Origin of the sequence: Sphaerospermopsis sp. FACHB-1094 (genome assembly GCF_014696195.1) — a bacterium.
Classification (GTDB): domain Bacteria; phylum Cyanobacteriota; class Cyanobacteriia; order Cyanobacteriales; family Nostocaceae; genus Sphaerospermopsis; species Sphaerospermopsis kisseleviana.
Genome location: NZ_JACJPT010000005.1, coordinates 1 through 57,671, shown reverse-complemented (window position 1 = coordinate 57,671; position 57,671 = coordinate 1). Strand labels below are relative to the sequence as shown.

At 37.2% G+C, this 57,671-nt stretch carries 59 protein-coding genes and 1 pseudogene (1 of these 60 running past the window's edge); 27 read left to right on the top strand and 33 right to left on the bottom strand.

Annotated elements, in window-relative coordinates; all coding sequences use genetic code 11:
* From H6F47_RS02600 to H6F47_RS02575, 6 genes are all read right to left on the bottom strand, one after another.
* A protein-coding gene (locus H6F47_RS02600) for a M48 family metalloprotease (RefSeq protein WP_190647535.1) crosses the window boundary here: on the bottom strand, positions 1-698 show its 5' portion. Its footprint begins 1,264 nt before the window's first position; only the first 698 of its 1,962 coding nucleotides appear in the window; it begins with the start codon at positions 696-698; its stop codon lies off the left edge, out of view.
* 69 nt (positions 699-767) lie between these two features.
* Positions 768-2,669 carry a type VI secretion system amidase effector protein Tae4 gene (locus tag H6F47_RS02595; RefSeq protein ID WP_190647533.1) on the bottom strand — a complete coding sequence of 634 codons (1,902 nt, stop codon included), beginning with the start codon at positions 2,667-2,669 and terminating at the stop codon, positions 768-770.
* Positions 2,670-2,762: 93 nt separating this feature from the next.
* Complete coding sequence (locus H6F47_RS27720; protein ID WP_242027318.1) at positions 2,763-3,356, bottom strand: hypothetical protein; 594 nt, start codon at positions 3,354-3,356, stop codon at positions 2,763-2,765.
* 335 nt (positions 3,357-3,691) lie between these two features.
* Positions 3,692-4,192 (bottom strand): hypothetical protein, encoded by a 501-nt coding sequence (locus tag H6F47_RS02585; RefSeq protein WP_190647531.1) that lies wholly within the window; start codon positions 4,190-4,192, stop codon positions 3,692-3,694.
* A 397-nt stretch (positions 4,193-4,589) separates the two neighbouring features.
* On the bottom strand, positions 4,590-5,108 hold the full coding sequence (locus H6F47_RS02580) for a hypothetical protein (RefSeq protein WP_190647529.1): 519 nt from the start codon (positions 5,106-5,108) through the stop codon (positions 4,590-4,592).
* A gap of 132 nt (positions 5,109-5,240) precedes the next feature.
* Complete coding sequence (locus tag H6F47_RS02575) at positions 5,241-5,768, bottom strand: hypothetical protein (protein WP_137667218.1); 528 nt, start codon at positions 5,766-5,768, stop codon at positions 5,241-5,243.
* A 647-nt stretch (positions 5,769-6,415) separates the two neighbouring features.
* Between H6F47_RS02575 and H6F47_RS02570 the strand changes: the two genes are divergently transcribed.
* Positions 6,416-6,925, top strand: coding sequence for a hypothetical protein (locus tag H6F47_RS02570; protein WP_096572247.1), 510 nt, complete (start codon positions 6,416-6,418; stop codon positions 6,923-6,925).
* A gap of 549 nt (positions 6,926-7,474) precedes the next feature.
* On the opposite strand, the gene H6F47_RS02565 is transcribed toward H6F47_RS02570, so the two are convergent.
* Together H6F47_RS02565 and H6F47_RS02560 are read right to left on the bottom strand one after the other, a co-directional pair.
* Positions 7,475-8,170 carry a TrkA family potassium uptake protein gene (locus tag H6F47_RS02565; RefSeq protein ID WP_096572248.1) on the bottom strand — a complete coding sequence of 232 codons (696 nt, stop codon included), beginning with the start codon at positions 8,168-8,170 and terminating at the stop codon, positions 7,475-7,477.
* A gap of 105 nt (positions 8,171-8,275) precedes the next feature.
* Positions 8,276-9,610, bottom strand: coding sequence for a TrkH family potassium uptake protein (locus H6F47_RS02560; protein ID WP_096572249.1), 1,335 nt, complete (start codon positions 9,608-9,610; stop codon positions 8,276-8,278).
* Positions 9,611-9,723: 113 nt separating this feature from the next.
* On the opposite strand from H6F47_RS02560, the gene H6F47_RS02555 reads away from it, so the two are divergent.
* Complete coding sequence (locus H6F47_RS02555; RefSeq protein WP_096572250.1) at positions 9,724-10,566, top strand: methyltransferase domain-containing protein; 843 nt, start codon at positions 9,724-9,726, stop codon at positions 10,564-10,566.
* Here H6F47_RS02555 and H6F47_RS02550 read toward each other — a convergent pair.
* The gene (locus tag H6F47_RS02550) at positions 10,518-10,727 is read right to left on the bottom strand and encodes a hypothetical protein (RefSeq protein WP_190647526.1); all 210 of its coding nucleotides are present in this window, start codon (positions 10,725-10,727) and stop codon (positions 10,518-10,520) included. The two genes, H6F47_RS02555 and H6F47_RS02550, sit on opposite strands and share 49 nt — an antisense overlap.
* Here H6F47_RS02550 and H6F47_RS02545 point away from each other — a divergent pair.
* From H6F47_RS02545 to coaE, 5 genes are all read left to right on the top strand, one after another.
* Entirely contained in the window at positions 10,719-11,660 is a 942-nt protein-coding gene (locus H6F47_RS02545) for a homogentisate phytyltransferase (protein WP_137667217.1), read from the top strand. The two genes, H6F47_RS02550 and H6F47_RS02545, sit on opposite strands and share 9 nt — an antisense overlap.
* Before the next feature lie 31 nt (positions 11,661-11,691).
* Positions 11,692-12,153 carry a tetratricopeptide repeat protein gene (locus H6F47_RS02540; RefSeq protein WP_096572252.1) on the top strand — a complete coding sequence of 154 codons (462 nt, stop codon included), beginning with the start codon at positions 11,692-11,694 and terminating at the stop codon, positions 12,151-12,153.
* 55 nt (positions 12,154-12,208) lie between these two features.
* On the top strand, positions 12,209-12,922 hold the full coding sequence (cobA, locus tag H6F47_RS28780; RefSeq protein WP_096572253.1) for a uroporphyrinogen-III C-methyltransferase: 714 nt from the start codon (positions 12,209-12,211) through the stop codon (positions 12,920-12,922).
* Between the two features lie 73 nt (positions 12,923-12,995).
* Positions 12,996-13,823, top strand: a complete 828-nt coding sequence (locus H6F47_RS28775) for a uroporphyrinogen-III synthase (protein WP_347239061.1) — start codon at positions 12,996-12,998, stop codon at positions 13,821-13,823.
* A 217-nt stretch (positions 13,824-14,040) separates the two neighbouring features.
* Entirely contained in the window at positions 14,041-14,628 is a 588-nt protein-coding gene (gene coaE, locus H6F47_RS02525) for a dephospho-CoA kinase (protein WP_190647524.1), read from the top strand.
* 153 nt (positions 14,629-14,781) lie between these two features.
* Here the strand turns inward: coaE and H6F47_RS02520 are convergent, their stop codons facing one another.
* From H6F47_RS02520 to H6F47_RS02510, 3 genes are all read right to left on the bottom strand, one after another.
* Positions 14,782-16,176 carry a TldD/PmbA family protein gene (locus H6F47_RS02520; protein ID WP_190647522.1) on the bottom strand — a complete coding sequence of 465 codons (1,395 nt, stop codon included), beginning with the start codon at positions 16,174-16,176 and terminating at the stop codon, positions 14,782-14,784.
* A 95-nt stretch (positions 16,177-16,271) separates the two neighbouring features.
* On the bottom strand, positions 16,272-16,688 hold the full coding sequence (locus H6F47_RS02515; protein ID WP_137669606.1) for a deoxyribodipyrimidine photo-lyase: 417 nt from the start codon (positions 16,686-16,688) through the stop codon (positions 16,272-16,274).
* A gap of 1 nt (position 16,689) precedes the next feature.
* Positions 16,690-18,033 (bottom strand): protein kinase, encoded by a 1,344-nt coding sequence (locus tag H6F47_RS02510; RefSeq protein WP_190347950.1) that lies wholly within the window; start codon positions 18,031-18,033, stop codon positions 16,690-16,692.
* Positions 18,034-18,422: 389 nt separating this feature from the next.
* Here H6F47_RS02510 and H6F47_RS02505 point away from each other — a divergent pair, with 389 nt between their 5' ends.
* Entirely contained in the window at positions 18,423-18,659 is a 237-nt protein-coding gene (locus H6F47_RS02505; protein WP_190647520.1) for a DUF4351 domain-containing protein, read from the top strand.
* 237 nt (positions 18,660-18,896) lie between these two features.
* On the opposite strand, the gene H6F47_RS02500 is transcribed toward H6F47_RS02505, so the two are convergent.
* The 3 genes from H6F47_RS02500 to H6F47_RS02490 all read right to left on the bottom strand — a co-directional run bounded on the left by H6F47_RS02500 (position 18,897) and on the right by H6F47_RS02490 (position 20,617).
* Entirely contained in the window at positions 18,897-19,196 is a 300-nt protein-coding gene (locus H6F47_RS02500; RefSeq protein ID WP_242027317.1) for a hypothetical protein, read from the bottom strand.
* Complete coding sequence (locus tag H6F47_RS02495; RefSeq protein ID WP_137668044.1) at positions 19,180-19,458, bottom strand: hypothetical protein; 279 nt, start codon at positions 19,456-19,458, stop codon at positions 19,180-19,182. Before H6F47_RS02495 ends, H6F47_RS02500 begins: the two co-directional genes overlap by 17 nt.
* A gap of 319 nt (positions 19,459-19,777) precedes the next feature.
* Positions 19,778-20,617, bottom strand: coding sequence for an FAD-binding domain-containing protein (locus tag H6F47_RS02490; protein WP_190347947.1), 840 nt, complete (start codon positions 20,615-20,617; stop codon positions 19,778-19,780).
* Here H6F47_RS02490 and H6F47_RS02485 point away from each other — a divergent pair.
* From H6F47_RS02485 to H6F47_RS02470, 4 genes are all read left to right on the top strand, one after another.
* Positions 20,601-22,643 (top strand): lipoxygenase family protein, encoded by a 2,043-nt coding sequence (locus H6F47_RS02485; RefSeq protein ID WP_347239060.1) that lies wholly within the window; start codon positions 20,601-20,603, stop codon positions 22,641-22,643. The genes H6F47_RS02490 and H6F47_RS02485 overlap by 17 nt on opposite strands.
* A 74-nt stretch (positions 22,644-22,717) precedes the next feature.
* The gene (gene bcp / locus H6F47_RS02480; RefSeq protein ID WP_137668047.1) at positions 22,718-23,194 is read left to right on the top strand and encodes a thioredoxin-dependent thiol peroxidase; all 477 of its coding nucleotides are present in this window, start codon (positions 22,718-22,720) and stop codon (positions 23,192-23,194) included.
* 93 nt (positions 23,195-23,287) lie between these two features.
* Complete coding sequence (locus tag H6F47_RS02475) at positions 23,288-23,944, top strand: type I restriction endonuclease (RefSeq protein ID WP_096572260.1); 657 nt, start codon at positions 23,288-23,290, stop codon at positions 23,942-23,944.
* Between the two features lie 15 nt (positions 23,945-23,959).
* Entirely contained in the window at positions 23,960-25,123 is a 1,164-nt protein-coding gene (locus tag H6F47_RS02470; protein WP_137668049.1) for an IscS subfamily cysteine desulfurase, read from the top strand.
* 187 nt (positions 25,124-25,310) lie between these two features.
* Here H6F47_RS02470 and H6F47_RS02465 read toward each other — a convergent pair whose 3' ends face one another.
* From H6F47_RS02465 to lepA, 3 genes are all read right to left on the bottom strand, one after another.
* Entirely contained in the window at positions 25,311-26,369 is a 1,059-nt protein-coding gene (locus tag H6F47_RS02465; protein ID WP_190347945.1) for a Type 1 glutamine amidotransferase-like domain-containing protein, read from the bottom strand.
* 164 nt (positions 26,370-26,533) lie between these two features.
* Positions 26,534-27,721 (bottom strand): glycosyltransferase family 4 protein, encoded by a 1,188-nt coding sequence (locus tag H6F47_RS02460; RefSeq protein ID WP_190347944.1) that lies wholly within the window; start codon positions 27,719-27,721, stop codon positions 26,534-26,536.
* Between the two features lie 382 nt (positions 27,722-28,103).
* Entirely contained in the window at positions 28,104-29,915 is a 1,812-nt protein-coding gene (gene lepA / locus H6F47_RS02455; protein WP_096572264.1) for a translation elongation factor 4, read from the bottom strand.
* Positions 29,916-30,199: 284 nt separating this feature from the next.
* Between lepA and H6F47_RS02450 the strand changes: the two genes are divergently transcribed.
* From H6F47_RS02450 to H6F47_RS02430, 5 genes are all read left to right on the top strand, one after another.
* On the top strand, positions 30,200-30,436 hold the full coding sequence (locus H6F47_RS02450) for a hypothetical protein (protein ID WP_096572265.1): 237 nt from the start codon (positions 30,200-30,202) through the stop codon (positions 30,434-30,436).
* On the top strand, positions 30,429-30,566 hold the full coding sequence (locus H6F47_RS02445; RefSeq protein ID WP_162501898.1) for a hypothetical protein: 138 nt from the start codon (positions 30,429-30,431) through the stop codon (positions 30,564-30,566). The genes H6F47_RS02450 and H6F47_RS02445 overlap by 8 nt, the downstream gene beginning before the upstream one ends.
* Positions 30,567-30,693: 127 nt before the next feature.
* Positions 30,694-32,475: an ATP-binding protein gene (locus H6F47_RS02440; RefSeq protein WP_190647519.1), complete on the top strand. Its 1,782-nt coding sequence runs from the start codon at positions 30,694-30,696 to the stop codon at positions 32,473-32,475.
* A 223-nt stretch (positions 32,476-32,698) separates the two neighbouring features.
* Positions 32,699-32,929 (top strand): NifU family protein, encoded by a 231-nt coding sequence (locus H6F47_RS02435; protein WP_096572267.1) that lies wholly within the window; start codon positions 32,699-32,701, stop codon positions 32,927-32,929.
* 179 nt (positions 32,930-33,108) lie between these two features.
* On the top strand, positions 33,109-35,322 hold the full coding sequence (locus H6F47_RS02430; RefSeq protein WP_190647517.1) for a glycoside hydrolase: 2,214 nt from the start codon (positions 33,109-33,111) through the stop codon (positions 35,320-35,322).
* Between the two features lie 160 nt (positions 35,323-35,482).
* Here H6F47_RS02430 and H6F47_RS02425 read toward each other — a convergent pair whose 3' ends face one another.
* Together H6F47_RS02425 and H6F47_RS02420 are read right to left on the bottom strand one after the other, a co-directional pair.
* Positions 35,483-36,058, bottom strand: a complete 576-nt coding sequence (locus H6F47_RS02425) for a Uma2 family endonuclease (RefSeq protein WP_137668053.1) — start codon at positions 36,056-36,058, stop codon at positions 35,483-35,485.
* Between the two features lie 276 nt (positions 36,059-36,334).
* The gene (locus H6F47_RS02420; RefSeq protein ID WP_190347941.1) at positions 36,335-37,855 is read right to left on the bottom strand and encodes an NAD(P)/FAD-dependent oxidoreductase; all 1,521 of its coding nucleotides are present in this window, start codon (positions 37,853-37,855) and stop codon (positions 36,335-36,337) included.
* Positions 37,856-37,861: 6 nt separating this feature from the next.
* Between H6F47_RS02420 and H6F47_RS27570 the strand changes: the two genes are divergently transcribed.
* Positions 37,862-38,023: a hypothetical protein gene (locus tag H6F47_RS27570; protein ID WP_206755133.1), complete on the top strand. Its 162-nt coding sequence runs from the start codon at positions 37,862-37,864 to the stop codon at positions 38,021-38,023.
* Here the strand turns inward: H6F47_RS27570 and cobD are convergent.
* The 5 genes and pseudogenes from cobD to H6F47_RS02395 all read right to left on the bottom strand — a co-directional run.
* Positions 38,009-39,085 (bottom strand): threonine-phosphate decarboxylase CobD, encoded by a 1,077-nt coding sequence (gene cobD / locus H6F47_RS02415; protein WP_137669171.1) that lies wholly within the window; start codon positions 39,083-39,085, stop codon positions 38,009-38,011. The two genes, H6F47_RS27570 and cobD, sit on opposite strands and share 15 nt — an antisense overlap.
* A 26-nt stretch (positions 39,086-39,111) precedes the next feature.
* Complete coding sequence (locus H6F47_RS02410) at positions 39,112-39,396, bottom strand: HU family DNA-binding protein (RefSeq protein WP_096572272.1); 285 nt, start codon at positions 39,394-39,396, stop codon at positions 39,112-39,114.
* A 556-nt stretch (positions 39,397-39,952) separates the two neighbouring features.
* Positions 39,953-40,453 (bottom strand): GNAT family N-acetyltransferase, encoded by a 501-nt coding sequence (locus tag H6F47_RS02405; protein WP_190647514.1) that lies wholly within the window; start codon positions 40,451-40,453, stop codon positions 39,953-39,955.
* Positions 40,454-40,455: 2 nt separating this feature from the next.
* Positions 40,456-40,746 carry a DUF1778 domain-containing protein gene (locus H6F47_RS02400; RefSeq protein ID WP_096572274.1) on the bottom strand — a complete coding sequence of 97 codons (291 nt, stop codon included), beginning with the start codon at positions 40,744-40,746 and terminating at the stop codon, positions 40,456-40,458.
* Positions 40,747-40,851: 105 nt separating this feature from the next.
* A pseudogene (locus tag H6F47_RS02395) lies at positions 40,852-41,043 on the bottom strand (transposase); the annotation flags it as partial.
* 106 nt (positions 41,044-41,149) lie between these two features.
* Between H6F47_RS02395 and H6F47_RS02390 the strand changes: the two are divergent.
* Positions 41,150-41,557, top strand: a complete 408-nt coding sequence (locus H6F47_RS02390) for a XisH family protein (protein ID WP_137669169.1) — start codon at positions 41,150-41,152, stop codon at positions 41,555-41,557.
* Positions 41,548-41,880: a XisI protein gene (locus H6F47_RS02385; RefSeq protein WP_096572276.1), complete on the top strand. Its 333-nt coding sequence runs from the start codon at positions 41,548-41,550 to the stop codon at positions 41,878-41,880. Before H6F47_RS02390 ends, H6F47_RS02385 begins: the two co-directional genes overlap by 10 nt.
* 91 nt (positions 41,881-41,971) lie before the next feature.
* Here H6F47_RS02385 and H6F47_RS02380 read toward each other — a convergent pair whose 3' ends face one another.
* From H6F47_RS02380 to H6F47_RS02365, 4 genes are all read right to left on the bottom strand, one after another.
* Entirely contained in the window at positions 41,972-44,047 is a 2,076-nt protein-coding gene (locus H6F47_RS02380) for an AMIN domain-containing protein (protein ID WP_190347939.1), read from the bottom strand.
* A gap of 126 nt (positions 44,048-44,173) precedes the next feature.
* Positions 44,174-44,947, bottom strand: coding sequence for a pilus assembly protein PilO (locus H6F47_RS02375; protein ID WP_190647512.1), 774 nt, complete (start codon positions 44,945-44,947; stop codon positions 44,174-44,176).
* Positions 44,944-45,720: a PilN domain-containing protein gene (locus tag H6F47_RS02370; RefSeq protein ID WP_137669109.1), complete on the bottom strand. Its 777-nt coding sequence runs from the start codon at positions 45,718-45,720 to the stop codon at positions 44,944-44,946. Before H6F47_RS02370 ends, H6F47_RS02375 begins: the two co-directional genes overlap by 4 nt.
* Positions 45,721-45,724: 4 nt before the next feature.
* The gene (locus tag H6F47_RS02365; RefSeq protein ID WP_236104162.1) at positions 45,725-46,831 is read right to left on the bottom strand and encodes a type IV pilus biogenesis protein PilM; all 1,107 of its coding nucleotides are present in this window, start codon (positions 46,829-46,831) and stop codon (positions 45,725-45,727) included.
* A gap of 386 nt (positions 46,832-47,217) precedes the next feature.
* Here H6F47_RS02365 and H6F47_RS02360 point away from each other — a divergent pair, with 386 nt between their 5' ends.
* Entirely contained in the window at positions 47,218-48,516 is a 1,299-nt protein-coding gene (locus tag H6F47_RS02360) for a sugar ABC transporter substrate-binding protein (RefSeq protein WP_096572280.1), read from the top strand.
* 248 nt (positions 48,517-48,764) lie between these two features.
* On the opposite strand, the gene H6F47_RS02355 is transcribed toward H6F47_RS02360, so the two are convergent.
* From H6F47_RS02355 to H6F47_RS02340, 4 genes are all read right to left on the bottom strand, one after another.
* On the bottom strand, positions 48,765-50,057 hold the full coding sequence (locus tag H6F47_RS02355; protein ID WP_190647510.1) for a Mur ligase family protein: 1,293 nt from the start codon (positions 50,055-50,057) through the stop codon (positions 48,765-48,767).
* Between the two features lie 94 nt (positions 50,058-50,151).
* Positions 50,152-50,277: a photosystem II protein Y gene (locus H6F47_RS02350; protein ID WP_096572282.1), complete on the bottom strand. Its 126-nt coding sequence runs from the start codon at positions 50,275-50,277 to the stop codon at positions 50,152-50,154.
* Positions 50,278-50,372: 95 nt separating this feature from the next.
* Complete coding sequence (locus H6F47_RS02345) at positions 50,373-50,552, bottom strand: hypothetical protein (RefSeq protein WP_206755132.1); 180 nt, start codon at positions 50,550-50,552, stop codon at positions 50,373-50,375.
* Positions 50,533-51,054 (bottom strand): gamma carbonic anhydrase family protein, encoded by a 522-nt coding sequence (locus H6F47_RS02340; RefSeq protein ID WP_190647506.1) that lies wholly within the window; start codon positions 51,052-51,054, stop codon positions 50,533-50,535. The genes H6F47_RS02345 and H6F47_RS02340 overlap by 20 nt, the downstream gene beginning before the upstream one ends.
* 214 nt (positions 51,055-51,268) lie before the next feature.
* Between H6F47_RS02340 and H6F47_RS02335 the strand changes: the two genes are divergently transcribed.
* The 6 genes from H6F47_RS02335 to H6F47_RS27710 all read left to right on the top strand — a co-directional run.
* Complete coding sequence (locus H6F47_RS02335; protein WP_096572284.1) at positions 51,269-51,781, top strand: TIGR02652 family protein; 513 nt, start codon at positions 51,269-51,271, stop codon at positions 51,779-51,781.
* A 197-nt stretch (positions 51,782-51,978) separates the two neighbouring features.
* Positions 51,979-52,401 carry a VOC family protein gene (locus H6F47_RS02330; RefSeq protein ID WP_096572285.1) on the top strand — a complete coding sequence of 141 codons (423 nt, stop codon included), beginning with the start codon at positions 51,979-51,981 and terminating at the stop codon, positions 52,399-52,401.
* A 172-nt stretch (positions 52,402-52,573) separates the two neighbouring features.
* Positions 52,574-55,390 carry a pitrilysin family protein gene (locus tag H6F47_RS02325; RefSeq protein WP_190647505.1) on the top strand — a complete coding sequence of 939 codons (2,817 nt, stop codon included), beginning with the start codon at positions 52,574-52,576 and terminating at the stop codon, positions 55,388-55,390.
* Positions 55,391-55,470: 80 nt separating this feature from the next.
* A complete protein-coding gene (locus H6F47_RS02320; protein WP_190347935.1) occupies positions 55,471-55,965 on the top strand; it encodes a plastocyanin/azurin family copper-binding protein in 495 nt (164 codons plus the stop codon).
* A gap of 671 nt (positions 55,966-56,636) precedes the next feature.
* Positions 56,637-57,467 carry a type I methionyl aminopeptidase gene (gene map, locus H6F47_RS02315; protein WP_096572288.1) on the top strand — a complete coding sequence of 277 codons (831 nt, stop codon included), beginning with the start codon at positions 56,637-56,639 and terminating at the stop codon, positions 57,465-57,467.
* 127 nt (positions 57,468-57,594) lie between these two features.
* Positions 57,595-57,671: helix-turn-helix domain-containing protein (locus H6F47_RS27710; RefSeq protein ID WP_242027321.1), on the top strand; the 77-nt coding region annotated here is incomplete at its 3' end.

Sequence of the window (57,671 nt, the reverse complement as noted above, 5' to 3'; positions counted from 1 at the left end):
CTTTTTCCTTGTTGGTAAAGTCTATCAGCTTTAAGTAAAGTTTCAAATTCTTTCTGGGAGTATTGGCTAGATTTTGTAGTATTAGCACTGATCAGATAATCTTTGAGATCATTTTCAGAAAGTTCATCTAAATTATCTTCAACTATTCTCAAATTATACTTACCTTGGCTTTGAGGTTGGTAGCTATTGACAACTACACGATAAGTATTTTGGTTAGGTAAGGTAACATGAAGAAATGAATTAGAACTATCTTCTCCCCGGTCGTCATTTTCAGCTAATTTGTTACCTTGGGCATCAAGCAGCATCAAATATGTGTCAAAGTCTTGACTTTCTAAGTAAATTTTGATTGATTGATTTTTAGAACCTGAAAAAGTGTATTGGTCATAGAAAGTGCTATCATCAGTGATTACTGAATCACTTGGTTTGAGGTTTCCTTGTTTTTGTAGTAATGTTGCTACAATCGGTGATTTTGATTTAGTGAAATTTGTAGTATCTTCAGGTTTATTCCCTACATTTTCACCTTGAAACAGTTTGTGATGTTGAAAGATGGGTGACTTATGGATATTTTCTGATTTAGTTGTGGGAGTAGCTGCTACCGATGGCGATATAGATAGGATTAGGTTGGGTAGTAGTAAGCTGGTGCTGGTGAATAGGATACAGCCGAACAGAGTAAGAAGAGAATTGCGTAAGAGTTTCATTGGCTAGATTTCACAAATCAAGTAAAAGGCTGATGGCATCATTTATTTTAATATTTTTTGGAAAATATTTTATTCAGCTTTCCAAAAATAAATTGCTGTTGCTTTATCAAAATAGCACTGTTCATCTACACAATTTTTGCCATTCCAAAGAGTAGCATGACCTGTAGCATTAGTAAAGGGTACTTCAAATATAATAATACCTTTTTTATCGTTCAATCTACTAATATCAATTTCTCCATTATTTGATCTAGTTAAATAAATATCTGCTTTTCCTAAATTATTTGTTAAATATTTGATTAAATCTGAAACTCTATAAAAATACCATTTTTTATCATTTCCAGATATTGTTAAATTTCCTTGTTTTGATATTTGAAGTTCTGGAACAGAATAGTTTAAAACTCTACTCATTCTAATTGCACAGGTATTGATTATCCAATCAGCATTTATTTTACCGCCAATTTCGGATTTTACTTGATCTGTACTACCATAAGGATAATTTATTTCCATAACGTCAAATGAAGGTAGTTTTATTTTTTTGCTTTGTTGTTTATCTCTTAATAAAGAAATTGAATCGTTGATATAAGGTAGTTGTAGTAAATCCCCCCAAGAGTTACTTATAGAATTTTGATTAACTACATTTTCACATTTGGGAGCTTCAGCAAGCTGAGAACCAGAACAAGATATAACATAATCCCATCGAGTATTTACATCGTCATTACCGATTAACTTCACCCCCACATACTCTGCATTAGTTGGTAAATCAAAAGTTTCATTACCTGGACCAGATTTAGGTCCAAGTCCAAAGATTTGTTTACCATCAAAATATAATTCTATTCTGTCGGGAATTACATAAAATTCAAATTTTAGGTTGACTTTTCTATTTGCACCTTTAGCAACTTGAAATAAATCAGTTCTAATTTCACTACCTCCACTTACACGCTGTTCTTCACACTGTACAGGCGGTCTACAATTTACCTCTTGTAACATCGGGTTTTTGGTACTAATATTACTTTTGATTGCTCCAGAACCAAAGGATATTGCCCAACCAACAGATTTAGTAATTAGTGATTTACTTGTAGTTAATTTGTTTCCCCATAAACCTAGACTATCTGATATTCCATTAAGTGATGAACTCACCGCAGCTTGACAAGCTGATTCTGACGTTTTAGCTAATAAATTAGCATTTTTATTAGTTATATTATTTTCTAGATTTTTGTTCATTTTACCTCTTTCTTGGCTCAAAAGTATATTTTGATCAATAAATTCATTTTGGGAAATTTTCACTGTTTCCATTGTTTGACCTTGGGGAGATTTGATTATAGCTTGTCCTGGGGAAAAATTAGCTGTTGTCCCGTCTAATAAAGTTATTTTAGATAAAGAATTATTAGCAAAGGTAATTTTAAATTTATTCAGTACAGATTTTATTTGTTCTGGATTAACAATTAAACTATCTGTGTTGGTTAAACTGCTAAAATCAATAGCTGATACTTTCTTATATTCAACTTCAAATAGCTGAAAGCTCCTAGAACCTGGAACATTAAAAGTATATAACTGTTCTGCACCTGTGGAGGGAGATACTAGAAGAATTTCCTGTTTACCTGAACTATAAGGTATTTGACTACTGATGCGGAAATCTTTAGGTAAAGCATTTTGGAGATATAAGTTAGTTTCTGCTGGTCTAATAATGGGAGGTATGGCAATTTGTGAGGGTAATTTATGCTGAAAATTATCCTCTTGTTTTGTGGGTAAATCTTGATTGAATGTCAAAATTTGATTACTACTATTATCAGTTAAATTAATATTTGCAATGGCAGCTTCAACTTGACCATCATTGAAATTGATGTAACAAGCGGCGGAGTTGGAATTTAGCAAAATACAGAGAGAAATAGGGATAATTTTTTTAACCCAATTTTCTCCTAAGATGGCTATAAAGCTGATGAGAGTAATGAGAAATAAACGCCATTTACGCATGATTTATATTTGGGGATGATTTTGTGATTAAAGTGTTGAAACTGTCATTGTCGTTTATATTCCTGAATTTTTAAATTACAATTTTGATAAATTCTAAACACCATAACCGGTATTTTCACAAATTACACCCTTTGTACTAATTGCTTCAAACTTCCTTGTTTTACGGTTAGCACGCCAAGCTTTTTGAATTTGCCTAAAATATTCTGAATTAGTGTCTTTAGCAACTGCAATTATTGAATAATCACGAATACCGTTACGCAGACAGTGATATCCAATTAAAGTGTAGGATTTGTTCATTTTAGGAACATTGAATACATCTATAACTAACCACTGACTTGGATTTCCTGTTCTATCTCTATTTACAACTATTTCAAACCACAACATTTCCTGATTTCCTTTTTTTACCTGACTGATTCCATATACAGTAGCTCTGCTGCCAGGTGTTAAACTGGGATAGCCAGGATCGTCAACTGTCCATGTCCAGCCACCAAAATATTGAATACCCTTGGGGTGGTCAAGGTAGCCTGGAGTGACGAGAGGAGGAAGATAGCGGAGTCCAATATAACTCCGATTATTGTCCTTTTTTGAATTGACTCGATTAGTATTTTTTTGAGCGTAAACTGGTAGTAAATTAACACCAAATAGGATTAAAAACACGCTCAAATTGAATAGTATTTTGCTTTTCATTGATTACCTTTGTAGTTATAGTTGTTATGATTCTAAGTACAATTCTATTTCATTTACCAACCTGGTAATTTTTTAAAATACCAGAAAACTTTATTAGAGTTTAAACATTGCTCTATCTCTTTACTAGTTTCCCAAGGAATACTGGTTTCTTTACCTCCATGAAGTGCTAGAGTTCCATGAATAATTTCATTTGATCTAACTTCAAATAAATAATAAGAGTAATTGAAAAAAAGGTGATGTTTTTATCATTGACTTACTCATGATTTAATAACTTATGTTGGTAATTAAAAACAAATAAATTTCGATGTTAATGTTACTAAAATCTGCTTTGCTAGTTACCAGCAGAATGTTTGTCCCCACTTTAGGGATGTATCTTCGTCTACTATTACAATGTCGAATAGTTTAACTTTCTTATCTCGCATTAATCCAAAAGCGATACCACAAGTTGGATGTAATGTACTGCTAAAAGTAACTGCACCAATTGAACTACATTTAGATATGATATCTTGGCTAATATTCTTCATGAATTGTTCTGAGTTTTCAACCTTTTTGATACCAGTTTCAACAATACGACCTTTACGTTTTGGACCAGTGAGATAAAAGATATATTCAATAGGTCGTTCTTTTGGGAAATCGGAATAAACCTGGTTAAGATTCTTTGTAAAAGTTTCCTCTATTAACACATTAGGAATTTTTCGTAAACGACTTTTAGCATTAGCAACTGCCTTTTTACAATCTACATTTGAACCTTGAGCTTTTACCGTTGTTGGTAAGCTGATGATATTAACTAAGGTAAATAGTAAAATTGCTGTTCCACTACTAAGACTTCTGATCATAATTTCCCATTCCTTTGAAATGAATGTTTGATGAGTGATAAGGTAGATTGCTGAACTAGATGTTGTCCATAATCTATATACGAACCAGATTTACTCCGTGTTGCAAAAAGTTGAGAAATTCCTCTACTAAATCTTGAAAAACAAAATAGAAAGGGGCGATGTAGTGCGGGCATCTTGCCCGCTAATCTTCTCAGGACTTACGCAAAAGGGAACGAAAGTAGGGGTAATTCATGAATTACCCCTACGCAAGAATAAGGTTTTCAGTCACATCTTGCGTAAGTCCTGCTTCTATGGAATGTGCTGTAAATATTTATCAGGAAGAAATAAGCCCCAAACCGTTGCAGGATAAGAAAAATAGACCAAATACCAAAAAACGCTGGTAATCCAAGATAATTATCTAAAATTGTCCTTGCAGCATTCTACCTTTGATTTTACGGACATAATTACCTTTAGTATTTATACATTCCTGCATTCTCTTATTTTGCGCTGGAGTAGTACGAGAATCAGAGTTATTTCCTGCTAATAATCCCCAACCACTAGAAACATTATCACTGAATGCAGCTAAAACAGTAGAATATTTGCTTAAAAATTCATACTCTGGTAATTCTCTAACATTCATTACCTGGATTTCTTGATTATTGCCATCAATGTAAAGTTTACCTCCTCGATTTGATACGCTACTAATCATAATTTCTTCTCGTCCACGATAGTTATTAGGTGGTCCATCAACTATTTTGATGCAAATTTTTCCATTACGATTTAAAATCTCTCTCCTAGAGTTATTAAACATAGTTCCTGGGGTATAATAAGCACCTGAAGGAAGTTTAGATTCTGGTTTGGGTGATGCAAATGCTAAGGGTGATATTGATGTAATTAATGCAGTTGTGATTGTGAAATTGATAAACAAGTTTTTCATTTTTTTCTCCAATAATTTTTGTGAGGTATTATCTGTTATCTAAATGCAAACTGTTTGTCCCCAAACTGTTTTGATTTTTGTTCCTGTATCAAAACATTAGGTATTAAGAATTTGCCGACTTTCCCAGATTTATTACAAATCCAAATCAACTTTACATCTTCTAGCAAATTCCAAGGAATTTCGAGAAAGTTGCTTGATAGCTTTTTCCCTCTTACTGTTTAACCAAGCTTTGAGAATAAATGAAATAGCCATCAACGGACCAATGATAAAAAAAGCATAAATCCAAAGAGCTGCTACCGTTAACATGATCCCAAGAACAAATGCAATTCCAATTAATCCAAATCCTGCTAAACCTCCAAACATGGATGAGATAAAATCCATTACATTTGTAACAAACCAAACAACACCATCTGAAATTAAAATAACCCCTTTCAGTATTTTATTGACTTGCCGTGCATAATCATCAGCCAATTTACTCACTTCTGCTTTATCTGCTTGTAAAGCATCAATATCCGCCATGTACGTGAACAGCTTGTGAAATTCACCATCATCTTTGATAGCAATGATAGTAAATTCATTTTCATTCTGCATTAACATCTTCAGTATTATGGGAATACCCAACACTTCTGATGTTTCAGTATATTGCATTACATTTGACATTTTGACTCCAAAACTTTGTAAGTAAATCTTCTGAGGTTTCTAGCCAGCACAGGAGTTACCAAAATAGGCTTACTTTATATACGCTCACTGTTTGTCCTGTGTTGCAAATAGTGAGGAAATTTTTTTTAAATACCTCTAATCTTTGATTCATCTGGGTTTTAGGTTTATTCAGTATCTCCTAAGTAGAACTAAGTAAAGCCAAATAAAGCGATCGCACCACATTATTTCACTAACAACTAACAGCAATTTATTTATTTCAGTCAAATTTAGCAAATATGGGCTTATATTAAATTCATAGATTGTTTAAGTTTATGATTTTTATACAAAAAACATTAACTTCAATAAATTGAACTAGGAGCGAACTGCTTGCAGCAGCGCTTCGCTATCGCTCTTTGATCCCACATTCCGCACTTCAAATTGTAGTACATATACAAGTATTATAAGCAGCATAAAGACTTAAATATAAATACGCAATTAAGACAGTAAAAATATAGACGTTAATTTACATTTGACTACTAAAGAGAAATTCATAGGGCATTGATAATAAATTCAGGAAAAAAATGAGAGAATAAGACTGAATTAAATAAAAATGCCAAGAAATATGAATTACCAAAAAGAAGAAATGGAGCGAAAGTAATTTAAAATTAATGTCAAACATGAAATGGATAAGTCGAGTACCATTATCCATTAAAAAAGCCAAGATAAGAGTAAAAGCCTTTATAAATAAAGACCTGAAAGCCTGTAAAATAAAGGGTTATGGTTCGACTGCGCTCACCAACCATAGCTATCTCGAAGAGAAAGTATCTTATGGAGGAATAGAGCAAAGATGGTTATTAGTAGAAAGTGCAGAAAGAAAAAAAGCAGACTTAAATAAACTAGACAAAAAAATCCAAGAAGAGTTATTAAAAGCTAACAAACAAATAGCGAAATTAGAACAGGAAGAATTTACAGATAAATCTTTGACCGAATTAAAAGTCAAAGAAATAACAACCAAATTAAAATATCATCAAATATCAGACCCTCGAATTACTGAAACCAATAAAGGAAAAACAACAGTTTATAGAGTGAAATGTAAATTAAGAGAAAATCAGGAGTTAATTACACAACAGCAAAACTCTTGTGGCAGGCACAAAAATCCACAGTTAAAAATCAATTGAATAAACCCACAGAATCTCCCACATTAAGATGGATATTTCAATGTTTTCAAGGGATTCATCTTTTAATGATACAAGGATTTCAACGAATTCTTAATTTAACGGAGTCGCATTGTCATATCTTGCAATTCCTACCTGCTACTTGCCAAAAATATTATTTATTATCTTAGTTGTTCTCTCTGGTTTGACGATTTCATTGGTTATCTTTTTGATAACTGATTGCACACCTTGAATTAAATATTATTGTTGAAACAGCTTTTAAACACAAATAAAAGCTCAACTTTGTGTGTTCATAATTTTGTTTTCCACTGATACGTAATTGTTCAAACCATAAGTTTTAATTGACCGTCAATGTAGTTTAATTATGCTACTTTATGAAGTGCGGAATGTGGGTTATTACTTTATTGACCCATTTATTTCCCAAACTTCACCCTAGCGTTCACGAAGTGCAGCGTAGCTATCGCTCTTCCCCATAACTAGCAACTTGGGTTAATAGCTGATTAAAAAACATAAAATTGATTACCCAGTCCCCAGTTACCAGTCCCCAGTCACCTAAATTGGTAAACGATTAATATCTTTATTGCAACCAATTACCACCATAGCTGAACCACGTTCTAAACGCTTAGTGGGATCAGGATTAATCTTAAATTTACCATCCTGACTTACTGCTAACAAATTTAAACCATAACGGTTTCTCAGTTGAATTTCTGCAACAGTTTTACCGTGAAATTCATCAGGGACAATTACTTCAACAATGCTATGATCTGGATCGAGGTCAAAGCGATCTAAAATAGATGGTCTAGTGAGAGTTCTTGCTAAAGCACAACCAGCTTCATATTCTGGGAAAACTACATGATCTGCTCCCACTCGTTTTAATAGCTTGCGGTGAACTTCACTAGAAGCTTTTGCAACTACATGAGGTACACCAGCTTCTTTAACATTAAGAGTGGTGATAATACTTTCTTGAATGTAATTACCAATAGCCACAATTACTGTATCAAATTCAAAAATACCAGCTTCTTTGAGTGCAGCAGGTTCAGTAGAGTCTAGTTGCACTGCATGACCGACTATTTGATCATTTAAAGCTTCAGCAACTCGCTTTTCATCCACATCAGTAGCCAAAACTTGATAACCTAAACTGTGCAGTGTTGCACAAACAGAACGACCAAAACGACCTAACCCAATTACAGCAAATTGCTGATTATCGTGCCGTAAACTGCGAAAAAATTTTAATGATGAAAGATTCATAATTTTGTAAGTTGTCAGTTTTCCGTTGTCATTAGTTATTAGTCATTAGTTATTAGTTATTAGTTATTTTCACCCAATCACCAATCACTAATCACCAATCACCCATTACCCAACAAGTAAATTTTCTTCAGGATAGTGAACTCTACTCAGACGAGGATCACCTAATATAGCTGACATTAATAATAAAACACCGACTCTACCAATGTACATAGTGACAATTAAAATTATTTTTGCTCCAGTGGAAACACCTGCTGTTATTCCTGTGGATAAACCCACTGTACCAAATGCTGATACCACCTCAAAAAGAATTTGAATAAACTCTAATTTCGGATCTGTAATACTAATTAAAATCGTTGCGCCAATCACTGTAGCTAGAGAACCAAAAACTACACCTACAGCTTTTAAAATCAGTGATATTGCTATCTTACGCTCATAAAGTAAAACTTCCTCTTTCCCTTGGAGGATTGCCCTTGTACAACTAGTGAGAACTCTTAAAGTCGTGGTTTTTATACCTCCTCCTGTACCACCAGGACTGGCACCAATAAACATTAAAGCAATGGTAATAAATAACCCGGCATCAGTCATTTTACCAATATCAACAGTGTTAAATCCAGCGGTTCTAGGGGTAACAGATTGAAACCAAGCTAATAATAATTGCTCAGGAAAACTAAAATTACCAAAGGTTTCAGGATTTCTCATTTCTATGAACAAAAAAGCAATTGTTCCCACAACTAAAAGCAGTAGAGTCGTACTGGTTGCTACTTTAAAGTCAAGAGAGAATACTATGGCATGAGGTTTCTTTAAGCATCTATCACGAAACCAAAAATACATATCTAAAATAACCTGATAACCAATGCCTCCAAAAATAATTAAGCCTGTAACAGTGAAAACTACTAAGATAGAGGTTTGATAGCCTATTAAATTGTCTTTGAATAGGCTAAAACCTGCATTATTAAAAGAATTGATACTGTGAAATATTGATAACCAAAGTCCTTGATCCCAACCAAAATCTTTAACAAAAGCTGGCAATAACAAAAATATTCCCGTAATTTCAAAAATCAGAGTTGTAGCAATGATAGAGCGGATAATTTGGGTACTACCACTCATTCCTGGGCGGTCTAAAGCTTGTTGAATCGCTAATTTTTGCCTCAGATCAAATCTTTTGCCAATTAATAAAATCAAAAAGGTGGTAGTTGTCATGTATCCTAAACCACCAATTTGTACTAGCATGACAATAAACAATTGACCCCAAAAGGAAAAACCAGTACCAGTATCAACTACAGCTAAACCTGTAACACAAACTGCGGAGGTTGAGGTGAATAGTGCTACAATGGGGTCATTCCAGGTACCATTGCTAGTGGAAAAAGGCATCATTAATAGTATAGTTCCTGCCAGGATAACAGTCAGAAATCCTAAGCAGATTGTACGAGCAACAGTCATAAGTAATTCCAAATTTTCCTATAAAAGCAAAATTGCCTTATCTAATTAAAAACATAAATGGTAGCCTAAAAATATATTTTTTTACTTAGGCTTGATCTTCATCTAGTTGATTCATGAGTACAACACTTTATAAGCAAATTCAAGACTTTTATGATGCTTCCTCTGGACTATGGGAACAAATTTGGGGAGAACATATGCACCACGGCTATTATGGTGCAGATGGTAAGCAGCAAAAAGACCGTCGTCAGGCACAAATTGATTTAATCGAAGAACTGCTGAACTGGTCAGGTGTCAAGGATGCAGAGAATATCCTCGATGTGGGTTGTGGGATTGGTGGCAGTTCTTTATACTTAGCGCAAAAGTTTAATGCTAAGTCCACAGGAATCACACTTAGCCCTGTACAAGCCGCTAGAGCCAAGGAAAGAGCCTTGGAGGCTAATTTGGGTTCTAGGAGTAATTTCCTGGTTGCCAATGCCCAAGAAATGCCTTTTGCTGATGCTTCTTTTGACCTGGTGTGGTCTTTAGAAAGTGGCGAACATATGCCAAATAAAACCAAGTTTCTGCAAGAGTGTTATCGGGTGTTAAAGCCTGGTGGTACTTTGATTATGGTGACATGGTGTCATCGTCCTACGGATGTTTCACCTTTGACTGCTGATGAACAAAAGCATTTACAGGACATTTATCGGGTTTATTGTTTACCCTATGTAATTTCCTTGCCAGAGTATGAGGCGATCGCTCATCAATTACCATTAAACAACGTTCGCACCGCTGATTGGTCCACTGCTGTTGCACCTTTTTGGAATTTTGTGATTGATTCTGCTTTTACTCCTCAAGCATTTTTTGGGTTACTTTTTTCGGGTTGGAGTACAATTCAAGGGGCGCTTTCTTTGGGGTTGATGAGTCGGGGTTATGAACGGGGTTTGATTCGGTTTGGGTTGTTGTGTGGGAAGAGGTGACTGGTGATTGGTGACTGGTGATTGGTGACTGGTGATTGGTGACTGGTGATTGGTGACTGGTGATTGGTGACTGGTGACTGGGAAAAACCTTTTTCTCCCCTGTTCCCTATGCCCTGCGGTAAAATCCAAAATCTAAAATCTAAAATCGAGTAATGAATCAATTTTTTCAACAAAATTCACCTATTTTTCCAGGAAGTCGGCTTTATGCTTTTTGGAAGTTTTCCCGTCCACATACTATTATTGGCACAAGTTTAAGTGTTTTCGGTTTATATTTACTGACCCTTGGTGTCACTTCTACAAGTTTTTCTGTAGTTCATTTAGGGCAGATTTTCGGAACTTGGTTAGCTTGTATTGCTGGTAATATCTATATTGTTGGTTTGAATCAATTACAAGATGTAGATATTGACAAAATTAATAAACCTCATTTACCTTTAGCTTCAGGAGAATTTTCTAGAGAACAAGGAACTTTAATAGTTGTTATTACTGGTATTTTAGCTTTGGTTGTAGCTTGGCTAAATGGACCATATTTGTTGGGAATGGTGGGGATAAGTTTATTAATTGGTACTGCTTATTCTTTACCACCTATTCGTTTAAAACAGTTTCCTTTTTGGGCAGCTTTGTGTATTTTTTCCGTGCGGGGAACTATTGTTAATTTAGGACTGTTTTTACATTTTAGTTGGTTATTCCAAAGAAGCCAAGGTATACCCAGTGCGGTGTGGGTTTTGACAGCGTTTATCTTGGTGTTTACATTTGCGATCGCCATCTTTAAAGATATTCCCGATCTAGAAGGAGACAAACTTTATAATATTACCACTTTTACTATACAATTAGGACAAAGAAAAGTATTTAAACTCGCCCTTTGGGTATTAACAGTTTGTTATCTAGGGATGATGTTTGTGGGTATATTCAGATTAGCTGAAGTGAATCCTATATTTCTCTTTATTAGTCATCTTATACCCTTAGTTTTAATCTGGAGAAAAAGTCAAAAAGTGGACTTGCAAAACAAAAGCGAAATTGCTCAATTTTATCAGTTTATCTGGAAACTGTTTTTTATAGAATATCTCATTTTTCCTATTGCTGCTATTTTAGCTTAGTTAGACCAGGGATTTACAGGGATTTACAATGATGTTGGAAAATTCACAACTGAGTAATATAATTGCAATTTCTTCAGTCACTGTTAGTATCAGCTTTCTGATTTATTTTGCCGTTAAAACATTAATAACCTCAAATTTATTTCAAAAAGGAGTTAATCTTTTTCAAGCAAAAGACTATGCAGGTGCAGAAGCAGCTTTTCGGCAAGTAATAGCAATAAATTCTACTAATGATGTAGTGAGGTTGTTATTAGGTGATTTGTTAAACCATCAAGGAAAAATTGAAGAAGCTAAGGAAGTATTTAATGATGTAATTACTCGCAGTCCCAAAAATCCTGATGCTTATTTAAGGTTAGCAAATATTCAATTATTGCAAGACGAAAAAGCAGAAGCACTCCAAAATTTACAAACATCAAAAGCACTATTTCAGAAACAACGTCAACCGCAAAAAGCAGCAACTATCGAGAAAATTCTGAAAGAGATAGGTAATAGGTGACAGGTGACAGGTGACAGTAAATAATTAATTACCAATTACCAATTACCAATTACCAATGACCAAAAAAAAAGTTTACATCGTTGGTGCAGGCCCTGGAGACGTGGCATATTTAACAGTGAAAGCTTTTCGTCTCTTGGCATCTGCTGAGGTTTTAATTTATGATGCTTTAGTAGATAAGGAATTATTAGAATGTGTACCACCAAATTGTTTAAAATTAGATGTGGGTAAACGCGGAGGTAAACCCAGCACACCCCAAGGAGAAATTAACAGTTTATTGGTGAAGTATTGCCGAGAAGGTCAACAAGTTGTTAGACTCAAATCAGGTGATCCGTTTATTTTTGGACGTTGTATTTCAGAAATAGAAGCGTTAAAATCTGCGGGTTGTGAGTATGAAGTCATACCAGGAATTTCTTCAGCTTTAGCAGCACCTTTATTAGCAGGAATACCCCTCACAGATACCGTACTCAGTCGCTGTTTTGCAGTGTTAACAGCACACGAACCAGAGGTTTTAGACTGGGAAGCATTATCAAGATTAGAAACTTTAGTAATTTTGATGGGGGGAAAAAATCTGGCGGAGATTGTCCATCAACTGCTAAGATATGGAAAGTCGCAATCCACACCCATTGCTATCATCCGTTGGGCAGGAACTCCCAGTCAAGAAGTCTGGACAGGTGAACTAGGTAATATTTTGACAAAAACTACGGGTTTATATTTATCCCCATCTGTAATTGTTATTGGTGAAGTTGTAGGATTACGGAAGTTCCTATAATATGAAAAAATATAGAATATTATAAATTGCTAAACATAAATTGCTAAACTGCTCCTCTTACAACTATAAAATCGTGCATAGTAATATACCTATCTCCCCATCCCCCCATCCTCCTACTTTTCCCCTCGCAGGGAAAACCATTCTCGTTACCCGTTCTGTGGGACAGTCTAGCCAATTTAGCGATCGCCTGACTGCCGAAGGTGCTACAGTTATTGAACTACCAGCTTTAGAAATTGGACCTCCTACCAGTTGGAGAGCTTTAGATGAGGCAATATCTCAGTTATCAACTTTCAACTGGTTAATTTTCACCTCCACTAACGGTGTAGATTACTTTTTTGAGAGACTTCAAGCTAAAGCTAAAGATAAAAGCGCCTTAGCTAAGGTAAAAATTGCTGTTGTGGGTCAAAAAACCGCCCAAAGTCTGGCAAAACACGATATTCAACCAGATTTTATTCCTCCTCACTTTATCGCTGACTCTTTAGTTATTAACTTTCCTGAAAATTTAGCAGGTAAAAAGATTTTATTTCCCAGAGTGGAAAGCGGAGGAAGACAAGTTTTAGTCCAAGAATTAACTTCTCAGGGTGCAGAAGTCAGAGAAGTTCCCGCTTATGAATCTTTCTGTCCTCAAACTATTCCCCCAGCAGCAGAAAAAGCTTTGCAAAACCACTCTTTAGATGTAATTACCTTTGCTAGTTCCAAAACTGTACAATTTTTCTGTCTATTAACAGCAACGAAATTTCCAGAAGGAATTACACATTATCTAGATAAAACTTGCATAGCTTCCATCGGTCCCCAAACAACTAAAACTTGTTTTGATTTATTTGGTAGAGTTGATATAGAAGCAGAAGAATACACTGCTGAAGGTTTACTCAAAGCAATTATTCAATGGGCGCATAAGTGATTGGTGACTGGTGATTGGTGATTGGTGATTGGGTAAATATAATAAATTAATAACTAACTAATGACTAACATCTAATAACTAACATCTAATGACTAATAAGCTGTTGTGCATTTAATTTGTATAAGTGGAACAGGCATCTTGCCTGTTAAACAAGAGTTCAGAACATTAGGGTTATACAATTTAGCTGTGTAACAGCTTATCTAATGACTAATATCTAATGACTAAAAGACTAATTGGTTTAACAGGTGGTATAGCTACAGGTAAAAGTACAGTGGCTAATTATTTAGCTACTGCTTATAATTTACCGATTTTAGATGCAGATGTTTATGCTAGAAATGCTGTATCTGTAGGTTCTCCCATACTCTCACAAATTGCCCAACGTTATGGTAAATCAGAAATTTTATTAGCAGATGGTAACTTAAATCGTGCTAAATTGGGAGAAATTATTTTTCATCAACCAGAAGAACGTATTTGGGTAGAAAATGTTATTCATCCCTATGTGAGAAATTGGTTTTTAAAAACTATTAATGAATCATCTGCAACTACTTTAGTATTAGTTATTCCCCTATTATTTGAAGCAGGTTTAGAAAATTTAGTGAGTGAAATTTGGGTTGTTTCTTGTTCAGAAGCACAGCAAAAACAAAGATTAATTCAAAGGAATAATTTAACAAATGAACAAGCAGCAGCAAGAATTAATAGTCAATTACCATTATCAGAAAAAATTGCCCGTGCGGATTTTGTTTTAGATAATTCTTCTACTTTAGAATCGCTTTTACAACAGATAGATAAAGTGATGAAAATATAATATCATGAATATGATTCAATAATGGACAATTACCTCTCTTTGAAAGTCAGAGTCTTGAAAAAGCGGGATTTTTGGCTTTTCTCCCCTGGAAAGGGGAGATTTTAAACATGGAATTAAACAATTATCAATTGTCAATTGTCAATTATCAATTAGTTAACTTTCTCCCCCTACCACTACATCCCGAATACGCAAAGAAGGACCACCACAACCCACAGGTAAACCGTTTTGTCCACCTTTACCACATCCACCGGATTCATCCCAGTAAAAATCATCACCTATAGCTTCAATATCTGCTAGGGTTTGAAAAACATTACCGGATAGTGTAACATCTTTTACAGGTTCAGCTATTTTGCCATTTCTAATCATCCACGCTTCACCCGCGCTAAAGGTGAACATTTCCCCGTTTGTCATCCCACCTAACCAGTTACGTGCATATACTCCTTCTTTGATATCTGTGAATAAATCTGCTACTGGGGTTTTACCTCTTTCTATCCAGGTATTTGTCATCCTTACAATGGGTGAGTAGTGATAATCTAAACAACGAGAGTTACCTGTGGGTGCTTCGCCTAATTTACCCGCAGTTTCACGAGAATGTAAACGTCCCACTAAAACCCCATCTTTGATTAATTGCGTAGTTGTCGCAGGTGTACCTTCATCATCGTAAAAATAACTACCTCTGTGACCTTGGGGTGCAGCACCATCAAAAATTTGCAGTTCTTCTGAACCAAAACGCCTTCCCAGAGTCATCACCTCCAATAAATCAGGGTTTTCATAGGCCATGTCTGCTTCGGAAAGATGTCCAAAAGCTTCATGAACAAATAAACCTGTAAGTATGGGGTCAATGACGACGGTATAAGTGTTACCTTTAACTGATGGTAAGGATAAAGCTGTTACTGCTCTTTCTGCTGCGCTTTTAACTTGAGTATCTAAATTGACTAAATCTTCAAAAGCTTTCCGTGATCCTGTGGTTTCTCTCCCTGTTTGTACGGTGTCGCCGTTTCTTGCTGTAGCTGCAAAGCGCATTTCCATATCTACCCAAGATTGCTCTACTAATGTTCCTTCTGAGGTAGCAATAATTACTCTTTGGCAACTATCACCATAACGGACTGAGGTAGTGGTAATGCGAGAATCAGCGCTTTTTAATAATTCGGTGTAGCGATCGCACAATTCTTTTTTTTGTTTGAGGGAAACGGTACGGGGATCAATGCCTGTGAGGTGTAAATTACATACTGTTTGGATGGGATCAATGGGTGCGAGGATGGTTTCTTCATCTCCCACTATCCTAGCAGCAGCGATCGCTTCTTCTATTCTTTGTTCGATAGTTGCTAACTGGTTGAAACTACTTAAACCCCAGCCACCTTTATGACAAGCGCGAACATGGCCACCGATAGAAATACCTTCACTGAGGGTTTCTACTTTGTCACCACGCAATAAAATATCTGTTCCTTCAGCTTCTTCTAAACGAATCATGAGATAATCGACACGGGAGGAATAGCGAGCGATTAAATCAGAGAGTAAATTTTGGATGTCAGCAAGGAGTTTAGGCATTTTGGTTAGGGATGATTAAGAACTTTAGTTATTTTCCAACTATTTATGTTTATTTTCTATATCTTCAAAATCAGATTCAGCAGGTAGTTGAATACTTAATCAAAAACATATTTTTCTGCTACTTTCCAATAACGAGAAAACCTCTTTAAATCAATAAATCCATCATAATCAAAAAACGGTTCAACTTCAAATATTTCTAATTTCAATTTCTTTTCAATTTGATTACAAATATCATCAAATTTGGGACTGGGACTATCTGTAGTCACTACTAATTTAGCATCATGTTCCTGAGCAAATTTAATAATTTCCTCTGCGACATTTCCCCGACGAATTTCTACAGGTAATTCCAGTAAACATTCATATATAAAAGTTATCCTTTTTAAACTTAATTGCCATTCTTCGATTAAAGCATCATCCCAAACCCAAATAGCTGGGGTATTGGGATATTCTTGTAAAGCGGGGTTTTCGGGACTTAAACAGTCTCCATTGATCCAGATAATTGGTTTATTCATATCAGATAGTTTTTAACAAAGCTTCTTTAAATTCTATCGCAGTTTGAAAATAAATTTGCGGTTTTTCGGTTAAAGCTAAATCTATAACTTGTGCTAATTTTTCAGGAATGCTACTATCTCGTTCACGAATGGGTACAGGAGGATTATTTAAAATACTACTCCAAGGATCACCATCAAAATCACGGGGAAATTTTCCTGTTAACATATTATATAAACAAGCTGCACTTGCCCAAACATCAACTTCAGGTAAAGAATGTTTAAAATCTAACACTTGTTGACGAGGCATAAATACAGGAGTTCCCATTTTTGTACCTGTAAAAGTTTGTCCACTTAAACCAGCTAAATCAAAAGCTTTGGCTAAACCATAATCTCCGATTTTCACTACCATTTTACCATTGTTTTTAGTAATAAAAATATTGTTGGGTTTTAAATCTCGATGGACTAAACCTTTACCTTTTCCCAATCTTCCATCTGCTAATCTTACATAGGGAACTTCCACATTATGGGCATATTCTAAACCATCGAGAACCTGTAAAATAATATCAACAGCAAGATTAACAGGTAAACTTCCCCCTAATTTTTCCATTAAATCCCAAACATCCCCACCTTCGCAATATTCCATTGCAAAGAAAAAGGTATTTCCGGCAAAGTCGTAATCTAAACATTGGATGACGTTGGGATGTTGTAAACATTTGCTATTTTCAACTTCTCTTAAAAACATTCTTACACCCTGTTCTGTTGCTGCAACTGCGGGTAACATGATTTTCAAAGCTACGAGTTTTTTAGTTTTTTGATGTTGCGCTAAAAATACCTCTCCACATCCACCTTCACCTAATGATTTTATAATCTGATAGTTAGAAATTACTCTGAGATTTTGATTACCTGCGTTTGCTAGGTTGAGGATGTTTTTAATAATATCTAAAAAGTTGGGTTTTTGATTTTCTAGGATGTTGGAAAGTTCTGGAATTTGCTGTTTTTCAACTTCTGATTTTACAGATATGTTAAAAAGAATATCACCGATTTGCACCTGATCTTTATGACCTAAATTATATTCAGGAAGTACAATATTTTTCGCTGCTTCTGCTGTTTGGCCTGCTTTTCTTTGTCCGATAATTTTACCGTTTACATAAGTTCCGTTTAAACTGCCTAAATCTCTAATTCTAATTTCTGGGGGGTTGATATCTAATAAGCAGTGATAACGGGAAACTTTCATATCAATATTATCGGCTATTTGTAAATTGCAATCATCATTTCTACCGATAACACAAGTGCTGCGGTTGTCGAATATATATTGTTTTCCTGATAGTTTCCCTGTGGTAATGGTGAGGGTAACGGTAGATGGCATTTTTTCGGTTGTTTATTTTGGGGTTCAATCAATATTATATTCGGTTTGTGCTTTTTTTTGCTCACGCAGAGTCGCAGAGAGAATATGAGTTATTTGTATGTGATTTGAGAAAAAAGTTTTTCTGGCAATAAAGGGGGGTCTATTCTCATTATTATTGAGAATGATGTCAATAATTTAACGAGTTTTGGTGATTTCAGCTTGGGGGGTTGACAGTGTTCTGAGTTTTTGCTACTCTAATGTTATGCCTAGAAATCTATCCGCGCCATATATAACAGGTTTTGAGTTATTGAAGTTTTTATTTAAAGTTTATAATAGGAAATAATAAAGTTAGTAAGAATGCACACAGATACAATAAGTTTTCACAATTAAGCCGTCAGGAGATAGAAGCAATGTTTTTAGTCAGTGATATTAAGCAAACAAGAGTCTATCAAGAAGCAAAGCAGGAAGGTGAGATGATTTTATTGATACGTATGTTATCAAAAAGATTTGGAAAGTTGGGAGATAGTTATATTCAGAATATCAACAGTTTAAACATAGAACAACTGGAAAAGCTAGGAGAAGCATTATTAGATTTTACAGATATTCATGATTTGGAAATATGGTTACAGTCTGAAATAAGTAAGTAGGTTTATTCTATTTGTCTGAATCAGGACACCTTTCGGGAAGTCAAAAGTCAAAATTAAAGAGTTTTGTGTCTTAATTCAAACAAGTTAGAGTAAAAAATCACTCAAAACTAAAATCATTAATTCTGTAACTCGTTTTAACTGAATATCATTAGTTAAGAAAATATCACATTGAGAAAATATAGCTACGGAAATTTGTAAAGAATCTAATAAAGCTAAATTATATTTAGCTCTTAATTGTCATGCTTGTTTAGCAATTAATTCATCAATTTGTACAAATTCAACATTTACACCAGAAACAATCAAATCAATAAAATCCTGTTGTAATTCTGTTAATCCTAAACGATAAGGATAAACCAGACACTCAGATAATGTGATAGGAGAAGTAACCGCACTTAGTAAACCTGAATCTATACCGTGAAAAACATAGTTAACTGAAGACTGATATTGAGGATGATTCTCTACATAGTAAATTACTGGTACTGTATCCAAAAATAACTTTTTACCCTGAATGAAATAATCTTCAATGTTCATAGACATTTCTGAGATTTAATTCCCTATTTTTACTTTCCTCGTTTCTATTTCTGGAAACCCAATTTTGAGCATCTTCACTAACTAAAGGATAAGGTGCTTTACCTCTGATTTCTTGCCATTTTCGACGTTGTTTTTGTTCTATATCATTTGGTTGTGATTGCAGATATAATGACTCAATAAAAATTAATACTTTTTCTTGTTGTGCAGGTGTTAAATTATCTAGTTTTTCTAAAATAGATTTTTTATTTTCCTGTGCTGTAGTCATCATGAAAATCCTCATCATTTGTAAAACACAATCTTCTTTAATTATATAGCTATCGGCTTTTATTTGTAAATATTGCCAGGATTTGAGGATGTACAGGATATTATTGAATGATTGTTTTTTGGAAGTTGGGGATTTTTTAGGATGTGATTTAATGATTGTTTTTGCATAATTTAAACCATCTATAAACTACTATCCTGTAAATCCTTTAATCCTGGTTATCCTGATTCAGACAAATACAACTTTCATCATCAACCAACCATCTAAAAATTACCATCCTGTAAATCCTTTAATCCTGGATATCCTGATTCAGACAAATTTAATTTTACCTTCCTTTTTTCCCCTTCTGCCAACTTTGACTATTAGGCTTTTTACTAAACTCACCTTTGGGAAAAAGTCGCGCTTCCAACTCCTCATAACTCCCCTCAAAATCACACTTACCATAAAGCGGACATTGACGACAATAAACCCCTTTTGTGTAACGTTCTAAATTTTCCCGATTGAAAAAATAAGGTTTATGACTAAAGGTACTCGCTACCCATTGCCATGACATATTATTACTTGCAGGATCACCATCTAACAAATGTTGCAAAAACCATTTTGCGCCGGCTTGCCATTGAATACGTCGCCAATGGATAATATAAGCTGCTAACCACATTCTAATATGGTTATGTAAATAGCCAGTTTTTCTTAATTCTTGACTAAAATTATCAATACAAACCAGTCCGGTTTTTCCTTCAATAATATCTTCCGGTAAATTTTTTGCGTAATCTGCTACTTTATAACCGGTTTTGTATTCTTCTTGATTTTCCCAAATACCTTTTCCTAACTTAACATACAGCCTTTGCCAATAATCGCGCCATCCTAATTCATTAATTAATTTACTCGCATCTTCTGGATTTTCCACCCGTTCTAAAATATCATCTCTAATTTCTCGCAAACTTAAAACGCCATAACGAATATAAGGTGATAACCTAGTAACAGCACCAGTTAAAGAATTGCGTGTTTTTGCGTAGGCAACAGGATCTACTTGTTTTAGCTTCGCTTTTGCTGCTTTCCTTCCACCCACAGTTTCGCTGATGTGATCATCTCGTTCTGCGGCCTGGGGAAATTGTTCGCGCAGGTAAGCTATTAACTCATCTCGATTAGTGAAATCACGTAACATAGTATTCTTAGTTGAGAATTATGTAATCAAAATTAGAAATAGTGGCAATTTAAATATAACTATATTATCCTCTACAGTATATCAAGTGTTACCAGAAAAAGCCATGACAAAACACCCATCTTTACAAGAAAAACAAGGTTACTATCGCTATGATCCCAGTAACTTAGATCAAAAAGGATATGCAAGGTTATTTCCTTACACTGGGGAAGATGGCGTTATCCGTTATATTTTAACCAAACTCAGCGAAAATTTGGTAGAACAGGGGAAACTTTCCCAACCTTGGACTTTATTACTGAGTCAGTTAGATAAAAAAGCGGAAGAATTACAGGAAAATTGGTTAAATATATCGACTTTGTTGGTAGACTGCAAAGTTTTTCAATCAGGATGGTTTAATTTGGATTTACCGCCCAATGAACAATTTAATAGTAGCTATATCCAAGAAAGAAAAAAATTAATTCAAACAATTTCTGCTGTTAAAAAAGCCGTCGAAAATGTAGATAAAAATTTACCTCCCCTCACAAAAAACGCAGAACAAAGAAATTTATTTTACCAAGCATTAGCGAAAAAAGCAGATGTTAAACCTCCTGTTATGAGTATAATTCATGAACGAGATGGAGGTTTGAGTGATAGAGAATTTGTCCGTCAACGTTTAGCTGGTGCTAACCCAACAATTATCCGCAGAGTGCAAACAAATGATCAAAGTTTGATTCAAACTTTAGCTACTCAACCTTACAAATTAGCTAATAACGGTGCTGTTGATTTAATAAAATCTGCAAGTGAAAATCAGTTGTTTATTGCTGACTATCCAATTTTTAAAGATTTGAAAATTACAGACTTACAAACTGGTAAATATGTAGGTAGTCCAGTAGCTTTATTTCACAATACAGAAAAAGGTTTAGAACCTGTACTAATTCAATTAGAAAAAGGTCGAGTAGTCACACCAGGAATTACAGGAGAACCAGCAGATGATTGGATGAGAGCAAAGTTATATTTTCAAACTGCGGATGCTACCCATCATGAATTAATTGCCCATTTAGCTTATACTCATTTAGCAATGGAATCTTTGTCTATTGCTACTTCTAGACAAATACCAACTAATCACCCAGTTTATCAATTATTATCTCCCCATTTTAAATTTTTAATTGCCATTAATAACCGGGGAAATAGTATATTGTTAGCAGAAGGAGCAGCAATTGATAATTTAATGGCTCCTACTATCAAAACTTCTGGTAACTTGATGAATAAAGCCTATCGAGAAAAGTCTTTTTGGTATTATTCTCTGTTGAATGATATTGAAGTGCGGGGAATAGAACCGAAATTATTACCAGACTTTCCTTATCGGGATGATGCGTTGTTATTATGGGAGGCGATCGCCAAATACACAACTCGTTATTTACAACGCTACTACCCAGACGATAAAGCAGTACAACAAGACATCTATTTACAAAATTGGGCGGAAGAACTAGGCGCACCTTTAAACACCCGTCCCAAATCAGACTTTCCTCAAGCACCTGCATGGTTACCCAAAGAAATGGTAGCAGCATCAGGAATAGAACCCCAAGAAATACCTTCCTATCCCCGCGTACCAGGGTTTACAAAAGTTGGTAGTTTGCAACAATTAATAGACATTGCAACTATCGTCATCTTTACCTGTGGACCCCAACACGCAGCTTTGAATTTTAGTCAATACGATTATTTTGGTTATGTTCCTAACGCACCCTTAGCAAATTATATTCGTCCTGATACACCAGCCAGTTTAGAGGAAATTTTACCCTCAACAGCAAGAGATTTAGAGCAAATGCAATTAACCTTTGCATTAAGTGGAATTAACTGGAGTAAATTAGGAAGTTCTGATTTTATTCAGTTTGCAGATAAAATTGATCGGCAAATTCTCGCCCATTTTCAAAGTGATTTGTTAGAGATTGAAAGTAAAATTAAATCTCGAAATCAACAACGTTCCCTAGAAACAGGTGTAGAATATCCCTATCTTTTACCTTCTCGGATACCCAATAGTATTAATATATAATCATCATTGTAAAATCCTTGTAGAGACGTTTCATGAAAAGTCTCTACATTTCAGATTAACCTAAAAATTTCATCATGACCAACATTCCCGAAATTGGACAACCTGCACCCGATTTTTCCACACCAGATCAAAACGATAAACTCGTGAACCTCGCTGACTTCAACGAGTGGATAGTCCTTTATTTCTACCCCAAAGATGACACCCCTGGATGTACCACAGAAGCCAAAGATTTTACAGATTTAGCCGCAGAATTTACCGCTTTAGGTGCTAAAATAATTGGTGTAAGTCCAGATTCCAGTAAATCCCATTGCAAATTTATCGCCAAACATAACTTAGAAATTACCCTATTAAGTGACCCAGAACATCAATTAATTGAAACTTACGGTGGATGGCGTTTAAAGAAATTCATGGGTAAAGAATATATGGGTGTTGCGCGTTCAACATTCTTGATTTCACCTGATAAAATCATCGCCCATTCTTGGGCAAACGTCAAAACAAAAGGTCATGCACAAGCAGTCTTGAAAAAACTCCAAGAATTAACCACCAAATAACAGTTTGTAGTGAGCGATTTATCGCTCCCTCCTGAAAATAATCATCCAGGCTTTATAATATAAATAACACCTTTATTTAATTTTTAGATAAATATGGTTCAGATTATCCAAGCACAGAATATTACCCTTGCGGAATTAAAACAAAAATTTGCCCTACAAAAATCTAAAGATGAACTTTTTTTTACAGAATTGCAACAAGATTTACCTAATATCTCAGAATTAGAACAGCAATATTTAGACCGAGTCAAAAAGAATTATCTCAACTTAGTAGAAAAATCTAGTCCTTTAGAAGATGCAGTTAAATTAGTAGTATTATCTCCCTTACTAGATTTAGCTGGTTTCTATGATTCTCCTTTTTATATTGCCACAGAAGAACCTATAGAAATTAGTGAAACAATCTTCACAGATGATGAAGAAACTGGATCAGAAACTACAGAGATTATTAAAGGTAAAATAGATGTTTTAGTTCTACAAAATAAGCTATGGTTATTAGTGATTGAAGCTAAAAGAACTAATTTTTCCTTAGCTAAAGCCATACCCCAAGCACTTACCTATATGTTAGCCAATCCTCACCCGAATTACCCCCTATATTCATTGGTAATTAATGGTGAAGACTTCCAATTTATTAAACTCATCCAAACTGATAAACCTTGTTATGCTTTGTCTGATAGATTCACTTTATATAGAAGGGAAAACGAACTTTATCAAGTTTTAAAAATCCTCAAAAAAATCGGTAAAATATTAACTTAATTGTTGAGTTTATTTATGTCTAATCGTCCCATCTACCTCGATAATCAAGCTACCACCCCCGTAGATGAAAGGGTACTCAATGCCATGATACCTTACTTTACAGAAAAGTTTGGTAATCCTGCTAGTAATAGTCATGTTTACGGTTGGGAAGGTGAAGCAGCAGTTAAACAAACCAGGGAAATTTTAGCCACTGCTATTAACGCTAACCCAGAAGAAATTGTCTTTACCAGTGGTGCAACAGAAGCGAATAATTTAGCTATTAAAGGTGTCGCAGAAGCATATTTTTCCAAAGGTCAACATATTGTTACCGTCGCTACGGAACATAAAGCAGTTTTAGACCCTTGTGAATATTTACAAAACATGGGTTTTGAAATTACAATTCTCCCAGTCCAAAAAGATGGATTAATTGATTTAAACCAATTAGAAACAGCCTTGCGTCCTGATACAATTTTAGTATCTGTCATGGCTGCAAATAATGAAATTGGTGTTTTACAACCTTTAGCAGAAATCGGTAAAATTTGTCGAGAAAAGGAAATTATATTTCATACAGATGCAGCACAAGCTATTGGTAAAATACCTTTAGATGTGCAAGCATTAAATATTGATTTAATGTCTTTAACTGCCCATAAAGTTTATGGTCCTAAAGGTATTGGTGCTTTATATGTTCGCAGACGTAACCCCAGAGTAAAATTAGCAGCGCAACAACATGGGGGAGGACATGAAAGAGGGATGCGTTCTGGAACTTTATATACACCGCAAATTGTTGGTTTTGGTAAAGCTGTGGAAATTGCTTTAAAAGAACAAGAAACAGAAAATCAAAGGTTAATAGAATTGCGAGAAAGACTGTGGAAACAGTTATCAACTTTGGAGGGAATTTATCTTAATGGACATCCTGAAAAAAGGTTAGCAGGAAATTTAAATATTAGTGTGGAAGGTGTGGATGGTGCTGCACTTTCTTTAGGTTTACAACCAATTGTTGCAATATCTTCTGGTTCTGCTTGTTCTTCCAATAATGTTGCACCTTCCTATGTTTTAACAGCTTTAGGACATTCGGAAAATTTAGCTTATGCTTCCGTAAGGTTGGGAATTGGCAGATTTAATACTGTTTATGAAATAGATCAAGTTGCCGAACATTTAATTACTACCGTGAAAAGTTTAAGAAGTTTCTCGAAAGTGTGAATTATTCTCTCGTTCTCTCGTTCCCAGTCAGAGACTGGGAATGCCTGAATAGAGTTTCTGACTCCAATAAAACGGAAGCCAGAGTCTTGCTTTATTCATTCCCATACAGAGTATGGGAACAAGAAAAACTATAGATGTAAAATAAAGCGGGCAAGATGCCCGCACCACAAGAGGATCTGTACATCCATTAATAAGGATCAGAATCAAATCTTCCCCGTTTCACACTTCTGAGATAATAACCTCTAGATGGTAAATTATTTAAATCAAAAGTTTCACCTCTAGGAAATCGCCAAATTTTATAATCATAATATGTGAGAGGTTTTCCGGGTTGACAAACTTCTGGGGAATGATCTCCAAGAACAAAATAAACTGAACCCCTCCCCATAACTTTTGCAATTCCATATTTATCTACAAGTAAAGATGTTTCTTCGCTAATAGCTATTCCTAACGCAGTATTAGATACACCATCTTGAATTTGTCGCGCAATAAAAACCATAATTCTTCCCATTCTTTTGCGTTCATCAAAATGGGTGTCAATAATCGTTCTTCGCAAATACTTCCACTGGAAAAAGTTATAGGTAAATGTAATATTCCTATAGGGGTCTTCCAGTGCTTCATTAGTTTCAATACTATCTTCACAAGCGCAAGAATCATAAACAAATTCACTTTGAATCATTGCCCCTGCACTTGTGCCACCAATAGCCCCACCCTTATCATAAACTGATTTGATGGCAGCTTCTAATTTCGTGTTTTTCCAGTTGCGAATATATTCACATTGATCACCACCAGCAAAGAAAATTACTCCAGCATTTCTGACTTTATCAAAAATATCTGTCCTATTCGCTTCTTGTTTATTTCTAATGATTAAAGTCTCTACATAATTCACACCTCTCATATTATAAATTAGCTGATTATAATCATCGTTACCAGCAGCACGAATGACAACAACATTAACTTTTTTGTTAGAGTTAGCACCTCCCCTGACTTGATTTATCATCCATTGAATCGCATCATCCACATCAGGACCACCCCCACCCAAATTATGTACAGGTCCAGCTAATAAAGGAACTTTATAATTCGGTCTATAATTGGGGTTTGGTAACGGTGGACTAACATCACGGCTAATTTTTTCCAAGTAGCGGTTTAGGTTTGCTGTAAAGTGGGATATGAGGAAGGTTCCCATCTTCAACAACATAGTTCTTGCTTTTCTCAAGCACTTGGCTATATTTGGGAATGCCTTGGTCATACTCAGGAATGTGAAGCAAACAGCCATCATTTCTAACTCTCGCATTCCCAAGGGGTAAATTCCCAGCGTACAGCCTTTGTACTGTTTTTTAACGGCAAAAAACGCAGAGTAATTAATATTATCTCCACTACTCTGCGAAAACCTCAGTTTTACTTTGTGTTTAATTACCAATCAACTTGCGATCGCTCTTTCACCACTTTCTCATATACAGCTTCCGTTTCTTTTGCTAATTGTGGCCAGCGAAATCTTCGTTCTAAATCTTCATAAGCGTTATCTATCAACCATTGTCGATAACCTGGATTTTTCAAAACTTCTAAAATTCCCCATGCTAAAGAATCTGGATTATTTACTTTAGTTACAATTCCTGTTTTCGTATGTTGTACTACTTCCGGAAAACCACCCGTATCTGAAACCACAACCGGAACTCTAGAAGCAAAACTTTCTAAAGCTACAATACCAAAAGGTTCATAAAGACTGGGAAAAACTGCACAGTCAGCTAAGGTTTGAAATTTATCCAAGTAGTCATCAGAAAGAAAACCAGTAAAATAGCATTTATCCCAAATTCCTAAATCCCAAGCTTGCTGTTTTAAATGGTCAGTATTACCACCACCAACTATCACAAATTTAACGTAACCGCCCATTTCCCAAAGTACCTTGGGAGCAGCATTAAGCAATACAGGTATACCTTTTTCATAAGTCATCCTGCCCAAGTAATAAACAATTTTTTCATGATCTGCGGCAAATTGGCGACGAAAATCTTGAGCATGAAAATCTCGGTAATGTTGCTTTTTTTCTGGGCGAATCCCATTAAAAATCACGTCGATTTTATCACCATGACTATTTAATGCTCTGACTACTTCCCCCCGCATATATTCAGTACAAACAATGATGCGCCAAGCGTTATAAGCTAATAATTCTTCTTTGCCACTAATATAGCGTTGGGTATCATTATAAATACCGTTATAACGTCCGTATTCTGTGGCGTGAATGGTAGCAATGAGAGGAACTTTAAAAGTATGTTTGAGAGCGATCGCTGCATCTCCAACTAACCAATCATGGGCATGAATAAGATCAAATGGTCTTTCCTCTAACATCAATTTACCACCGTGATGTCCCATACTCTCATTTAAATTTACTACCCAGTGAAAAAAATCATGACTATGGGCTACTGGTACTCGATGTACATAAATACCCTCAACTACTTCATACAGTGATGATTGTTTTACTTCTGGCGTAATCAAGTGAATCTCATGCCCTAACTTTACCAATTCCGGGTATAATTCTCCTACATGACGGGCAATTCCTCCCACTAACCTTGGCGGAAATTCCCAACTTAGTACCAGTATCTTCATTGATTTAACTCCCCGATATTTACAAAACTTGAAAGAATAGAAAAAACTACTTTGATCTCAAAATACGAAGTGTGACAATTACTGCGAGTATTCCTAGTGAAATTGTTGTTTTTTTTAATAAATAGTTTTTTGATAAAGCTTATCATATTGATTTGCAATTTATCTCTACAAAAAAACCCGATTTCATCAAAAAACCAGGTTAACTTTAAATTTGCAAATATCTAGTTGACTGGGGACTGGGGAGGTATAGTGATCCGATTTGATTCATGAATTTTTCGTGGAGGCAGGGAACAGGGAACAGGGAACAGCGAGAAAAATTTATTCTACCTCCCCTGCCTCCTGCCTCCTGACTCCTGACTCCTGCCTCCTGTCACCTCATACATTAACTTTGATCTAACTTCAACACAGCCATAAACGCTTCCTGGGGTACATCCACCGTACCCACAGCTTTCATCCGTTTTTTACCCTTGGCTTGTTTCTGCAAAAGTTTCTTCTTCCGGCTGATGTCACCACCGTAGCACTTAGCTAAAACGTCTTTCCGCAAAGCCGGAATATGTTCACTGGCAATCACCTTACTACCAATAGACGCTTGAATGGGAACTTTGAATTGATGACGTGGGATCAGTTCTTTGAGCTTTTCAGCCATTGATCTGCCCACACCATAAGCTTTATCCCGGTGGACGATCATCGCTAAAGAATCTACGGGATCACCATTGATCATAATATCCAACTTCACCAACGGATTTTCCCGGTAGCCAATCAGATGATATTCCATACTCGCATAACCACGAGAACGGGATTTCATTTGATCAAAAAAGTCGGTGACAACTTCCGCCAAAGGAATTTCATAAGTTAGGGTAGTCCGTCCCTGGGTAAGATATTTCATATCTTTGAAAATACCCCGGCGGTTTTGTGATAACTCCATCAAAGTACCAACGTAGGTTTCGGGAGTAATCATTTCTACCTGCACATAAGGTTCTTCTATTCTTTCCCGGTCATTGGGCGCAGGTAAATGGCTAGGATTATCAATATACAGTTCCTCACCCTTGATAGTGATCACCTTATAAACCACAGATGGGGCTGTAATAATTAAATCCAGGTTATACTCTCGCTCTAACCGTTCTTGGACAATTTCCATGTGTAGCAAACCCAAGAACCCACAACGGAAACCAAACCCCATTGCGCTAGAAGTTTCCGGTTCATATTGCAAAGCCGCATCATTCAATCTCAGTTTTTCCAAAGCTTCCCGCAAGTCTTCAAATTGATCTGCATCTATGGGGAACATCCCACAAAATACCATTGGGTTAGCCTCTGTGTAACCGGGTAAAGGTTCTGTAGCTTTAGCCTTAGATAAGGTGATAGTATCGCCCACCCGTGCATCAGCCACAGCTTTAATAGAGGCGGCTAAATAACCTACTTCTCCTGCATGGAGTTCTTCAACTTGTTTTTGGGTGGGAGAAAGGACACCTAACTCATCAATTTCATATTCCTTACCCGATGCCATCAAATAGATGCGATCGCCCTTCTTCACAGTCCCATCCATCACCCGGAAATAAACAATTACTCCCCGGTAGCTATCGTAGTAACTATCAAAAATCAGCGCCCTTAAAGGTTGATCAACCGTATTAGCTGCTGGGGGTACACGTTCTACAATCGTCTCTAAAATCTCAGGAATACCGATTCCCTCTTTAGCAGAAGCTAAAATTGCCCCACTGCAATCTAAACCAATAATTTCTTCAATTTCACTAACTACTCTATCTGGTTCTGCTCCTGGTAAATCAATTTTATTTAAAACTGGAATAATTTCCAAATTATGCTCTAGTGCTAAATACACATTTGCTAAAGTTTGGGCTTCTACCCCTTGGGAGGCATCCACAACCAATAAAGCACCCTCACAAGCAGCCAGAGAACGGGAAACCTCATAGGAAAAGTCAACGTGACCAGGAGTATCAATTAAGTTTAAAACGTACTGCTGACCATCCTTAGCTGTGTAATTCATCCGGGCAGCTTGCAGCTTAATTGTAATGCCGCGCTCCCGTTCCAGATCCATGTTATCGAGAAACTGCTCCTTCATTTGTCGGTCGTCTACAGTGCCAGTAGCTTGGAGTAAGCGATCGGCTAAAGTAGATTTACCGTGATCAATATGAGCAATAATACAGAAATTGCGAATGCGAACTGCGGGAACGTCAGTCATATACCATCTTTGCTTTAGCAGCAATCAAAAGTTAAATCTATTTACTTCATGTATTTTAATGCTTTATTGGGTAATGGGTAATGGGTAATTGGTGATTGGTGACTGGTGACTGGTGACTGGTGACTGGGTTATTTACCTCCCCCTGCTCTCCCTGCTCCCCCTGCCACTTTCCATTCCCCAGGCAGGTGAATTAATTTTCAAGATATGATGACACTGTATATTAAAACTGCCACCTAAAAACTGAATCATCTAAGTTTGGTAATTTTTTGGGAAACCGTAAACCTATGAATACGCAAGAAAACCCCACCAACGGGGAAAAAATCCATACAGACAAGGTAGAAATTGCTGTTCGCCTAGACTCTGAATTAATAGCCCAAATTCAGCATCTTACCAATGACCCCAGTAAGGTGATAGAAGTCGCCATCCGCCAATGGTTACGCGGCGACATACCGAGAGATGATGAACTAACTCGCACACCAATACGCACACCTATTCCCCCTAGAGGAGAATGGAATGATTGAAATTTGGGGACTGGGGACTGGGGAAGAAGCAGGGGAGCAGCGAGCAGGGGGAAGTTATTTGTATTTTTCCCAATCACCAGTCACCAATCACCAGTCACCAGTCCCCAATGATACAAAATGTAAAACTTAACGCTCCAGATTCCAGAAAAGTCAAAAATATACAGTCAAAAGTATGAAAGCTGTAAAACTTTATGCCAAAATTTAAGCAGCTTTAGTACAACCACGGTGGAAAGCAAATTGTCTATCCAACTCGATAAATGACTATTACTGCGAATAACCCATTGCCAAAGCTATTTTCTCAGAACCTGGAATCTACTAACCGCAGTACAGATGGCTTATTACTAACTCTTGCATCTGAGTTGGTATATATCCAAGATGGTACTGGGCGTTATCTGACATTTGATTGGCAGTACAGCGAACTCCTGGATTTAATCACTGAGAGAATAGTTGATGCGCTTAATGAAAATGAAATCTTTACCCCAGTAGATAAAGTTGCCTATTTGGAAGGCTTGCAAAGGATTTTAACAACTTTAGTCCCAGAGAGAGTTCAATGTTGGTTTAAATGCAGTCAATATTTATTAGAGTTGGAGTTGACAATTACTCCAATTATGCCGCAACTGGGTGAAGCCGCAACCACAGTTTTGGTTATGGGTAGGCTATTACCATCTCCAGTCCATGGTAAAGAAGTGAATCAGGCAGCAAAAACGCCTTCACAGCTTGAGTTATTTTTGCATTCTCGGAAAGTGCCACAGTTATTGGTGCAATACCAAAAACTATTAAACCAAATCACCAGAAATATCTGGTGGACACTGGATATAGATGTTATTTGGCAGCAAACAGTTGACAGTTTAGGACAAACTCTCAAACTGGAGCGTTGTATTTTCTTTCCTTATCAGCCAGGAGATTCAAAAGTTAGGGTAATCGCAGAATATCACCAACCAGCATTCAAGCCCATTTTAGGCTCAGAAATAGAGATATCTTCTGAACCTGCTTTTGCTCAAGCTTTGGCAACTCTAGAACCGATGGTCATAGAGATGCCGATTCAAACAAATTCTCAGCAGCACAGATTTTTACTTTTTGCTACTAACTATCAAGACCAAGCAAATGGTTTAGTTGGGTTAAGTTTAAGCAGTGAAGAAATATTAATAACAGAAACGGAAATAGAATTAATTAAAGAGTTGGCAGATCAACTGGGTACAGCGATCGCTCATGCTACCCTATACAAAGAACTAGAATACGCAAGACAAAACGCTGAGGAAGCATCCCGGTTAAAAAGCGAATTTCTCGCTAATGTATCCCACGAAATTCATACACCTTTAAATGGCATGATTGGCTTTTTAAAGCTGATTTTAGAAGGGATAGCAGATGATCCCGAAGAACAAATGGAATTTGTGGATGAAGCTCTTAAATTATCACTCCATCTGCTAAATCTTCTCAATGATATTTTGGATATTGCCAAAATCGAAGCCGGGAAAATGGAGTTAGACTGCTCACCTGTCAAACTTCAAGAGCTATTTAGTGATGTAGAAAACTTTACCCGTCCCCAAGCGGAGATGAGAAACCTCAGTTTCCAAATGCAAATGCCTGTCACCTCTGATGAAATTATCGTTCAAGGTAATTACCAAAGGTTGTTACAAGTTATGCTAAATTTGGTAGGCAATGCTATTAAATTCACCCATGAAGGTGGAATCACCATCAGCGCCGACTGGGTTATCAAAAAAGGAAAAGGAAAATCCAGCAAACCACAGAATCCCGGCATGGTGAAAGTTAAAGTTGCAGATACTGGTATTGGTGTTTCCTTAGACAAACAAGATAAACTGTTTCAATTATTCTCTCAAGTTGATGGTTCTCGTACTCGTCACTACGGAGGTACTGGTTTAGGTTTAACCATATCCCAAAAGCTGGTAGAAGCAATGGGCGGTGAGGTACATTTTTATAGCTTAGGCGAAGGTCTTGGTTCAACTGTCACCTTCACAGTCCCACTTTATCAACAACCGGTCTTGTGTTCCCCTAGCGAGTGCGAGATTGAATCTCAATAATTGATTGGTGACTGGTGATTGGGGAAGAAAATTTTAGATTTTAGATTTTAGATTTTAGATTTTAGATTGGAGTTAACAAAAACAATCCAAAATCCAAAATCCAAAATCCAAAATAAATAACTCCTGCCTCCTGACTCCTGACTCCTGTTATATTTTGGGAAATGGGTGGATAATCTGCAAATCCCACTTTCAAAGCCGTCCTTAACTGAACAGGTCTAAAACTATGGAATTGACACTTGAAAACGTTGAAACTGTCTTAGATGAAATGCGCCCTTATCTAATGTCTGATGGGGGTAATGTGGAACTGGTAGAACTCGATGGACCAGTAGTGAAACTGCGTTTACAAGGTGCTTGCGGTTCTTGTCCTAGTTCACAAATGACTTTGAGAATGGGTATTGAACGCCGTCTCAAAGAAATGATTCCCGAAATTGCAGAAATTGAACAAGTCATCTAAGGATAGATGACTGGTGGTTGGTGATTGGTGATTGGTGACTGGTGACTGGTGATTGGTGAGTGGGTAATCAATCTTTATGTTTCCCTATCAACTATCAACTATCAACTATCACCAATTACCCATTACCATTATTGATAATTGAAAATTATTAGTAAATCCTGAAAAGCATATTATTGATCATGTCTCATCCCCTTTACGTCGCGTTTATTTGGCACCAACATCAACCATTGTACAAGTCTCCTGTCAGTCAGCAGTATCGCTTACCTTGGGTGAGGTTACATGGTACTAAGGATTATCTAGATTTAATATTATTGCTGGAAAAATACCCGAAATTACATCAAACGGTGAATTTAGTACCGTCTTTGATTTTACAGTTAGAAGATTATATTGCGGGAAATGCTTTTGACCCTTATTTAACTGCCAGTTTAACACCTGTGGAACAGTTAACCACAGAACAAAAAGAGTTTATTGTTCAACATTTTTTTGATGCTAACCATCATACTTTAATTGACCCCCATCCCCGTTATGCCCAATTGTATTATCAAAGACAGGAAAAGGGTCAAGGTTGGTGTTTAGCAAATTGGCAAGCTGTAGATTATAGTGATTTATTAGCTTGGCATAATTTAGCGTGGATTGATCCTTTATTTTGGGATGATCCAGAAATTGCAGTTTGGTTAAAACAAGGACGTAATTTTACTTTAGGCGATCGCCAACGGATCTATTCTAAACAAAAACAAATCCTCAGTCGCATTATTCCCCAACACCGGAAAATGCAGGAAACTGGCCAGTTAGAAGTTACCACCACCCCCTACACTCACCCCATTTTACCCCTGTTAGCTGATACCAACTCTGGACGGGTGGCAGTGCCACAAATGACATTACCTAACCAGCGTTTCCAGTGGGCGGAAGATATTCCCCGCCATTTACAAAAAGCCTGGAATTTATATAAAGATAGGTTTGAACAAGCACCCAGAGGTTTATGGCCTTCAGAACAGTCCGTCAGCCCAGAAATTTTACCGTATATTATTAAACAGGGGTTTAAGTGGATTTGCTCAGATGAAGCGGTTTTAGGTTGGACATTGCAACATTTCTTTCATCGGGATGGGGCGGGAAATTTACAACAACCAGAATTATTATACCGTCCCTATCGTTTGCAAACTCCCGCAGGTGAGGTTTCCATTGTATTCCGGGATCATAGATTATCAGATTTAGTGGGTTTTACTTATGGTGCAATGCAGCCAAAACAGGCGGTTGCAGACTTAGTAGGACATTTACAGGCGATCGCTAGAAAACAAAGAGAAAACCCAACTTCACAACCTTGGTTAGTTACCATTGCTTTGGATGGGGAAAATTGCTGGGAATTTTATCCCCAAGATGGTAAAATTTTCCTAGAAACATTGTATGAAAACCTGAGTAATCAAGAAAATATCAAACTGGTTACTGTTTCCGAATTTCTCGAAAAATACCCCGCTACAGCAACTATTCCCGGTGAAAAATTACATAGCGGTTCATGGGTAGATGGCAGTTTTACAACTTGGATCGGTGATCCTGTAAAAAACCGCGCTTGGGACTATTTAACCCATGCAAGAGAAACCTTAGCAAAACATCCCGAAGCAACCGAAGAAAATAACCCCGCAGCGTGGGAAGCATTATATGCTGCTGAAGGTTCAGATTGGTTTTGGTGGTTTGGAGAAGGACATTCATCAAATCAAGATGCCATATTTGATCAACTATTTAGAGAACATTTATATGGCATTTATAAAGCATTAAATGAACCCATACCAGCCTATTTAACCCAACCATTAGAAGTCCACGAAGCCAAATTAGATCATCGTCCAGAAAGTTTTATTCATCCCATAATTGACGGTAAAGGGGATGAACAAGACTGGGATAAAGCCGGCAGAATAGAAGTAGGTGGTTCACGGGGAACAATGCACCAAAGTAGTTTAGTACAACGCATTTTTTACGGTGTTGATCACCTAAATTTCTATGTGCGAGTAGACTTTAAAAGCGGTGTCACACCAGGAAAAGAACTACCCAAAGAATTAAATTTATTGTGGTATTATCCCGATAGACCAATGATCAATAGTCCTGCACCTTTAGCAGAAGTTCCTGATCTTGCACCGGTTAATTATTTCTTTCACCATCATTTAGAAATTAACCTAATTTCCCAAACAATTTATTTTCGAGAAGCAGCAGAACATTATCAATGGCATCCCCGCGCAACTCGCGCCCAAGTTGCGTTAAACTCTTGTTTAGAGATAGCAGTACCTTGGGCAGATTTGCAAGTTCCTCCTGACTATCCTGTAAGGTTGGTTTTAGTATTAGCTGATGATGGTTGTTATCACAGTTATTTACCGGAAAATTCTTTGATTCCCATTGAAGTCCCTTAATAGTAGGTTGGGTTGACGAAAGGAAACCCAACATCTTTTTTATCTCACGCAAAGACGCAGAGAACGCAGAGGAAGAAAATAATTCAAAAGTAGATTAAGTTCCGTAGTGAGGACTTCAGTCCTCAAGTAAGGAATTTATTCCTTACTACGAACTTTGCGTTTAAAAAATGGGTTGTAAATCTAAAATAAAACCTGGTAACACATCTTCCCCAGATAAACTTTGAGGATTTTCTAATATTTCTACTGCTTGATTTTGACGATATATTTCTACTTGTTTATCTTTAGGATTTAACAACCAACCTAAACGCAATCCATTATTAATATATTCCCGCATTTTGGCTTGGGTATCAGCTAAATCGTCACTTTCAGAAACTAATTCAATCACAAAATCAGGACATAAAGGTAAAAACTTTTTTCTTTGTTCTGGTGTCAGTGCATTCCATCTTTCTATTTTTATCCAAGATACATCGGGGGAACGAGTACCACCAAGAGGTAATTTAAAACCTGTGGAAGAATCAAATGCTTTTCCTAATTTATGTGTTCTGTTCCAAAACCAAACTTGTCCAGTTAATTCTAAGTTTCTTTCTCCTGTTTCTCCTCCGGTTGGTGACATAACAATTAATTCCCCTTGATGTGATAATTCTAAACGTAAATCTTTGTTAGCTGCAACTATTTCTACAAATTCATCATCTGTGAATTTTAATGATTGTGGGATTTGTAAGGTTACAGAAGTCATGATTCTTACCTGTTGAATATTAGATATTATATCTCAGTACGTTGGGTTGACGGGAGGAAACCCAACATCTTTTATATCTCACACAGAGACGCAGAGAACGCAGAGGAAGAAAATAATTCAAAAGTAGATTAAGTTCCGTAGTGAGGACTTCAGTCCTCAAGTAAGGAATAAATTCCTTACTACGAACTTTGCGTTTGCAAAATGGGTTGTAAATCTCAAATAAAACCTTTTGAGAGGGAATTTTTAATTTTCTATTGTTGAATATTTTGTTGAATATTATAAATCCCAATCTCTGCGAAAATGCAATAAACTTTGCAAAAACTCTTGCAAAATGTGGTTTTTATTTAACTTTTGTTTATTCCATTCTCTTGCGGTTTGCTGTAATATTTCTGAAAAGCTAGGATCAACAACAGCTAAATTTTCTAAGTTCTCAATTTTCAGATTTTTTGACATTGTTAAAGCTACTAAGTTTATTAATTCTCCCGCTTCTACACCAAATATAGAACATCCTAATATTTGACCATTTTCTAAAATAATTAATTTACAAATACCTGTAATTTCATTTTTAATTTGTGCTGCTGTTAAGGTTTTGAAATAGTTGGTAAAAACTAAAACTTGATTTTTACCATATCTTCTTTTTGCTTGTAATTCTGTTAACCCTATTTGCGCTACCATTGGTTGAGAAGATATTATCCAAGGAATACAACGATAATTAACTTCAAGTCTGGGAAAAAATAGAGCATTTTTCACAGCAATTTTAGCTTCATAATTGGCAATGTTGGCAATATCATAACCACCTAGAATATCACCACAAGCGTAAATGCGATGATTTGTGGTTTGGAGTTTTTTATTCACAACTAAACGCCTTGGATACCATTTTACTCCTGCTGCTGCTAAATTTAAATTATCTATGTTTGGTTGTTGTCCAGTTGCAATTAAAATTTCTTCAGTTTCTATAGCTTTATCTCCAGCTTGCACCCATTTTTGATCTTCAATTTTTCGTATTTGGGTGACGATTGTTTGGTTAAAAATACGCACACCATCAGCTTCTAATTGTGCTATCAATAATTGTCTTATTTCTGGTTCAAGATCAGAAAAAACACTAGGATGATTTAATATTAAATTGATGTTGCAACCCCAACGAGCTAAAGTTTGGGCAATTTCAATACTTTGGGGTAAACCACCAATAATTACCCAATTTTTTGGAGGGTTTGGTGTTTCTAAATATTGCCAAATATTCGCTAAGGTGAGATAACCTGTAGTGTTTAAACCTTCAATATCGGGAATTTTTGGACGTGAACCGCAAGCGAGTAAATAGGTACGGGCGCTTAAAATTCTGTCATTCACTGCAAAACTCAGCTTGGGAGAAGTTTGAAATTTCCCATTACCAATAATTACATCAACACCTTGGGCAGACAAATTAGCAAGAGAATTAAGTTGGTTGATATTTGCTGCAATGCTTTGAGCATACAACTTCGCTTGTGGGTAGGAATAGCTGCAAGTCGGTTGCAATATGGAAATTTGCGATTTTTTTGGTACTCCAGTATTGTTAATTGGCTTGTTCCGGTGAAAATATGATTTGATGTTTTTACTCTCGGTCATAATGCCAATAGTTGCCATATCAACGCACTGCTGTGAGATTTTACTTAGTTCGCTGAGTGGGTAATGATAGTTTAATTCATAGTGTATTTGAGGCTGTACCAAGGCAACTTTCGCTTGTAGTTGGGTTGCAGCTAAAGCCGCTTGGTATCCAGTAATACTACCACCAATAATTACAATATCGTAGTCAATTTTCATTGGGAATTGGGAATTGGGAATAGGGAATTGGGAATAGGGAATAGGGAATTGGGAATTGGGAATGGGGAATTGGGAATTGGGAATTGGGTTATTCATCCTCCCAGTCACCAGTCACCAGTCACCAGTCACCAGTCACCAGTCACCAGTCACCAGTCACCTGATAACTGATTTAAGGGCTGTTAGTAGGCGTTGGTTATCAGATTGGGAACGGACAGCGACACGGAAAAAGCGATCGCCCAACTCTTTAAAACTGCGACAATCACGAATTAAAATTTGGTATTGCTGAAGTAATTTTTCTTGTAACTGAGAAGTTGAATGTTGAGACTCTACCAATAGGTAGTTAACAGCGCCCTCTAGGGGTCTTAATCCGTTAATTGCCGATAAACCCTGAAAAAGTTGATTTCGTGCCTGTGGTAGCCATTTCCAGGTCTGTTGTTGAAAGTCTGTATCTTCGAGTGCGGCGATCGCAGCAGCAGCAGCTAAGGTATTCACAGGCCAGGGATCTCGCCATGATTGCCATTTTCTGAGCAAGTCCGGGTGAGCGATCGCATATCCTAACCTTAACCCAGGTAGACTGTAAAACTTGGTGAGCGATCGCAATATCACCAAATTCTCATATTCCTGTACCAATCCGATCAAACTTTGTTCCTGATCAGGAGGCAGAAAATCCATAAACGCCTCATCCACCACCACCAAAGCAAAATCTTTCAGGTACGGCAAAATATCATCCCGTAAAAATAGCTTACCCGTTGGGTTATGTGGATTATTTAGCAATAAACCACAATTTTTAGACGGGGTATCTGAGGAAAATACGGAATAAATCTTTCCCAGTCCCCAATCCCCAATCCCCAAAATAGGAAACTCCAGCACTTTAGCATTATAAGCCGCTAGGGTGCGGTAATAATCGCCAAAGGCTGGAGTTATTAACATTGTAGCCGCTAATTGTCCTAATTCCCTACCTAGTAAAGTCAATAATTCTGCTGAACCATTTCCCGGCAGAATCCACTCAGGTGGTAACTGATGAAAGTGACCCAGAGCTAGTTTGAGTTCGCTGTAATCTGGGTCAGGATAGTGTTTAAGATTACCAAATTGGGAGGCGATCGCAGCAATAACGCTGTTTGGAGGTCCCAACGGGCTGATACTGGCAGAAAAATCGACAATAGCATCCGGGGAACAGCCAGCTAACGCCGCTGCCCAAGCTAAATTTCCCCCGTGTGCCTGTTGTCGCATCAAAAATAGACTTCCTAGAACAGAACCTACTCTTTTGGGGGTGCTACTCTTTCTCTAAAGAGCTTCCCAGCAGAGAAAGCAGGAACTTTGGTAGCTGGAATTTCCATTTTTTCATTGGTTTTGGGGTTGCGGCCTTCACGAGCTTTCCGTTCCCGTGATTCAAAAGAACCAAATCCCACCAGGGTGACTTTATCGCCTGAAGCCACAGCCTCAATAATTGTCTCAATAGCAGCAGTTAACACCGCATCCGCTTGTTTCTTTGTCACACTGGCTTTTTCCGCCACTGCATCAACTAATTCGCCTTTGTTCATATCAAACTCCTTGAGGTTTAATTGAGATTTAGTCAAGATGTACTTTGTCGGATCTTTACGGAAATCTCTGTTGGCAGCATTACAAAAATCGTCCCTTGAGAGTATTTACACTCAAAACCCCTGTAAATCAGATTGGCTCGACTTTTCAATGAATCATTCTAAGGTGTTGTAGCCAGAAGTGCATAGGTGAAAGCATTAATTTATATAGATTTCAGAATTTATTGTGTTTTTTGCTGCATAGTTGCCCTGGAAACACCGAATTTTTAGGAATAAATGCTTACTGGGGACTGGGGATTGGGGATTGGGTACAGCAATTTTCGGGAGCATCCAAATTTTGCAAAAATCAACTCAGCAATACCAAAAACCCTCTTAAACCCTCTTAAATTTGTGTCTTTTGCGTTCTTTGCGGTTCATTCATATTAGGACTTTGTAGGAATTCAAAGATTCCCAAAAAATCAAATTACACATTTGGGATGCTCCCCAATTGTCAGGTAAATGAACCACAAAACAAAGTTTAAAAGCCTTTTAGAGACGTTGAATGAAGCGTTTATACATCTTAAATATTCGCCACAATATCTTTTAAAGGCAACATTAATGTTAAAGATTCTATGGGTGAGGGCTTAAACTTATGTTTTAGATAAAATTGTTTAGCTGCTTCATCTTTAGCATGAACTAAAATACACCGTATGCCGACAACTTTGGATGCTTGTAAAACCCGAAAAATTGCATCTCTTAATAAACCAGATCCGATACCCTGCCCTTCCCATTGTTCATCAACAGCTAACCTACCAATGATCATACAAGGAACTGGATCTGGTGCATTTTGCTTGACTTTTCTAATAGCCACCGAGTGATATACACCAGAACTTGCCAAACAGTAATAACCGATTACTTTGTTTTCACAAATTACAACATAAGTTCTAGCAGTATCACCCTCATTTTTAAATGCTTTTTCCCTCAACCAATTATTTAAAGTTTCTGACCTTGAATTGAATTGTGATATATCATGGCTAGAATTAATTGGTTGAGGAGCTTCTATAATTTTCCTCTGATCCATTCTTAATCCCAAGGTGATTTAGCAGCTAAAAACTTACGTAGTTCCTCATCTGCTTTAGGTGGTGCATCTAAAATATCAATAAATTCTTGATATTTTTTTTCATCTAACGCAAAAAAAGTTTGATCACAAATTACTTTTTCCGCTTCTCTACAAGCGACATCTAGCATAAAATCAGAACGAGTTTTACCAAGAATTGATGCAGCATAATCAATTAAATTACGCTGTTTTTCTTGAACTCTAATATTAATAACCTGATTGCGTCCAGGATTATCCATTTCAAAGGAAGCTGCCATTTTGGTTTCCTGAATTTGAATTACTGCTATATAAAACCTAGACAAAACTAGACTTTACTTTCTACTTCAACGGGAGCATGGGAGCAGTTATCCCTCCGTAGACTTTCACGCCTTAGCCAGACGCGATAAATTAATTGCAGCGTTTAGATCCCTATCTATCTCAAAACCGCAGTTCTCACAGCAATAAATTCTTTCGGATAAAGAAAGACTTTCTTTTTTATGCCCACAACGAGAACAGGTTTTACTTGATGGATAAAATCTATCAGCAATTATAATTTCACAACCAAACTTTTTAGCTTATTATAAATAATCGTGTACACAATGTCAATACATTGTTGTGTGAGTCCTAAGTTACATTAAAATGGTACTAATGTTTTAAGGTTATGAGTCAGGATAATGTTACATGGCAAAGGATCGTTTTCACTATGCAGTAAGAACTGCTTTAGAGAAGGAAGGATGGATAATAACTGCTGACCCTTATGAGGTAAGCGTGGGAGATGTAGACTTTGAAATTGATCTAGCTGCACAGATGTTAGCAGCTGAACGAGCAGAAGAAAAGATTGCCGTTGAAATCAAAAGCTTTATAAGCGGATCAAACGTTTCTGAATTTCATACCGCCCTTGGGCAGTTTCTTAACTACCAGTTTGCTCTTGAAGAATTTGATCCACAAAGAAAACTATATCTGGCAATACCCGATTCAATTTACAAATCATTTTTTCAGCGACGTTTTACCCGTTCTGTAATTGCTAGAAACCAAATCAACTTACTCATTTATGAGCCAAAACAGGAGATAATTGTCAAATGGCAGTAGAAGAGTATCGTGAAATAGTTAAGAATCTAATTTTAGAAAAAGCTCAAAGACGATTTACACCGGAAGAAATCGAAGCACAAGCGGTTATAGATACCCAAAATGACCACTATCTTCTCTTACATACTGGTTGGCGTGGGAATAATCGCACTCATGGATGTAGTATACACATTGATATCAAAAACGGCAAAATCTGGATACAGCATGATGGAACTGAAGTAGGAATTGCTACTCTCTTGCTTGAACAAGGCGTACCCAAACAAGATATAGTTTTAGCTTTTCATTCTCCAGAAATGCGCGAATTTACGGAATTTGCTACCCATTAAAGACACCTGAAATACCCGAATCATCCAACAATCCGGGTATTTGCACAGTCTACCGACTACCAGGAACTCTCAACCCCCTACGCTCAAGCGTTTACCGCACCTGGGGACTAGGATTGTAGTTATAACCATAGCTAGAACGCTCTGTGTCATCCATTACCTGTGGTGTGAGTAATACAATTACCTCTCTGCGAACATTCTCTCTATTGGTGCTTCTAAACAACGAACCAATTAGAGGAATATCACCCAAGATAGGAACTTTGTTAACTGTTGCCCGATCTTGGTCTTGAATAATACCGGACAGAATTAGAGTTTGACCATCTCGCAGGCGGATTAAGCCAGACTGGAGAGAACGTTCAGATATCAAAACAACTCGTCCTGCATTTTCTACAACTTCTGCATCCGCGGGAGCGCGAACAACAGGAGCTACTGATAGAGATACAAAACCATTATCGTCAATGCGTTCGATTTTTACACTTAAAGTCAGACCAACATTGGTTTTTTCAATTGTGATAACTTCTCTTGAACCTCCCACAGTATCTGTGATATCTCTTTTGAAATTGCCCACGACTTCTTGAGTGAGATTAACACTGGCTGTTTGACCTTCTTGCACTATTAAAGTAGGGTCAGTCAAAATTTTAGCGTTGCCAGATTCCACTGTAGCATCCAAAGTAGCGACAATACTTCTATTAGAGGTTAGTCTACCATCGCCATCAAATACTACGCTTGCTAAACCATCACTACTGTTGAACCGTAACTTACGACCGATACCAAACGAAAAGCTGGTGTTGTACTGTGGAAAATTTGATAGGTTAACATCAATAATTTTGACGTTCACCATCACTTGACGACGACGAATATCAAGCTGAGTCAGTTGAGATATTGCCATATCAACTAACTTGGGAGAACCAATCAAGGTAACAGAATTTGTTCGCAAGTCTCCTACAGCCTGTAAACCTCTTAGTAAAGGCGTTATATTTTTAAAGTCGTCATCGCCAAGACTCAGAGGTTTTACTTCTGGTATTTTTACCTCTTCTTGGTTATTCTTGGCTGTCTCCTCACCTACCTTAGTAGAAACAACATTAGTAATTGTTCTTTCAACACTGACACTACTTTCTGCTCCTAAACTTACTAAAAAGTTTATGGCAACATCAGCTGAAACCTGATTGAGTCGCAAACTCCGCATTACAGTATCACGGGTAGAATTAGGCAATTTAGCGCCGACAAAAATTGTCCTCCCACTGCGGTTAGCTTCTAAACCACTCAAACGCAAAACGTAATTAAATACATCCTGCACTGGTTCATTTTCTATATCTAAAGAAATTGTTTGGCTAATGGTTTGGCCTGCTGGTGGCGCTGTTCCTTCTGATCCCACATAAGCCAGGTTAAGTCCAGCAGCACGAGCCAATAGTGATAAAACTTCCCTCACTGGTGCATCACGTAACACCAAACGCGGTACTCGTTCCTGTGTTCCTAAATCAATAGTTGTAGGAGATGTATCAATGTTAGATACTGTAATATCTCCTACTGGTGGGGCAACTGCTCTAGGTAAAAAAGGCGGTGCTAGGTTATAAGGTTGATTTGGTCCTGCTGGTTGTGCTTTTTTACCATCAATTGTTATTTCTGGGTTAGGTACTAACACATCTGGTTGTTTACCAAATTCTACAGCACCACCAGGGGGAGTTGGAGGTGCTGATGCTGTGGTGTTTGTATTCGGTGTGGTTGGGGTTGTGGTTGGTGTGGGTGCTGCTGCTGTCGCGTCTCCTGTGGTAGTAAAACCAAGAGTCAGATTGTTATTTTCACGGACTACAGGTTTACCAGCAGGAGCGTTATCAATACCCATGACGGTAACACGGACACTGTTAGCATCTAACTGATTAACTTCTACAGATGCTATTCCCGGTGCGGGTTTTTCTTGACGGAAACTCTTTCCTTGAGGTAAACGCAGTTGCGTATTAATAATATCTCCAACTAAGGCTTTATCTCTTTTAGTGGTGAAAATCTGGGGTTTATTTCCAGAAGATGTCTTTAAAATTACACTAATTCCCCCATCAACGGGATTGAGTTTCACTTCTGTAATTTGAGTGGTCTGTGCCAAAACAGGTTGTGCTGCTAAAACGACACAAGCAACCGCACTAGAAATTAAAACATTACTATGAACTTGTTTCACAGTTCATTCCTCACATTCAATAAAAAACAGTCTGTATATCTACTTATTAAGCCAAAATCTAATAGTCATCCATTGTACATGGAATTGCCATATAAGTGACAAATCAGCACTCAGGATTTTTGCAGGTTACTTAGGCGGTGGTGCGGTTTTTGCTGCTGCTTCTGCCTGTTCTTCAGCAGTTAATGGCATTAATGCTACTAAGTCAAAGGAAGTAGAAATTTTGCCGACTCCTGTACTCACTCCTTTTTGCTTATCATCTGTATCTTCTTTTTCTGGTGGTACTAATTTAGAATCATAATTTTGCACGAGTAATAAAGGCTGTAATCGCTCAATATTACGCATGATTGCCTGAGTTTGTTCAAAATTGCCTTCTATTTCTACTTTGATAACTTGGCGTTTGAGTTTGTTGTTAACTTTGTCTCCCAGACTACCATCAGTAATAATTTCTGGTTTTTCTCCTGCTGGTGCAAACTTTTTCAGTTGGGCTTTAATGGCATTACTGCCCATAGCTGTAGCATTACTGGAATCTACCAAACGACTGGTATCCAAAAGTAATGTATCCAGACTTTTTTCATTAGCAAATAAAGCTAAAACTTGGGTTTGTTGTTGCTTAGATTGAGCTAATTCTCCTAGTAATTTATATGCTTGTTTAGCTTGGAGATTTTTTTGGTCTACTTGTCCTTGCAAGTCCTTACTTTTGGTTTGCAAGTCTTGGAAGTTGGTAAACTCTGGCATGACCATGTTTAGTATCATATAAACAGCGCCTAGCAAGCCCATAGCACCAACTACCCCACCAGTTACTTTAGGTATAAAAGTCACACCAAAGGCAACAGGATAGGAAGATCCAGCCTCATCAAAATTGGCGTTTTTAGAAAAATTTAAATCATCACTGACTGTCATTTAATGGCTCCTATTTTTTGCAAGTTACGGATTCTTTCAACTAATCCGACTGTACCTTTTTGTTCTAAATCACGGATTAATTGCGATGCAGGTACAGGACTTAAACTAGCTTTAATAGTGTATTTAACTACTTGAGGAGGTTTAAATTTCACTTCATTTTTCGTCTCAGGTGGAACAGCACCAGTGATCTCAGGTGCATCAACTAATTCCGCTGTACTAATTCTGCTTTCTTCGGGCTTAAATAACTTGGATTTGCCCATAATTAACAGAAAGTCATTGACATCAGCAAAAGAACGGGCATAACCTGTAATTTCTAATTCTCCGGCATTGTTACTGTCGTCTTCACTGTTCTTGGCTTTGATCACAGGTGGAATTTGTTTAATGGTTTCCAACTGTACATTTGCGGGAATGCGATCGCGTAAATCCTGTAACATTGCTGACCAAGGACGAATCTGATCAAACACTGTGACTAAAGCTTGTGTTTGATCTTTAATGCCTTTTGTTTCCTCCTTAATTTTCTGAATATCGGCTAATTTTACATCTAGGTTTTTGTTTTCCTCCTCTAGTTGGGCAATTTGTTGTCCTAGTCCTGCATTTTGGGCTTGTAAAAACAACAAAACACCAAACACCAAAGCTGGAATAGACAAACCCACACCGACTCCCAATAAAGCTGGTGTATATTCAGTGATATCAGTTTTTGGTCTAACAGGTTTATTATTATCCAACTCAGCAGGTGAGCGATCTTTGAGAAAATTAATATCTAGACTGTACATTTTTTTATGCCTCCCGCATTCCTAAACCAAGAACTATCCCCAAACCAGGGCGTTGCACTGGGGGATATTTATCTTCTTCTACTTCCAAAGATAAATCTCTGATCGGATCTATTTGAGTAGTAGGAAAACCTAATCTTTGAGTAAAAAATTCATCCAGTTGTTGCAATCCTCCTCCCATACCAGCTAGTAAAATCTGTGCAACTTCTAAACCCTCACTCTGATTGATATAAAAATCTATAGAACGACGTAATTCATCAGCTAATTCTCCTAGTATTTTTAACATCGGACTCATACCAGGATTAGCACCAGTCAGCCCGGTTCTAGCTACATCCAAAGGATTTGCGGGAATAATCATATCCATCAACATATCCATCTCCCGTGATATGGGCAAATTCATTGCCCTAGATAAAGCCGCTTGCAGTTGATATGTACCTATAGGCACAGCACGAGAAAATTGTGGTACTCCATTGATAATGATGGCAATTTCTGTACTATCAAATTCAATATCAACTAAAACTGCTGCTTCTTGGGGTCCGAATAGTCGCAACTGATCCCGAATAGTTCTAATCAGAGCAAAACTGTTAATCTCTAAAACATCAACTGCTAATCCAGCTTCGGCAAAAGTATTAATATAGGTATCTGTCACTTCTTTACGAGTGGCAACCAAAAGCACTTGTACTTTTTCAATGCCATCCTCGTCTACAACATACCCCAATTTTTGATAATCTACATCAGCTTCTTCTCGTGGATAGGGTAAATACAATGCTGCTTCATGGTTAAGCACAATGTCCCGCAACTCTTTATCATCCAATTCAGCTGGTACAGGAATCACACGCACAATAGCATCTTTTCCGGGAATACAAGTAGCAAAACGGGAAGCTTGGATTTTGCTTTCAGCTATTGCCTGTTGGATAATTTCCGCCATCCGGGGAGAATCGTTAATCTTACCATCTATAATTATTCCCTCTGGGACGGGGTAAGTTATCAAAGATTCTATTTTTAAACCTTGGCGCTGCTTACGCATTTGAACTATGTTCATTCGATCTGGTGCTAGTTCAATACCAACACCTTTGTTGGATTTACCAAGGAGATTACCAAGATTACTCAAGATGCTAACCACAGTTTTACCTGCTAGATTGCTAAATGGAAAATTTATGATAAGGAGTCAGGAGTCGTAGGGGCGAAGCATTCGGGCGACCAATTATCAATTTTATGAAAAGGCTATTTTCCTGTAAGGGCGAAGCATTCGGGCGATAAATTATCAATTTTTATCACAGGTTATTTTCCGAATGCTTCGCCCCTACTTCGCCCGTACAAGAGTCAGGAGTTATTTATTTTGGATTTTGGATGCAAGAATTTTGGATTGTTTTTGTTAACTCCAATCTAAAATCTAAAATCTAAAATCTAAAATTTTCTTTCCCAGTCCCCAGTCCCCAGTCCCCAGTCCCCAATCACCAATCACCAATCACCCTCGTTAATCGTAAAAATATTACCACGATGATCAGATTGCAAAAATTACAAAAACTAACTGTTTGGGTTTTGTTTGGCTTATTAGCTAGTTGGGTGGTCAGTTGCAGCACGGGTAATGTGAGTACAACTACAAAACCTGCTGCTTCAGGAGTCGCCACCATTGAGTTTTGGACGATGCAACTCCAACCCCAATTTACTAACTACTTCCAAAGTCTGATTTCGACTTTTGAATCCCAAAACCCCAGTATCAAAGTCAAATGGGTGGATGTTCCTTGGGCTGCGATGGAGAACAAGATTTTAACATCTGTCTCCGCAAAAACGCCCCCAGATGTTGTTAACCTTAACCCAGATTTTGCTTCCCAACTAGCAGGAAGAAATGCCTGGTTAGATTTGGATGCAAAGGTCCCTAGTGAAGTCCGTTCCTCCTATTTGCCCAATATTTGGCAAGCTAGTACCCTCAATGGTAAAAGTTTTGGGATTCCCTGGTATCTGACTACGAGGTTAACTATTTATAACACTGATTTGCTCAAACAAGCAGGTATCACAAAACCACCTGCAACTTATACAGAATTAGCACAAGCGGCGCAACAAATTAAAGATAAAACTGGTAAATACGCCTTTTTTGCTACTTTTGTACCTCAAGATTCTGGTGAGGTTTTGGAATCTTTTGTGCAAATGGGTGTGACTTTGGTAAATGCTGAGGGTAAGGCGGCTTTTAACACACCACAAGGAAAAGCAGCTTTTCAGTATTGGGTAGATTTATATCAGAAAGGATTACTACCTAAAGAATCATTGACTCAAGGCCATCGTCATGCTATTGATTTATACCAATCTGGGGAAACGACGTTTTTAGCTTCTGGTCCTGAGTTTTTGAAGACTATTTCTAATAATGCCCCAGAAATTGCTAAAGCTTCGGCGATCGCACCCCAAATAACCGGTGATACAGGTAAGAAAAATGTGGCTGTAATGAATATTGTCATCCCCCGTGCTACCAAAAATCCTGATGCAGCAGTGAAATTTGCTTTATTTGTCACCAATGACGAAAATCAATTAGCTTTTGCTAAAGCTGCAAATGTTTTACCTTCGACGGTGAAAGCTTTATCAGATAGTTATTTTCAGGAAGTTCCGGCTAATGCTTCTACTGTGGAAAAAGCCAGAATTATCAGTGCTGAACAAATGCAAAAAGCAGAAGTTTTAACTCCCAAAATGAAGGATTTTAAATTGTTGCAAAAGGCAATTTATGAAAATCTCCAAGCGGCAATGTTAAAACAAAAAACAGTTGATCAAGCTGTCACAGATGCAGCACAACAATGGGATAATAGGTAATTGATAATTGACAATTGACAATTGATAATTAGGGCTTGCTGAATAAACCCAAAATACTGGTAAATCAAAGGTTTGAGGCTGATCAGGAGGAAAGAAAGTGCAAGATTTTTGAAGGGTATACCTTAAAAACTGTGCATTTTGGGTCTCATAAATTAGAAAATCTGGGGATAACAGATAGCTAAAACTATTCCCTATTCCCTATTCCCTATTCCCTGCCTCAACGAAGGGACTTTTTCAGCAAACCCTAATTATGAATTACCTAGAAAATAGCCGATGAGATAAAGAGAACCACATAAAATAACCAGGTTTTCTGAAGAGGTGAAAGCAGCATCTAAAGCCAAAAATACATCTTCATAGATGCTGCAAAAACCTAAATCTGGACAAATTTCTAAAGCTAATTTTTTTAAATCTTCTAAATTTGCATAATTACTATCAGGCACAGGTACTAAATATAATTTATCTCCTTTTTTTAACAACTCTTGAAAAATATCACCATGATCTTTTGTCGCTAACATTCCCATTACCCAAGTTATAGAATTATACTCCCCTCCCTGCTTGCGGGATGGGGTAAGACTATCTACATAATTTCTCAAAACTGCTGCTGATGCTGGGTTATGTGCGCCATCTATTAATAATTGATAATCGTGATTATTCTGTTTATTCTTCCAGGTAAACCATTGCATTCTTCCTGGCCATTTGGTTTTTTCTATCCCATTAATAATTGCTTGTTCAGAAATCTCCCATCCTTGTCGTTGTAATATTTCTAAAGCGGCTAATGCTAAGGCAGAATTTGTTAATTGAATTTGCCCTTTTAATGGTAATTTATATTTAATTGATCCTGAATTTTCAATTGTCTGATATTCTGCCCATCCAGGATTAATTTCTACTGCTGGTTGCGGGGTAAAAATCGGACTTCGTAATTCTAAACTGCGGGATATTACTACTTTTTCGGCATCTTCTGGTAAAGGTCCCATAATTACAGGACATCCAGCTTTAATTATACCCGCTTTCTCTCTGGCAATATCAGATATTGTGGGTCCTAATTGTTGCCAATGTTCTCTACTAATAGAAGTTATTACTGTTACTAAAGGCTTTTCGCAAACATTAGTCGCATCTAAACGACCACCTAATCCCACTTCTACCACGGCTATATCGACTTTTTGCTGTGCAAAATATAACCAAGCGGCTGCGGTAATTACTTCAAATTGGGTCGGTGATTCTCCATTTTTATCTATTGCTTCTTGAACTTGCTGTATTAATTGAAACAGATTTTCTGAAGTGATGGGTTGTTCATTAATACAAATGCGCTCATGCCAATCTATTAAATGAGGTGAAGTATATCTTCCTGTGCGATAACCGGCTTCAGTGAGAACAGATGATAGATAAGCGCAAACAGAACCTTTACCATTAGTTCCAGCAACATGAATCACTGGTACTTTTTGATGGGGATTGTCAAGATTTGCCAATAATTTGACAATGCGGGATAGTCCCAGGTTAACGCCAAAGTGTTGAAAGGGTTGCAGTAGGGAGTTGATGTTCACAGAATTGGTAATTGGTAATTGGTGATTGGTAATTGGTAATTGGTAATTGGAGAACTATCACCCATTACCTATTACCCATTACCCATTACCTAAATTATGCTTCTTTATTTAAAAAGTTTTGCACTTGTCTGATTGCAGCAGCACCGATATTAAAAGCAGCCCAACCTGCTGCAATGGCTAATGGTGCTAAAACGATGACTACACGGGTATCAATGTCCATATTTAGAAACCTCTGTTATCTAGAAATTAAAGTTTTGTCAACAGATATCAATTTTTATTTTTATCTGAAGTCGGGTATTTTTCCAAGGGGCATTGTCAAGAATGTTGAAGTTGGTGACTGGGGACTGGGGACTGGTGACTGGTGACTGGTGACTGGGGACTGGGGACTGGTGACTGGTGACTGGGGACTGGTGACTGGTGACTGGGGACTGGTGACTGGTGATTGGTGATTGGTGACTGGTGATTGGGAATAATATTACCTAAAACCAATATCATCCCCCTTACCGGCGTGAACAAGGGCTAATTTGTGGTACTTTTGGGTGTGTTCTATGAGTTCGGCAGCTTCCGTTTTTGTGAGTTGACGGACGACTTTAGCGGGGATGCCAACTACTAGGGAAAATGGGGGTATGTCTTTGGTAACAACTGCACCAGCGCCAATGATGCTACTATGGCCAACGCGGACTCCATTTAAAATTATCGCGCCGATGCCAATTAAACTCCCCCGTTCAATATGGGCAGAATGTACCACGGCACGATGTCCTATAGTAACATGATCTTCTAAGATGGTGGGCAGACCAGGATCACCATGTAAAATGGCTCCATCCTGTATGTTTGTGCATTCGCCGATTTCAATACGTTCTACATCCCCCCTCACTACTGCACCATACCAGATGCTTGCCCCTGCTGCGATCCTGACTGATCCGACAACAACGGCGTTGGTTGCGATAAAGGCAGCTTGAGAAAAATCGGGAGATGTCCAATAGGAAACAGTAGACACGATAGAATATTGATATGGTACCCAGGAACACTGGAAAAACTCCAACCTTTGAGGCTGGTTGCACAACCAGGATACCACAGTCGTTTGGTCTGTACGCTAAGGAAAAAACTGCTGAGATTTGCTTTTGCGGCAACTCACTCAAAGTAGTAGAGCCGAAGTGTTAAATCCAACCTATTGGTGCTGGTAAAAATAAAACTATGCTTGTACACACTTCATGATGAATCCAGGCTTACAGTACCCAATATTTGGACCTGAAATACAGTGTCCACACTGTCGCCAGACTATTCCGGCGCTGACGTTGACTGATACTTATTTATGTACGCGTCATGGCGCTTTTGAAGCGAACCCGAAAACGGAAGAGTTGGTACATCTCCAGTCGGGTCGTCATTGGCGGAGGTGGAATAATGAATGGTATCGACAACATACTCATCCTGATGGCATTCGCTTTGAAATTCACGAGGCTTTAGATAAGCTATATACTCAAGGTTATCGGGCTACAAGGGTAATTATTGCCCGTCGCTATCAAGAGTTAATGAGTGGTTATTTAGAACGCAGCAGTCCTTGGCGTTCTGGACAACCGGAAGCTGGTACTGCTCGTTTATATGGTTTACCAGTGGAGTTTGGACCTGATCCCGCTGAAGATCCATCTTGGGATGTGATTAATTTTGATCTGGATAAAGAACCTGGTGTACCTGTGCGCTATCCTTATTTCCGGTTGTTTGAGTAGATATTAGTGGTAATTGGTAATTGGTAATTGGTAATTGGTAATTGGTAAGCATATTTATCTTCTTATTATCTCTTGCCTTTTGCCTTTTGCCATTTGCTTTGCTACTAAGCTTTTACCAGCATATTTACTTATATTTATATAAAATCTAAAATCTAAAATCTAAAATCTAAAATCTAAAATCTAAAATCTAAAATTCCATGCACCATGCTTCTATTAGAACTGCGAATATTCACCGGGCGATCGCATTTTATGAACAGTTAGGATTTACGGTTGCCGATCGCTTTACTACCGGTTATACTTTAGCTTGCTGGATGGAAGGATTAGATAGCCGCATTGAACTGATCCAGATCCCACAGCCGAAACCCGCCCCTGATGCTTTTGCAGATGAGCATTATGTGGGTTATTATCATCTTTCTTTTGATTTAACCCAAACCGTACCAGATTTATATATTTGGTTGTCAGACTTAAAAGCGAAAATCTCTGATGTATCTGAGTTGTCACCTCTCCAAGTTCTTTTAGAACCAACTCAGCAGCAAATAGGCGATCGCATTTTAGAAGTCACTTTCATTGCTGACACTGACGGTTTACCTTTGGAGTTTATTCGGTTTTTGGGGAAATAGGTGACTGGGGACTGGGGACTGGTGACTGGTGACAGTAAGAAGGCAATAGGGAACAGGTAATATTTATCTTTTTCCTGACTCCTGAACTCCTTCCCAAAATTTTCCAGAAACTTTCAACTCGAACTGTATAGGTAAAAAGATGTAGTCTTATTTACTTATATTCAAAAAATATATGCTTGTAATTTCTAGCTTCCATCGCTATCGTGTACCGCTACTATTATTCCTTTTCTCCTTGATATCAGCCTTTTTGCTGAGATACTTGTTTTCTGGAAATCTCAATTTTATTAAACTCAACTGGGAACATTATCAGCAAATATCCGTAGACGCAAACAAAAATAATCTGACAGTGACAAACAATGTTCAAAAGACTGTTCTGGATAATGGTTTAACTGTTCTCACTAAAGAAGTTCATAATGCACCAGTTGTTACGGTGCAAATGTGGTACAATATAGGTTCGGCTAAAGAAGCTCCTGGCATCAATGGTATTGCTCACCAGTTAGAACACATAATGTTTAAAGGCACAAAAAACCGTCCGGTGCAGTTTGGACAGTTATTTAGTGCTTTGGGTAGTGACTCTAATGCTTTTACCAGTTTTGAGCAAACAGCATATTACCATACTGCAGAACGCGATAAGCTGAAAGCACTGCTGGAACTGGAAGCAGACAGAATGGAAAATTTACTCATTGATAACCAACACCTAGAAAGTGAAAAGCGGGTTGTTATTTCTGAGTTACAAGGTGATGAAAATAGTCCTAAATACCGCCTCAAGCGTGCTGTGATGCAGTCTGTATTTCCTGATCATGGTTATGGTTTACCTCCTGCGGGTACTGTGGCTGATGTGGAAAGGTTGACAGTTGAGCAGGTGAGGGATTATTATGATAAATACTATCATCCAAATAATGCTATCTTGGTGATTGTGGGCGATTTCCCAACTGCAAGGGTTTTGGAAACAGTTAAGGAAATATTTGGAAAAATTCCCAAAAGTCAACGACTTCCCCAACTCCCTAAACCCCCAACTCCCCAAGTACCAACTTCTCCTATAGTTTTACAAGAACCTGGTGCGGGAAAGTTTTTACAGATAATTTATCCACTTCCCCATTTAAATGATCCCGATACTCCAGTTTTGGGAGTAATGGATTATATTTTGACGGGGGGAAAAAATTCTTATTTGTATCAGGCTTTGGTAAAATCTGGTTTAGCAACTGATATTTCTGCTCATGTTGTCAGTTTGCGAGCAATTGGCTGGTATCATTTATCTGTTACTGTTGCACCTAATCAAAATTTACAAAAAATTGATGCAACTACCAAGAACGCAATAACGAAACTTGTCAAAACTGGTGTAACATTAGAGGAAGTTGAACGCGCTAAGAGTCAACTCATAGCAAATGTAATTTTAAACAGACGTGATATCACCAGTCAAGGGATGCAGTTTGCTAATGATCTGCTTATTGCTAATGATTATAGATATACAGAACGATATATAGAAAATGTCCGCAAAGTCAAACCAGCGGATGTGATAGATGTAATTAATAAGTATCTAAAACCAGAAGCAGCAGCGGTTGGTTTTTTTGTACCTGTGCAAAATGCCCAAGATGAAAATTATCAAACTTCTGAATTTTCCACAGCAGAAAATTTAACTACTGGTGTGAAAATAACTGCATCTGAGGTGATGAAGTATTTACCAGCTACAGATGAAAAGATTGATGATTTTAATCATTCAATTCCACACGTACCACAACGCTTAACGTTTGTCAATGGGTTGCGGGTGTTGTTATTACCAGACAAGAGTAGTCCGACAGTGACGTTAGGTGGATATATTAAAGCAGGAAAGGAATTTGACAAAACTGATCAAGCCGGTTTAGCGTCTTTAGTGGCGAATAATTTGTTAAATGGGACGAAAACCAAAGATACATTAACTATTGCAGATATTTTAGATCGTAGGGGAGCGAGTTTAGATTTTACCACATTGCGGGAAGGTGTGCGGATTCAGGGTAAAAGTTTACAGGAAGACTTACCAGTTTTGCTGGAGACTTTAGCTGATGTCGTTAAAAATAGCACTTTTCCTAAAAAAGAGTTAGAAATTAGTCGTCAACAAGCTGTAAATGGCTTAAAGTTAGAACTGGATGATGCTGATGAAGTAGCAAACCGGAAATTTATGCAAGCATTATATCCGCAAAATCATCCATTACACATTTTCCCAACTTTAGAAAGTATACAGAAAATTTCCCGGAAAGATGTGATGGCATTTCGACAAAAACATTATCGCCCAGATACGATGATTTTAGTATTGGTGGGTGATTTTGAAATTGAAAAAGTGCGATCGCTCTTAGAAACTCAATTTGGTAATTGGCGAGTTCAGGGAAAACCACCGATGGTAGAATATCCCCTGGTGGTAAAAACGGAACGTGGTTTACAGATTAATTCAGTGTTACCCGGAAAGTCGCAAACTATCACCTATATGGGGGATCTGGGTGTCAAACGTCAAGATCCGAGATTTTATTCAGCTTTGGTTTTGAATGAAATTTTGGCAGGAAACAGCGTATCTGGTAGACTTGGTTCAGAAGTGCGCGATCGCTTAGGTTTGACTTATGGAATTTATAGTAATTTCCAAGGGGGAAAGAATATTGGCACATTTTTAATTGAAATGCAAACCAGTCCTGAAGATGCAAATAAGGCGATCGCAACTACCCGCAAAATCTTACAACAAATAAATCAGCAAGGTGTCACCCCAGAAGAAGTAGAAACCGCAAAACGCACTTTGATTAGTAACTATAATATTTCACTGTCTAAACCAGAGCAGTTAACCGCTAGAATTTTAATGAACGAGGTTTTTGGACTGGATGGGATAGAATTACAGGGTTTTGCAGAAAAAATCCAAAAAGTCACCAAAAACGAAGTTGATCAATTTGCGCGTCAGCAACTCGATCCTGATAAATTGGTAGTAGTTACTGCTGGACCTGCAATAATAGCAGATAATTCTATTAAGTGACAAAACGTATGTAGTCAGGACTTTAGTCCTCATGCTAATTTAGATTTTGAGCGACTTATCGCTCACTAGGAACTTTGATTATGTATACCTATTTTGTAAAGCAAATTACTAAACGTCTATATTCAGTCTTTTGTTTATTGACACTTCTGATTTGTCTGAGTTTCACAAATACAAATTTAGCGATCGCAGAAAACTTAAACAATTCCTCTGTTGATATACTCAAACAACCACCGTCCGAAATTACTGTCAGCCTGGGAAATGCTGCGGGTGAGTTGAAATTTGAACCTAATTTTTTAGAATTTCAATCAGGAAAACTGTACAAGCTAGTTTTAACTAACCCTAGCCCCGTCAAGCATTATTTTACAAGTAAAGATTTCGCTGATGCTATTTGGACCCAAAAGGTAGAAGCGGGAAATGTGGAAATTAAAGGTAACATCCACGAATTAGAACTCAAACCCGGTGCAGAAGCAGAATGGGTGTTTGTTCCTCTCAAAACCGGAAAATATAATTTACGTTGTACCATCCCCGGACATTCTGAAGCAGGTATGAAAGGAGAAATAGTCATTAAATCCTAATCTATAGTGATCTGATTTGATTCATGAATTTTTTGTAGAGGCAGGGAACAGGGAACAGGGAACAGGGAACAGGAAAGAAGGCTGTCAGTATTTATGGTGAGCGAAGCCGAACCATGTATGGAGTTCTGTTCAAAAATCAAATATTAGTCCTATATCTTTATCTATCTTTCTCAAAATCAGGATTTAAGAATGTACAGGATTTATAGTTGTGAATTTTTACCAGAAAAACCCGCCAAATAGAGAGATTAAACTGTTGACAAAAACGATAGAACCTGATATAATGGATTCCGATGAGGAAGAACTATCTTGTAATAATTATAAAAATGATATATTAATCCCTTAGATTATACATATATATTACCAGAAAAAGTTAGTAAGTAAATATCAATCGCTGAAAAAACCTAAACTCGTAAAATTATTGATAATGTTCTCAATAATATTGAGAATAGAGGTGATTTATTGCGAAAAATAGTAAGTTGAACAAATTTGGCAAAATTCAGATTAAAAAAACTTATAAAACATGGGATGGAAAATTACCAATTACCAATTACCCGTTACCAAATTTTCTAAATAACGCAAAATAAGCTAACGTAAAGATAGATATTTTTTGCAATAAATCTCAACAACCTGAAATCTAAGCCGTAAAGTCACGGAAATTACTAAATTACATGATGAACATTCTCAGCAACCTAATTTCTGAAACAGTTCAAACCAAACCCACAGCACCCAGACAACGCAGGGGTATAGAAATTAAATCTCCCCGCGAAATCGAAATCATGCGACAATCGGCTAAGATTGTAGCCACTGTTCTCAAAGAAATTTCTGAGTTAGTAGAACCAGGAATGACAACTGCTGACTTAGATGCTCATGCAGAAAAACGTATCCGCGAAATGGGTGCAACTCCTAGCTTTAAAGGATATCACGGTTTTCCGGCTTCGATTTGTTCTAGTATTAATAATGAAGTTGTACATGGTATTCCTAGTCCGAAAAAGGTTATTCGCTCCGGTGATGTATTAAAAGTTGACACAGGTGCTTATTATCAGGGATTTCATGGTGATTCTTGTATAACAATTGCCGTGGGAAATGTCACCCCAGAAGCAGCTAGATTAATAAAAATAGCGGAAGAAGCTTTATATAAAGGAATTGAACAAGTTAAAGCCGGCGCTCACCTTGCGGATATTGCTGGTGCGATTGAAGACCATGTAAAAATGAATAAATTTAGTGTGGTGGAACAATTTACAGGTCATGGAGTGGGTAGAAATTTACACGAAGAACCTGCGGTTTTTAACTATAGAACTCGTGAGATTCCCAATGTGAAATTACGTGCTGGTATGACTTTAGCCATTGAACCAATTTTAAATGCAGGTTCAAAAAATACCAGAATTTTGGCTGATAGATGGACTGCTGTAACTGTTGATAATGCTTTATCTGCTCAGTTTGAACATACTGTGTTAGTGAAAGAAGATGGTTATGAGATTTTAACTGATAGATCATTGGTTTAATAAGGTACAATTACTGGGGGTTAGTAGCTAGTTACTGTTTTCTTAACTAATACTAACAAATACTCACATTTACTGAAAATTTCCTGTCATCTTTTGCTTTGTGACAGAATTACAGTAAAATCACTGTATGCTACTAGGATTCAAAACCCAACTCAAAGTTAACAAGCAACAACGACTACTACTGGCGCAACACGCAGGAGTAGC

Coding starts and splice junctions, on each gene's coding strand:
- H6F47_RS02445 (WP_162501898.1), top strand. CDS start 30,429: ATGATTGAAATTTGGGGACTGGGGACTGGGGAAGAAGCAGGGGAGCAG.
- H6F47_RS02595 (WP_190647533.1), bottom strand. CDS start 2,669: ATGCGTAAATGGCGTTTATTTCTCATTACTCTCATCAGCTTTATAGCC.
- H6F47_RS02410 (WP_096572272.1), bottom strand. CDS start 39,396: ATGAACAAAGGCGAATTAGTTGATGCAGTGGCGGAAAAAGCCAGTGTG.
- H6F47_RS02570 (WP_096572247.1), top strand. CDS start 6,416: ATGTCAAACATGAAATGGATAAGTCGAGTACCATTATCCATTAAAAAA.
- H6F47_RS02495 (WP_137668044.1), bottom strand. CDS start 19,458: ATGATGACTACAGCACAGGAAAATAAAAAATCTATTTTAGAAAAACTA.
- H6F47_RS02565 (WP_096572248.1), bottom strand. CDS start 8,170: ATGAATCTTTCATCATTAAAATTTTTTCGCAGTTTACGGCACGATAAT.
- H6F47_RS27720 (WP_242027318.1), bottom strand. CDS start 3,356: ATGAAAAGCAAAATACTATTCAATTTGAGCGTGTTTTTAATCCTATTT.
- H6F47_RS02385 (WP_096572276.1), top strand. CDS start 41,548: ATGGCAGTAGAAGAGTATCGTGAAATAGTTAAGAATCTAATTTTAGAA.
- H6F47_RS02460 (WP_190347944.1), bottom strand. CDS start 27,721: ATGAAGATACTGGTACTAAGTTGGGAATTTCCGCCAAGGTTAGTGGGA.
- H6F47_RS02370 (WP_137669109.1), bottom strand. CDS start 45,720: ATGTACAGTCTAGATATTAATTTTCTCAAAGATCGCTCACCTGCTGAG.
- H6F47_RS02435 (WP_096572267.1), top strand. CDS start 32,699: ATGGAATTGACACTTGAAAACGTTGAAACTGTCTTAGATGAAATGCGC.
- H6F47_RS02490 (WP_190347947.1), bottom strand. CDS start 20,617: ATGTTACGTGATTTCACTAATCGAGATGAGTTAATAGCTTACCTGCGC.
- H6F47_RS02560 (WP_096572249.1), bottom strand. CDS start 9,610: ATGACTGTTGCTCGTACAATCTGCTTAGGATTTCTGACTGTTATCCTG.
- H6F47_RS02325 (WP_190647505.1), top strand. CDS start 52,574: ATGCTTGTAATTTCTAGCTTCCATCGCTATCGTGTACCGCTACTATTA.
- map (WP_096572288.1), top strand. CDS start 56,637: ATGAACATTCTCAGCAACCTAATTTCTGAAACAGTTCAAACCAAACCC.
- H6F47_RS02505 (WP_190647520.1), top strand. CDS start 18,423: ATGTTTTTAGTCAGTGATATTAAGCAAACAAGAGTCTATCAAGAAGCA.
- H6F47_RS02520 (WP_190647522.1), bottom strand. CDS start 16,176: ATGCCTAAACTCCTTGCTGACATCCAAAATTTACTCTCTGATTTAATC.
- H6F47_RS02465 (WP_190347945.1), bottom strand. CDS start 26,369: ATGACCAAGGCATTCCCAAATATAGCCAAGTGCTTGAGAAAAGCAAGA.
- H6F47_RS02515 (WP_137669606.1), bottom strand. CDS start 16,688: ATGAATAAACCAATTATCTGGATCAATGGAGACTGTTTAAGTCCCGAA.
- H6F47_RS02400 (WP_096572274.1), bottom strand. CDS start 40,746: ATGGCAGCTTCCTTTGAAATGGATAATCCTGGACGCAATCAGGTTATT.
- H6F47_RS02335 (WP_096572284.1), top strand. CDS start 51,269: ATGATGAATCCAGGCTTACAGTACCCAATATTTGGACCTGAAATACAG.
- bcp (WP_137668047.1), top strand. CDS start 22,718: ATGACCAACATTCCCGAAATTGGACAACCTGCACCCGATTTTTCCACA.
- H6F47_RS02545 (WP_137667217.1), top strand. CDS start 10,719: ATGAATCAATTTTTTCAACAAAATTCACCTATTTTTCCAGGAAGTCGG.
- H6F47_RS02500 (WP_242027317.1), bottom strand. CDS start 19,196: ATGTCTATGAACATTGAAGATTATTTCATTCAGGGTAAAAAGTTATTT.
- H6F47_RS02430 (WP_190647517.1), top strand. CDS start 33,109: ATGTCTCATCCCCTTTACGTCGCGTTTATTTGGCACCAACATCAACCA.
- lepA (WP_096572264.1), bottom strand. CDS start 29,915: ATGACTGACGTTCCCGCAGTTCGCATTCGCAATTTCTGTATTATTGCT.
- H6F47_RS02580 (WP_190647529.1), bottom strand. CDS start 5,108: ATGAAAAACTTGTTTATCAATTTCACAATCACAACTGCATTAATTACA.
- H6F47_RS02425 (WP_137668053.1), bottom strand. CDS start 36,058: ATGACTTCTGTAACCTTACAAATCCCACAATCATTAAAATTCACAGAT.
- cobA (WP_096572253.1), top strand. CDS start 12,209: ATGACCAAAAAAAAAGTTTACATCGTTGGTGCAGGCCCTGGAGACGTG.
- H6F47_RS02470 (WP_137668049.1), top strand. CDS start 23,960: ATGTCTAATCGTCCCATCTACCTCGATAATCAAGCTACCACCCCCGTA.
- H6F47_RS02575 (WP_137667218.1), bottom strand. CDS start 5,768: ATGTCAAATGTAATGCAATATACTGAAACATCAGAAGTGTTGGGTATT.
- H6F47_RS02450 (WP_096572265.1), top strand. CDS start 30,200: ATGAATACGCAAGAAAACCCCACCAACGGGGAAAAAATCCATACAGAC.
- H6F47_RS02320 (WP_190347935.1), top strand. CDS start 55,471: ATGTATACCTATTTTGTAAAGCAAATTACTAAACGTCTATATTCAGTC.
- H6F47_RS02510 (WP_190347950.1), bottom strand. CDS start 18,033: ATGCCATCTACCGTTACCCTCACCATTACCACAGGGAAACTATCAGGA.
- H6F47_RS02585 (WP_190647531.1), bottom strand. CDS start 4,192: ATGATCAGAAGTCTTAGTAGTGGAACAGCAATTTTACTATTTACCTTA.
- H6F47_RS02330 (WP_096572285.1), top strand. CDS start 51,979: ATGCACCATGCTTCTATTAGAACTGCGAATATTCACCGGGCGATCGCA.
- H6F47_RS02345 (WP_206755132.1), bottom strand. CDS start 50,552: ATGATATTGGTTTTAGGTAATATTATTCCCAATCACCAGTCACCAATC.
- cobD (WP_137669171.1), bottom strand. CDS start 39,085: ATGCGACAACAGGCACACGGGGGAAATTTAGCTTGGGCAGCGGCGTTA.
- H6F47_RS02475 (WP_096572260.1), top strand. CDS start 23,288: ATGGTTCAGATTATCCAAGCACAGAATATTACCCTTGCGGAATTAAAA.
- coaE (WP_190647524.1), top strand. CDS start 14,041: ATGACTAAAAGACTAATTGGTTTAACAGGTGGTATAGCTACAGGTAAA.
- H6F47_RS02405 (WP_190647514.1), bottom strand. CDS start 40,453: ATGGATCAGAGGAAAATTATAGAAGCTCCTCAACCAATTAATTCTAGC.
- H6F47_RS02540 (WP_096572252.1), top strand. CDS start 11,692: ATGTTGGAAAATTCACAACTGAGTAATATAATTGCAATTTCTTCAGTC.
- H6F47_RS02555 (WP_096572250.1), top strand. CDS start 9,724: ATGAGTACAACACTTTATAAGCAAATTCAAGACTTTTATGATGCTTCC.
- H6F47_RS02440 (WP_190647519.1), top strand. CDS start 30,694: ATGACTATTACTGCGAATAACCCATTGCCAAAGCTATTTTCTCAGAAC.
- H6F47_RS02350 (WP_096572282.1), bottom strand. CDS start 50,277: ATGGACATTGATACCCGTGTAGTCATCGTTTTAGCACCATTAGCCATT.
- H6F47_RS02420 (WP_190347941.1), bottom strand. CDS start 37,855: ATGAAAATTGACTACGATATTGTAATTATTGGTGGTAGTATTACTGGA.
- H6F47_RS02360 (WP_096572280.1), top strand. CDS start 47,218: ATGATCAGATTGCAAAAATTACAAAAACTAACTGTTTGGGTTTTGTTT.
- H6F47_RS02390 (WP_137669169.1), top strand. CDS start 41,150: ATGGCAAAGGATCGTTTTCACTATGCAGTAAGAACTGCTTTAGAGAAG.
- H6F47_RS02375 (WP_190647512.1), bottom strand. CDS start 44,947: ATGACAGTCAGTGATGATTTAAATTTTTCTAAAAACGCCAATTTTGAT.